This is a genomic window from Pedobacter roseus (assembly GCF_014395225.1).
Lineage (GTDB): Bacteria > Bacteroidota > Bacteroidia > Sphingobacteriales > Sphingobacteriaceae > Pedobacter > Pedobacter roseus.
Genome location: NZ_CP060723.1, coordinates 4,729,064 through 4,786,734, shown reverse-complemented (window position 1 = coordinate 4,786,734; position 57,671 = coordinate 4,729,064). Strand labels below are relative to the sequence as shown.

Sequence of the window (57,671 nt, the reverse complement as noted above, 5' to 3'; positions counted from 1 at the left end):
CCGGTGAAATCATTGTAGCTATCTTTTTTTATCCCATAACCGATAAATACAATATCATTGGTAGAGAAAGTAAAACCTTTATCGCTGATCAAACTAGGTGATACCAGGTAATCTTTCTGATATTCTTTCGGCTGACCATTTACAGTTAAATGACTTTCTTTCAGCGTAACGTTAACCAGATCGATCTTTTGGAAATAGCTGCCATTTACAGGTGCTTTTAAGCCTAACGACTTGAAATAATTGCTAATATAATCTGCTGCCATCCAGGCGCCTTTTGTGCCTGTTTCACGGCCTTCATATTCATCAGATGCCAAAACAGAAAGATGTTTGTAAGCATTTTCCGGGTTAATCGCCTTGCTGAATTTTATCGCATACTGATTGGGTTTAAGGGGCGTGATTTGGCTAAAGCAACTCGCTGATATAAGCGACGCCAAACCAATGGTTAAAAACTTTTTGTTCATTATGATAATAGTTAGTTGAGTTTTTTGTTAACACGAAATTTTTTCTACCCTGTTCTGGTGGCGGCCGCCCTCAAAATCGGTAGTTAAAAAAGTAGTGGTAATTTCTTTGGCCTGTTCTATTGAAACAAACCTTGCCGGAATACACAAAACATTGGCATTATTATGCTTGCGTACCAAAGAAGCAACCTCATTTTCCCAGCATAAACCAGCCCTGATGTGCTGGTGTTTATTGGCGGTTATGGCTACTCCATTTGCCGATCCACAAAGCAAAATGCCATAAGTAAAATCGCCATTTTCTACTGCTTCGGCAACAGGGTGAGCAAAATCTGGATAATCAACTGAACTTTCAGAATAGGTGCCAAAATCTTTTACCTCGTAATTTTGTAAAAAATCTTTTAATATTTCTTTGTACTCAAACCCAGCGTGATCCGCTCCAATAGCAATTTTAATTTTTGTATCAGACATGGTCAAATTTATAGAGAATTATGAAATCCGTTCGTAATGTTTTTGTTAGTTAGCATAGAAAGCTGCATCAGCTTTTTTCTTCTTTTTTTCAATGTAAGCTGAAACAAAAATACTTAGCTCATAAAGTAAGAATAACGGCGTAGCTACAATCAACATCGTCATGATATCTGGCGTTGGTGTAACAATTGCTGCAATAATCAGGATGATTACAGCTGCGTATCTTCTGCTTGATCTCATCAGTTTCGGAGTCATTAATCCCAGTTTTGACAGGATGAAAATAATAACAGGAAGCTCAAAAATAATACCTGTGCCTAAAGTTAAGGTTGCAACAGACGAAAGGTACGAATCGACAGTAAAAGTATTTTTGATTTCGGCACTCACGGTATAACCTGTTAAAAAATTAACTGATAACGGACATACTACAAAATACCCAAAAAAGATACCGATGATGAAAAGTACGGACGCGAAAAACACAAAACCACTTGCCGATTTACGTTCTGCCTCATGTAATGCCGGTTTAATAAAACGCCAGATTTCCCATAATAAATAAGGAAAACCAGCCACAATGCCACACATAACACAAACGTTTAGCTGAAGGTTAAACTGGCCGGCCATTTCGGTGTTGATAATTTCGCCGTTAATTTTGGTGATACACATATCCTTACCTAAGGATGGGAAATGTTCAACCAATTTACACATCATGCGATAGGTCCAGAAATCTGGCTTTTTCGGCCCGAAGATTATTTTATCAAGGATCTCTTCATTAAAGTAAAAAGCGATACCCGTAAAAACGGCAACTGCAATTACGGCTCTGATTAAATGTTTGCGGAGAACATCCAGGTGATCAAAAAAAGACATTTCTGCCTCTAATGTGGTGCTCTTTTGCCCGATAGCTTTTGTAAGTAGATTTTTTTTAGTGTCGCTCATGTTGAAAACAAAAATACCATTCTATTTGAATAGAATGGTATTTACGTGTTAAATATAGAAATAGTTTATATTATAATGAGAAATGATTATAAAAATTGAACACAGCCATCGTAGTTGTTTTAAAGTTGCACCTTAATTACGCTCAATTGCGTTAAATTAGCTGCATTATTGTAATTAAATTGATATACACCATCGTCTCCTGTAACGATTAAAGATTTAGGGCCGGCAATAACATCAAAACTTTTCACATTACTTAAATGCTGCAACATGTTATCTGCTATTTTGGTTTTATTGGCAATGCTAAAACTCTTTATTCCATAATTGCCTTCGCAGAGAAACAGATTATCGCCAATGGTGCTTAGGCCATGTGGGTTTTGCATAGGGTAAACGGCAATTTGTTGTGGCTTGGTAGGATCCTCTATATCTACAACTTCCAATTGATTGCTTGCTTGCCTGCACAAATTACCTGTACGTAAAGTAACGTAGGCATACTTTCCTTGCACAACTACTGGATCGCAGGCAAAAATGTGGCTGTATGTGGATAGTTTTACCGGATTGGCCGGATCGGTAGTGCTAAAAATGTGCATACCCCTATTGGTACCGATAAATAATTTGTTTTCGTGAGGGAAAATAGTTTCAACACCCCAGTCTAGATTAATGGCCTTCAAAAAAGTTGGGTTTGATGCTGTCTTAACATCAAACAGACTTAATTTATTCATACCAACAGTATAGAGGTAATCGTTCATTAATGTAAATCTGGCCATTGAGCCACCTTGCCCTGACGAACCTCCCTGCGATGAAGCATTGCTGAAATAAGCAGCATCATAAAACATCCCTTTTTTGTAAGTCTGTTTCTTAACTAAGGTGTCTTTATAAGTGTAAAGATATTTTTCTGCACCTGCTGAATATAATTGATTGAAAACATCAGTTACTCTTTTAACCTGTTTGATATTGTTCATGTTGGAAATATCAAAAGCCAGTAAATCAATAAAATTATCGGCGTAAAGGATATTATTGTGAACCGCTAAATCTACGTTTCCCGGAATTTGCAGAAAACCCACATTTACAGGAACACTCGGATTAGTATTATTATAAATATGAATCCCTTCATTAGGTTCGTTAATAAAGAGATAATTGTTGTAAATGTATATTTTGCCTGTTCTTTTGGCTTGAACAGCCTTGGTCATCCCTACAGGTAAAGCCCTCATTTCTTTAACAGAAATCATTTTTACAATCTGTATCCTTTCGTACTCGTCTTTTTTACAACCCGTAAATACTGCCAAAGCAAAAAGGAAGAGTAATGCGTTAATTAGATTTTTTTTCATAATTGGAGTGTTTTTTTATTCAAACGTAATGAATTAACTAAACGCTACAGTATTTAACATTAAATATTAATTATCAGGTATTTATCCAGATTTCGATCGAAATAAAGAAAGAATAAAAAAGGCTGTTCAATTATTTTGAACAGCCTGTGTATACTTGAACGTAAAAAACGTGTTTATCCTTCTACAAATTCAAAAGTTTCCATAAATTTCGTTGTGAAATTTCCTGCCCTGAAGTTAGGGTCTTTCATCAACTGTAAATGGAAAGGAATGGTAGTTTTAATCCCTTCGATCACGAATTCACTCAAAGCACGCTCCATAGTACAGATGGCTTCTTCGCGGGTTTGCGCTACGCAGATTAATTTTGCAATCATCGAATCGTAGTTAGAAGGAATAGAATAACCTGCATAAACATGGGTATCAACACGAACACCGTGTCCGCCTGGAGAATGGAAATTAGTAATTCTACCTGGTGAAGGACGGAAGTTGTTCGCTGGATCTTCTGCGTTGATACGGCACTCAATGGCGTGCATCTCTGGCGTATAGTTTTTGCCTGAAATCGGGATTCCGGCAGCTACTTTAATCTGCTCTTTAATTAAATCGAAGTTGATTACCTCTTCAGTAACCGGATGCTCTACCTGGATACGGGTATTCATTTCCATAAAGTAGAAGTTCCGGTGTTTATCAACCAGGAATTCGATTGTACCTGCACCTTCATAATTTACAGCCATTGCACCTTTAATTGCAGCTTCACCCATTCTTTCGCGAAGTTCTTCGGTCATAAACGGAGAAGGAGATTCTTCTACCAGTTTCTGGTGACGGCGTTGAATTGAGCAATCGCGCTCTGATAAATGGCAGGCTTTACCAAACTGATCTCCGATAATCTGGATTTCAATGTGGCGCGGATCTTCGATATATTTTTCTAAATATAAACCATCGTTACCAAATGCTGCGCCAGATTCCTGACGTGCACTGTCCCAGGCATTTTCAAAATCTTCATCTTTCCATACCACACGCATCCCACGGCCACCACCACCGGCAGTTGCTTTTAGAATTACAGGGTAACCCATTTCGTTGGCAATTGAAATACCTTCTTTAACGCTATTAAGCAAGCCTTCCGATCCTGGAATGGTTGGAACACCGGCAATTTTCATGGTTTCTTTTGCAGAGGCTTTATCACCCATGCCATTGATCTGCTCAGGAGTTGCACCAATAAATTTGATGTTATACTCACGGCAAATGTTAGAAAACTTAGCATTTTCTGATAAAAAACCGTAACCTGGGTGTATGGCATCGGCATTGGTTAATTCTGCTGCCGAAATGATATTTGGAATATTTAAATAAGAATCTTTACTAGGCGGGGGGCCAATACAAACAGCCTCATCAGCAAAACGTACGTGTAAACTTTCGCGATCTGCGGTAGAGTAAACAGCAACCGTTTTGATGCCCATTTCCTTACAGGTACGGATAATACGCAAAGCGATTTCACCCCTGTTGGCAATTAGTATTTTTTTAAACATAATTTTTTAATTGATGATTGCACCGATGATATGATTACACTGATCATTTAGCGTAATGTAAACCGATACAATCAAATTTTAAATTAAATGCCATGGTTCGTGTCGCCACGAACCATTTATATTTTTTCAGATTACCATAATTTTACGGTACAACGGTCAGTGAGGACACAGACCGAGGCGTAAGTATTATCAAAAATCTGTGAAATCAGCTTCTAAATAGGTTCTACTAAAAATAACGGTTGATCGTATTCTACTGGTGATGCATTATCAACCAGGATTTTAACGATACGGCCAGAAACTTCACTTTCGATTTCGTTGAAAAGTTTCATTGCTTCAATAATACAAACTACTTTACCTGCGCTGATCTCGTCGCCAACATTTACAAACATTGGTTTATCCGGACTAGCTGAGCGGTAGAAAGTACCGATCATTGGTGATTTAACGGTTAGGTATTTCGAAGTGTCTTCTGCGGCAGGTATAGCAGGTGTTGCTGCAACCGGAGCAGTAGGAGCTGTGGCAACTGGTGCAGCAGCCTGTACAAGCGGAGCCTGTGGTAAGGTAGCATGCACAACTGTTGGTGCTTGGTTTGTTTTGATCGTGATTTTGAAGTTTTCCTGCTCAATAGCAACTTCATTTACTCCAGAACGAGAAACAAATTTAATCAGTTCCTGTATTTGTTTGATATCCATTTTTTAGGCTAGTTATGTAAAAAATAGTGTTTATTGAATTAACTAAGTTATACTTTTTTTGTTTTATTTTTTTATCCGGGCGGTACCTTTACTTCGGACTCCGGACTAAAGACTTCTGACTATTTTGTGTCGTATGCCCATTTAAGGTATATTGAGCCCCAGGTAAAACCGCCACCGAAAGCAGCTAAAACGATGTTATCGCCTTTTTTCAGTCTGCTTTCCCATTCCCATAAACATAATGGAATGGTTCCGTTAGTTGTATTGCCATAACGTTCGATATTGATCATTACCTTATCAGTAGCAACCCCCATGCGGTTTGCAGTAGCATCGATAATGCGTTTATTGGCTTGGTGAGGCACTAACCAGGCAACATCATCAGCAGTTAAGCTGTTGCGTTCCATAATTTCGGCAGCTACATCAGCCATATTGGTTACGGCAAATTTAAATACTGTTGGGCCTTCCTGATGTGCAAAATGCTCTCTTGCATCAATCGTTTCGTGTGTAGCAGGTTTAACAGAACCACCGGCTTTCATCCCTAAGAAATCTCTACCCGAACCATCAGTTCTTAATATCGAATCCTGGATACCCAAACCTTCTTCATTTGGTTCTAATAAAGCACAGCCACAGCCATCGCCAAAGATAATACAGGTGGTACGGTCTTCGTAATTGATGATTGACGACATTTTATCGCCGCCAACTACTAAAACTTTTTTATGTCTACCTGATTCGATGAATGATGCACCAGTAGCAAGACCGAAAATAAAGCCCGAACAAGCGGCTTGTAAGTCGTAACCCCATGCATTTTTAGCTCCAATTTTATCAGCTAAAACATTTGCTGTAGCAGGGAAAGTAAAATCGGGAGTAGTGGTGCAAAAGATAATCAGTTCAATTTCACTTGCATCAATTCCCCTCTTTTTAAGTAAACCGTTTACGGCATGAACTGCCATATCGGAAGTACCTAAACCTTCTCCCTTTAAAATTCTACGCTCTTTAATTCCCGTTCTGCTGGTAATCCATTCATCCGAAGTGTCAACAATGGTTTCTAACTCTGCGTTTGTAAGCACATAGTCGGGAACGTAACCATTTACTGCTGTAATAGCAGCGTGAATTTTACTCATTTTAAGAATTTTAATAAATTATTTAAATGCCATTCTAATTTTTTCTACCAACCCGGTGGTAATCATTTCCCTGGATTGGAGAACCATATTTTTAACAGCTAGCGGACTAGAAATTCCGTGTCCGATAACAACTGGAGCGTTAACACCTAAAACCGGACTTCCACCGTACTGTTCATAATTAAAACGATCAAAGAACTCATCTTTAAGTCCTTTTTTAATGGTAAGTACGTAAAATGATTCTGCTAATTTAAGCATTACATTTCCGGTAAAGCCATCGCAAACAATTACATCCGCTTTGTCATTAAACAAATCCCTTCCTTCAACATTACCTACAAAATTGAACAGATCGGTTTCTTTCATTAACGGAAAAGTGGCCATGCTAAGCATGTTTCCTTTTTCATCTTCTTCACCAATGTTCATTAAGGCTACTTTAGGATCGTTGATCTGCAAAAGATTTTCTGCATATAAACTGCCCAAAACGCCAAATTGTAATAAAATATCAGGTTTACAGTCGGCATTTGCACCTACATCTAACAGTAAGCCGGTACCGCCTTTAATTTTTGGAAGAATTGTACATAAACAAGGGCGAATGATGCCCGGGATGGTTTTAACGCTAAATACAGCGCCAACCAACATGGCTCCAGAGTTACCTGCACTTGCAAAAGAGTCGAGTTTACCTTCTTTTAAAAGGTTAAAACCAACTGCTATGCTCGAATTCGGTTTCTGAACGATTGCTTTGGTGGGATGTTCGCCCATACCAATTACTTCATCAGTATGAACGTATTCAAAATGATCTGGATTAAAACCTTCTTCTGCAAGGATCGGTTTAATCTGTTCGGTATCGCCAATAAGAACTAAATGCTCTCCAGCGTTAAGCGATTGATGAGCAGCTATTGCTCCCAAAACAATTGCTTTGGGAGCATAGTCTCCGCCCATTATGTCGAGGCCTATTTTCATAGAAAAAATCTGTTTGTGTTAAGTCAGGTGTAATCCTGAATTTTTCAGTTGACTAAGGTATGACTAAAGCCGCTGAAAACACAAACAATTTTTTAAGAAAATTACCCTATCTGAGTATTTTCGATAACCAGTTTACCGTTGTAGTATAAGTTACCATCAACGTTGTAAGCACGGTGAGGTACGTGGATAGCACCTGTTGCCGAGCATGTTGCTAAAGAAGGAGTAACAGCTTTATAGTGCGTTCTTCTTTTATTTTTTCTCTGTTTCGAGATCTTCCGTTTTGGATGTGCCATTGCTGTATAATCTAATTATTTTTTTAACTTATTAAGGGCTTCCCAACGTGGGTCGCTTGTTTGTTCATTTTCTTCAGCCTGCTTTTGGATAGATAACTGATTTAAGCGGTCAATCATTTCCTGATCGCAATCTTTACCTGCCTGCTCGCAGTTTTTGATATAAGGTACCGCTACGTTAATCATTTCGTATAAAGGGCCCGATATATCAATCTCGGTTTCTTTACGGCTTAAAGAGATAATTTCTTCATCATCGCTTTCCATTTCGGCTTCTGCAAACTTTACGATCTGGCGTTCGTAAAGATTTACCGGTAATGAAAACTCAGATAAACATTTATCGCAATCTAAATTTACCGTACCAATAATTTTGAATTTTAGAAGCATCATGGTCTCTTGTTTCTCAAGTTCCAGGTCTACTTTTAAATTTCCACTTTTTATTAGCGAGTACTCAAATGCATTAAAAAAGGCGTCATCAAGCTCATAATCAAACTGATGAGTTCCCAATTTTAATCCGGTAAACGGTAATGAAAATTGTTTTAGTGGGTTCAAAGTACTGTAAAATTTTAGCCTGCAAATGTAGGGATAAAAAAATTAGATTAAAAATGTTTTTTAAAAATTGTTGGCGTTAACTCAGCAGGTTTTCAGATTGTTTGCTGAAATAGTATTGAGACCTCGCAGGTTTTCAAAACCTGCGAGGTTTGCAGAATGGTTAGCTGGCCAATACCATTTCTTTATTATTTCTGCTCCATTCGCTCCATGAGCCTACGTAGAGTTTTGGAATAGGCAAGCCTGCATAATCCATAGCCAATAAGGTATGGCAAGCCGTAATGCCCGAACCGCAATGTACAATTGCATTTTCTGGTTTAACATGTGCCAGGGCTTCTGCATATTTTTCTTTCAATATTTCGGGTGCCAGGAAAGCGCCAGAAGCATCTAAATTTTCGGTGTAAGGAATATTGGCCGCTCCAGGGATATGCCCTGCAATTAAATCAATAGGCTCGGTTAAACCGGCGAAACGGTTGGCGTCGCGCACGTCGATTACAATATAATCATCGGTTTTCGCCACTTTTTCTACTTCGTTTATGTCAGATAATGGCAAAGCCCATGCTTTCACCTCGTATGGTTCAACCGATTTGGGAATTTCTACTTTATCAGTTGTTGGAAAACCAGCTTTTATAGCTGCCTGGAACCCTCCATCAATTACCTGTACTTTTTCATGACCAATAGCCTTTAACATCCACCATAGCCTTGCTGCTGCGTTACCGCCATTTTTATCATCGTACACAATAACATGACTATGTTTGGTAATCCCGAGTTTTTGTAATACGGCAGAAAACTGTTCAGAAGTTGGTAGAGGGTGACGTCCACCTACAGCAAAATCGCCAATATTGGCTAAATCTTCATTCACGTCTGCAAAAAGGGCTCCGGCCAAATGTTGTTCATCGTATCTGGCTTTTGATCCGGCACTGGCATCGATGATTACGATTTCATCATCCTGGTTTAACCAGGTTAATTCTTCGGGTTTTATAATGGGGGATAATTTATTTTCCATCTTTTAATTTTGTTTATCTGTAATTAAACCATACGGTACTAGCGCCGTTGGCCCTGTGATTAAGTGAATGTCAAGTCCCAAGATTTAGGTTTTGGCTCAAATTTCCTGCAATATAAGAGATTTTGGAAATCAGCTCTAATCTGTTTTTTTGCTGATCAAAGCCCATAGTCCCAATATAGGCCCGATTGCTAAAACCATATAAAGATATTGAAGATTGAGCTGTTTTGATAATAAACTGACCACTTGGATACTGATAATCGTGATGGCAAAACCAATGCAGTTTACTAATGTTAGCGAAGTTCCCCGCAAACTTTCTGGTGCATTTTTGGCAATTAAGGAAGAAAAAAGTGGCGAATCGGCTGTACCGGATAAACCCCAGCAGAATAAAAAGATGAGGAAAAGGTAAACTGACCCGTTGAAGAGGAAAACAGGAGAGAGCAGGCAACATAAACCAGAAGTTGCCAGCGCAATAGTAGCGATCCGCTTTGCACCAAACTTTTGTGATAATAAACCGCCGATCATGCAGGATAAACCACCTGAGGCAATTACTAAAAAGGAAAACAATGGAATGTTTAATGCTGAAGCAGGATTTTTACTATTAAAAAGCATTAACATGCCTGGTAAAAAGGCCCAAAAAGTATAAAGCTCCCACATGTGGCCAAAATAACCGAAAGCAGCGGATCGAAAGCCGGGGTTTTTAAAACCATCAAAGCAGGATCGGAAATTAAATTGCTGTCCGGCTGTTCTAAACGGGCCATTCGGCACCAATAGTAATATGGCAAGCGCGCCAGTTAATGATAAAGCAGAGGTGCCAAAAATGACATATTGCCAGGAAAAACTTGCCGTAAATGTTTTTAACAGGTGTGGAAAAGCTGTACCCAATACCAGCGCACCTACTAAAAAGCCCAGCGATTTACCGAGACCTTCTTTAAAGTAATCGGACGCAATTTTCATCCCAACTGGATAAATACCTGCCAGCATAAAACCAGTTAAAAAACGGAAAAGCAATAATAAATGCACATCGGATAATTCGAGGCAGATGCCCAGGTTAAACAATGCAGCTGCAATTCCACAGATAAAGAACACTTTTGAGGGTGAAAAAATATCTGAAATGGCAAAAAAAGCGAATACTAAAGTTCCGCTTATAAAACCGAATTGCACCATGCTGGTGAGGTTGGCCAAAAGGTTAGTTTCGGTTGGGAAGTTTTTAACAATATCGGGTAGTACGGCATTGCCTGCAAACCATAAAGAAGTGCAGAGAAACTGCGCAATAACGATTGTTAGGAGAATATGATTAGTTGCTTTAGTGCTATTCATTTTTAATTTAGTGCACAATTTTAACTAAAATAAACCTGATTGGACGAAAAGCCCCAATTCTTCATTGGGCTTGTAGGGAAAGCAGGGCTTTCAGAACCGATGAAAAACAAGCCTTGCTTTGCAAAAAAAAACGACCACCTAGGCCATCTTAGTACTCTGAGTTTTAGAAAGTCTGAGGTCGGGTGTCCGAAGTCAGAGGCTAAGAGTGTTAAGTCTATCGCTTATCTGCTTTGGTCTTTCTGCTCTAAAAACCTTCCACCTTTCTACCCTCAGCCTTCTACCTCTTAAGAAGCATCATCTTTAATATCGAACTGTGTCTCCACAACTTTACCGCCCGAACGTAACTGGTTTGCTAACATTTCTTCTTGTTCTCTGCGGTTTTTTACAATATGGATGGCCGAAAATAGCGCTTCGGTAAAAGAAGTAGAATCTGCCAGATCTTTCCCTGCAATATCGTAACCGGTACCATGATCGGGCGATGTACGTACAAAGTTTAAGCCAGCAGTGTAATTTACGCCGTTATGGAAAGCCAAAGTTTTAAAAGGAATTAAACCCTGGTCGTGGTACATGGCCAAAACCGCATCGAACTGTTTGTAACTGCCATTGCCGAAAAAGCCATCGGCAGGGTAAGGGCCAAAACAAACAATGCCTTTATCGTAAGCTTCCTGAATGGCAGGGGTAATGATTTCAGCTTCTTCGGTACCTAATAATCCGTTATCGCTTGCATGTGGGTTTAAACCCAAAACAGCAATTTTCGGCTTTTCGATCCAGAAATCTTTTTTCAGACTTTCGTTAATTAGCTTTAGTTTACTGATGATTTTATCTTTTGTAATTGAGGTTGGAACATCCTTTACAGGGATATGACCGGTAACTACACCCACGCGTAAATTTTCGCTGATTAAAAACATCAATACATCTTTACTTCCGCTTTTTTCCTGTAGGTATTCAGTATGTCCAGGAAAAGCAAAAGTTTCTGATTGAATGTTATGTTTATTGATCGGAGCAGTAACCAAAGCATCGATATCGCCGTTTACCAGGTCGGCAGTTGCACGCTCTAACGATAAAAGCGCATATTTTCCACCTGTTGGAGTAACCTGACCCAATTCGATTTTTACATCTTCTTCCCAGCAATTAATCATGTTTGCCTTTTTAGGCTGCGCCTGATTGGCTTGATTGATGACGTTAAAACTGAAATCGCCCAGATTGTTTGCCTTTCTGTGAAAAGATGAAACCTTAGTATGGCCATAAACAATTGGTGTACAATAATTTAAAATAGCTGGATTGGATAATGTTTTAATAATTACCTCTAAACCTATGCCGTTTACGTCGCCTATACTGATGCCAATTTTAAGTTTATCGCTCATAATTACTGGAAAATTTTAGCGCAAATTACTGATTTTCGTTTAAACAGGCGCTTACCGGATAAAAATTAGTTATTTTGTACAAAATAGAGTAGCCACGGAAACACGGTTTGCACGGAGAAGGGATTATGGTTTCCCCATTTTTTACAAAGTTTTTCTGTGGTTTCTGTGCCTCCGTGGCAAAATAAAGCGTAAAGATGAGTTTAGTAAAAGCAAAAAAACATTTAGGTCAGCATTTTTTAACCGATAAAGGCATTGCCAACCGCATTGTAGAGGCTTTGGTTAATACCGATAAATACAAGCAGGTTTTAGAGGTAGGACCAGGGATGGGAATTTTATCTGACTTTTTGTTGCAACGTAAAGACCTGGAAACTTATCTGATTGATATCGATACCGAGTCCTTCCATTTTTTGAATGAAAAATATCCTGAGCTTGGCGACCGCCTGATTAACGGTGATTTTTTGAAACTCAATTTTGATGATATTTTTCCTGACAAATTTGCCATCATTGGTAATTTTCCATACAATATATCTTCGCAGATTTTATTTAAGATTTTAGATAACCGCAACAAAGTGGTAGAAATGGTGGGTATGTTCCAGAAAGAAGTGGCGCAACGTTGTGCCGCACCCGCTGGAAATAAAGAATATGGTATTTTAAGTGTGTTCTTGCAGGCTTATTATAAAATAGAATACCTGTTTACCGTTAAACCAGGAACGTTTAATCCGCCGCCAAAGGTTCATTCGGCAGTGATCCGCTTAATCCGCAATGAAGTGGAGGCTTTAGACTGTGACGAAAAATTATTCTGGCGGGTAGTGAAGGCGGGTTTCAATCAGCGTAGAAAAACCTTGCGCAATGCCGTTTCTGCAGTGATGCCGAAAGATAAAATGGACGATCATATTTATTTTGAAAAAAGGGCAGAGCAGTTAACCGTTGCAGATTTTGTTGCTTTAACGCAACATGTAAGTAAGTTGATGGCTGTTTAGTCTATATTCTCGTTGTCATTCTGAATGCAAGCAATGGTTAAATTTTTATAGATATGAAAAGCAGGTTTCTGCTGTCTTAGGTTGCGCCAGTCCCGTTTTCCGTTTTACTTCTCCCGATGAAAAAATCGGGAGTCGTGCTCACTCCAACCGAGTTTAATTGAAGTGAGATATTACAAGAATGAGGATATGTAATTACTTTTTCTTGCTCATTGAAACAGTTCCGTAATTAAAAAATCTGTGCAATCATACGCTTGCGTTTTCTTGCAAAATCATGATCATTTTCAGCTAATTTCTCCTTTCCTTTGCGCTATAATTTTAAGGAAACCATGATAAATTATCGCGAAATTTTTGAACAACAAGGACTTGATTATTTAACCTACCGTGCACTGATTGACCAACTTCTGTTAGAGGGAAAGGCTACTGGCGATGTAACTTACGATTTGCACTACACTAAAATGAATGTGCAGCGCATGAATCGCGTGGATAAAACGGTTAGCTTAAATGATGAGTTGACTTCAACTATTGAACATCTTAAAGAAAATTATAAATTTCTGGTAATTACCGAAGGCTGGTGTGGCGATGCTGCCCAGATTGTTCCGGTGTTTAACAAAATTGCTACGGCATCATTAGGTAAAATAGATTTGAAATTTGTTTTACGCGATAAAAACCTTCCATTAATAGATGCGCATTTAACCAATGGCGGAAGGGCTATCCCGGTTTTAATTGTATTGAATAAATCAGCAGACCAGGTTTTAGGTACCTGGGGCCCAAGACCACAAATTTTGCAGCAACTTTTAAAAGAGTGGAAAAAAGAAAACATTGAAATGCCAGTTTTGGCAGAAAAACTTCACGGCTGGTATGCTAAAGATAAAACGCAAACCACACAGGCGGGGTTAACTGAGCTTTTGAAAAGATTGGAGAATTAATTTTCGTGGAATAGTCGTCATCTCGACTGAAACGCAGTGAAATGGAGAGATCTGCCTAGATAGATTTCTCGACTACGTTGCACCCGATAGCTATCGGGTCCGCTCGAAATGACGATATTGCGAGGGTCGTTCGCGAGAAAAATAATCCTTTTAATCAACAGAAACAGTTAGGCCTTCTTGCTGTAAAATTTTGCGGTATACCTCCATTTCGGTAAATGATCCTTCTAAAACAGGACATTTACCATCATTATGCACTTTCCATGCAATTTTTTCAGCCTGCGATTCGTTATAATCCAGGTATTTCATCATACAGTAAATCACATGATCAAAGGTATTGATATCATCATTCCACAAAATAAGGCGATGTACGGTTTTTAGGGAAGTTAAAATTTCTTCGAGCGTAAAGGTCTCTTCTTTGGTTTCTGTAGACATGGTGCAAAAATAAACAATAATTTAGAAGATTTGAGACATTAGATCTGAGATATTAAATTTTAGGACGTTAGGATAAAATCTCACATCTCAAATCGCACCTCTCATATCTTTTTTTAATTAACTAACTTTGCTAACCAAATAATAATAAATACGAGCATGCACCAGTCTAAAATTGCAGGAATAGGTTTGTACGTTCCTAAAAATGTATACACCAACGATGATTTAAGCCGTTTTATGGATACCAATGATGCGTGGATCCAGGAGCGTACCGGAATTAAAGAACGTCGTTTTGCCGATCGTAATGAGGAAACCACCACCACAATGGGCATTGAAGCCGCTAAAATTGCGATCGAGAGGGCTGGAATTACCGCTAAAGATGTCGATTTTATCGTTTTTGCCACACTTAGTCCTGATTATTATTTTCCAGGTTGCGGTGTATTATTGCAACGCGAAATGGGCATGGGCGAAATTGGTGCGCTCGATATTCGTAACCAATGTTCTGGCTTTGTATATGCCCTTTCAGTGGCCGATCAGTTTGTAAAAACGGGCATGTATAAAAATGTGCTGGTGGTGGGTAGCGAAAAACACTCCTTTGCAATGGATTTCGAAACCCGAAGCCGTAATGTATCGGTAATTTTTGGAGATGGTGCTGGTGCAGTGGTGTTACAACCTACAGACGAGCCAGGAAAAGGGATTTTAAGTACACATTTACATAGCGATGGTGCAGATGCCGAAATTCTGGCGATGTATTACCCAGGTTCTCATGCCAACAAATGGTTAAAAGATAAACCAGCCTACCCGGAACAGGAATTGGGCGGGTTATTTATGACAAATGAAATTTTAGAAAGCGGTGCTGCTTTACCTTATATGGATGGTCCGGCAGTTTTCAAAAAAGCGGTAGTGAAATTTCCTGAAGTAATTAAAGAAGCTTTGGCCGCAAATAACTTAACCGAAAAAGATATTGATATGCTGGTACCACACCAGGCAAACTTGCGCATCAGTCAGTATGTACAGCAGTTATTGGGCTTAAAAGACGATCAGGTTTTTAATAATATTCAAAAATATGGCAATACCACGGCAGCTTCAGTGCCGATTGCTTTATGCGAAGCATGGGAAGCTGGCAAAATTAAAGATGGCGATCTGGTTTGCCTCGCTGCATTCGGTTCGGGCTTTACCTGGGCCAGTGCGCTGATTAGGTGGTAGCTGCTTTAGTCTTTAGTCTTTAGTCTTTAGTCTTTAGTCTTTAGTCTTTAGTCTTTTTAAAATAGCCAGGCAAGTTAGCCTAAAATAAGAAGTAGACTCACTATTATAAAATTCGTCATTTCGAGCGGAGCGCAGCGAAGTCGAGAAATCTGAGGCATTGATATATAACCTAAGCACCTTATTTATTTACCATTAAGAAGTTAAGAACATTAAGGTTTTAGTACATTTTTTTAATAACCTTAACTTCTTAATGATAAAAACCATCTATTGCGTTTTTGGCTTAATAAAATCTCCTAAATAACTGCATTCTCCGGCTGCTACAGCATAAAAAGGTGTTTTGCCGTAGCTAAACCTCAATTCTTTAAGATAAGGATTGTTATAATTAGCCTTGATAAAGTTTTTCCATTTTATATCGGTTTTATCATAATAGTAAAACGATAATGGATTTGCATTCATAATAATTTGCTTTTGCAAACATTTAGCGAGCATAAAGGTACATTTAGCTTTAAAATCGGCATTGGTGCTCAAGGCCCTTGCTTTTAAATACCAGGCTTTTGCCGTTTGTGCTTTTTTGTAGTCGCCATCGTACACATATTTTGCCGGATTGCTATTATCGTACGATGACCAATCATAACTGATCAGAAACCAGCTATTTCCAAAATAACCTGTTTGGTAAACCGCGTTGGCCATCTTATAGTAATAAAGCGCAGCATTCTTTTTATCGCTCACCGTTAATTTCTGCAAGCGGAGCATTTCTGCAGCAAAAGCCTTTTTGGTAACAGATGCCTTGGCCGTTACGTACTTTTTAGGGAAATCGTTAATGGTTTCGATAAATGGATTGGCATACAATTTTGACTCCGATTCTGCCCCATACCAGTTCTCCGGACTGAAATATTTGTAATTTGCTGAAACTTTTGCAAACATCTGTACCGCTTTATCGTATTGATGTGTACGTAAATAGGTAGTGCCATAAAGCTCATAAAAATCATCGTTTTTGAGTTGATTTAAAGCCGAAGCTAATAAACCGGTAACATCATTGCCTGTTGCCTTGGTTTTGTAAACGGCTAAACCCTGCATGCTTTTCGGACTTAAATTTTTCTGCCAAAAAGCGATGCTCTGGTAGCTCATGTTCTGAAAAAGAGAATTTTCTTTCAAAGTTTTGTATGTAAGGTCGCCTTTAACCATGGCCAATGCTGCTTTAGCCGTATCGCCCATATTTAAATAGGCGGGAGCCAGTATCTGTTGATAAAAGTTTCTGGTCGTTCTGCTGAAACGTTTATCGGCCTGATCATCATAATAATATTGCCCGTTTTGCTGATTTTTGTTTTCTGCAAAACGTTTTTCATCCAGCCATTTTAGAGTAGATAGTAAATCATTCTCATTAAATGGATTGCCTTTTTTAATGTTTTTAGCTTTGATCAACAAATCCGTAATGCGATATTGATCACGTAATCTTTCCGGCAGTTTATCTGGTTTTAAAATGGCAAGGTAGTTTGAGGCCAGAAAATCTTTATTCTCCATCCACGATAAATAAGCCGCTGTTAATGTGCCCAGTTCTGGCTGGGGATATTTTTTCTCGGTAGCCAGTTTTACAGCAAAATTCCTGATTTCGTTCAGGTATTTTAGATTAACTGTTTTCAAACTGTCCTTATATTTAGGATTTCCGTTGTCCGAAAAGTAATAATTATAACCAATTTTGGCGATGTCGTTCGCCTCAATTAAACTTTGTTCCAATTTATTTACTTCGCGCACCAGTAATGTTCCGTTCAGCTGACTTTTCGGTTCATATTGGTAAACTTTATTTAAACTTTCTATACCCGACTCGGAATTTCCAAAACCATTTATCGCCCAGATATTTGCTTTTTCATTATTGGTTTTGGCATATTTTAAGGCTCCATTAACAGGAGTGCTGTTGTAATAATAGTTTTTATAAGCTTGTACTCTTCGTTCCGGATTGCTTGCAAAAACCTTTGAAAACAAAAAGGCAGATTCTTCTGGATTCCCCAATCTCCGGGTAGAACCGGCATATAAGGCCAATGCCCAGCCTTTAGCCGCACTATTCACCTTACTGGTTTTAATATATTTATCATAGGTTGATTTACTCTCGGCATGGTAACCGGCAAAATGGAACATCCGTTCAGCCTGATATGCGTAGCGTAATTTCAGAAAATCGTCTTTTTCAGCTTCTGTTAATTTTAGTGCTTCTTTAGCTTTTGATCCCATAGCTGTTGTATCACGAGGTTTTGGATCCCAAAGACTAAAATCTACATTGGCCAGGGGTTCGCAGCTCTTTGCAAACAGGTAATATTTTAAAGGTTCTTTACGTTTGCTTAAGGCTTGCATAAAACTGTTCTGCTGTAAACTGTCTGGCAATTGCGAAAGGTTGCCATCAAAATTAACCAGTTTTACATCCGTGGCGCTATCTGTTTTGTACATTACCTTTAGTACATCCTCCTTTTTAACATTGAGGTACTTTGCCCATTCGCGACTGTTTATGTCGGGTTCACTTTCGATATCAGTTTCACTGTTGAGGTAAACCATTTGGTTATAGGCAAACGGCGAATATTCATCTCCTTCTATATTATTGTGGAAATAGGAAATGTAATAATCGTAGGGATCTATCTCACCTCCACAGGCAAGATTCACGGCAATTTCGCCGAAAAAAGTAATCAGGAATACACTAAAAATTAGCGATAACTTTTTGAAGGTCTTCATGGGTAAAATGTTTTAATAGGTCGGTGTCTAAATGGTAGAAAACGAGATTCCGGTCTCTGGGGGCTAAATATCGGGATAAAAATTTAGAGGTAGCAAGTAAATCTTCAGGAGAAATCCGTTCCCATCTTACTACATCGCCTTTTTTTAATCCAGCTGCAGGATAATCAACCAAAAGATCGTAAAGGATGGAATTTTCCCTTTGCTTAAAAAGTTTTTTATCGTCGATCTGCACTTGGCTGATCCGTTTAGAAATACCCGCATATTGCCCGTTTCTAAATACCACCGCCCATTCGAAAATAGGCAGTGCCACATCAAGCGGTATAGGATACTGTCCTAAATAATCTTTTAGGTAAAGATCCATTTCGTTTTGGTCCAGTATGGAATTTTGCTCGCCGTACTTACGCAGGTTGCCCATGTTATAACACATTAAAATGGCCTTTTCAACTGGAGGTACACCGCTCGATACGATATTTTTAACCTGATGCAGGCGCAGGGTTACCGAAATGGTTTTCCCTTTTAGAAGCGGATTTGCTTTTAACTGTTCAAGGAATTTAAAATACTTATTCCTCGTGCCTTTGGTCCAATCGCAATCAATCTGAAGTTCTTGATAATTTGGTTTTCCCGCCTGTTTTACCTTAGCAGCTACAAATTTAGCAATGCGATCGGCCATCACCACAGTCTGGTTAGTGTCGATTTTATTAAAAACCTGGTTAACAATAAACACAACTGGTATAATATCGGTCTCTTTGGGTATTGGATCCGAAAATTTAATCGGCGAAACAGGTACGGGCAGTTGCAGATCAGGATTAAAATCTACGTCCATAATCCGCACATACAAAGAGTTGGATTTAAACTGATTGAGATAAGCGCTTTCTTCCTTTTTGTTCTGGTAATCCGTTTTCCAATAATAAAAAGTAGGATGTACAATTGATTTTTGCTTACAACCAAGGAAGAAAAATACAGAAATCACTAAAATACTTATCTTGCGCATATCAATTTTATTGAGCAAAAGTAGTATAAAATGCGGGCAGTTTTACAAAGAGTTACACAGGCGAGTTGCACTGTTGATGACGAAATAACAGGAGCGATTGACGGCGGATTTCTGGTATTATTAGGTATTGAAGATGCCGATCAGGTAGAAGACCTGGAATGGTTGGCACAGAAAATTATCGGGATGCGCGTTTTTGGTGATGAAAATGGAATGATGAATAAAGCACTTGCCGATGTGGGCGGAGATATTTTATTAATCAGCCAGTTTACCTTATTCGCATCTACCAAAAAAGGAAATCGTCCGGGTTTTACAAGGGCAGCACGACCAGATGTGGCGATTCCACTTTATGAAAAAATGATTGAAAAGCTATCGGCTTTATTGGGCAAAAAAATAAAAACCGGAATCTTCGGTGCTGATATGAAAATAGCACTTTTAAACGATGGGCCGGTCACAATTTTGATTGATACAAAAGATAAGGAATAATTTTGAACAATATCAGCGTAACTTATTAAGTCTTAAATTGTCAAAAAGTGATATTAATTTATTCCAAAACTTTTAACCTAAGCTAATATGAAGGATAAAAATCCGAACCGACTGACGGAATATGGTTGTCTGGTATTTTTTCTAGGGCTAAAACTAATTTTATCTTTTTTATTGGTTAATTCAGTTTACGAATTACACCGCGACGAATTCCTGCATTTAGATCAGGCCAATCACCTGGCTGCTGGTTTTACCTCTGTGCCACCTTTAACCTCGCTATTTTCGTGGCTGATTAAAGCTTTTGGCAATGGTGTTTTTATGGTAAAACTCGTACCTGCATTAATGGGGGCTGTAACCATATTGTATTGCTGGAAAACCGTCGATTTCTTAAAAGGGAACCTGTTGGCCAAATGTTTTGTTGCCGTAGCCTGTATATTTTCTATTCTGCTTAGGCTAAATACTCTTTATCAGCCCAATTCTTTCGATGTTTTAGCCTGGACAGCAATATTCTATTATTTATTGAGGTATTTCAATCAAAAAGAGGCTAAACACCTGTATGCTTTTGCCGTTTTTGTGGCTTTAGGCTTTCTAAATAAGTATAATGTCATATTTCTGGTTATTGGTCTGTTGCCAGCCATAATTATTACGCCAAATCGAAAAATATTTGCCGATAAACATCTTTATCTATCAATTTTACTGGCACTTTTAATTATTTCTCCTAATGTAATCTGGCAGATTAACCATCACTTCCCGGTGTTAACCCACATGAAACTTTTACAGGCCACACAATTGGTGCATGTAAACCGGATCGATTTTTTTATCGGGCAGTTTCTCTTTTTTATCAGTTCAATTTTTATCCTTCTCGCAGGGATTTTAAGTTTAATTTTTTATAAAGATTTCAGGAAATACAGCTGGATTATTTTAACCTACATCATTACCCTTATTGTATTCAGTTATTTTAAAGCCAAAGATTATTATGCCTTAGGTTTATATCCGGTTTTACTGGCTTTTGGTGCTGTTTATTTAAGTCGGGTTTTAGTAAAAAAACACATACTAACAGGTTTGCTGTTCGCTTTTAATATAGGCACATTTATTTACCTGTTACCACTTTTGATGCCGGTTTATAGTCCTGACGAAATTATTGCGCACCATAAAAGATTTGAGCGGGTAGGGGCACTGCGTTGGGAAGATGGGAAAAATCATGCGCTGCCGCAGGATTATGCTGATATGCAGGGCTGGAAAGAATTAGCAGCACTAGTTGATTCTGCTTACGGAAAGGTTAAAGATAAATCAGTATTGTTAGTCCGTGCCGATAATTATGGACAGGCAGGCGCAATCAATTATTATTCAAAATATAAAAACATCAATGCGGTATCATACAATGCAGATTACCTGTACTGGTTTAAAATGGATAAACCGATCAAAGATTTAATTATGATCACCGGGTGGAAAGATGAAGATCCGAAACGTAAACGGGAGCAGCCTTATTTTGCCAGGATTACGAAAATTGGGGAAATAAAAACACCTTATGCACGTGAAAAAGGGGCAGGTGTGTTTTTGCTTGAAGGTGCTAAACCCGAAGTTAGCAGTATTATAAAATCAGAAATAGAGGAAGAAAAAAATGACCATTAACGAAGCACAGGAAACGGTAGACCGTTGGATTAAAACTACAGGGATCCGCTATTTTAATGAATTAACCAATACTGCCATTTTAATGGAAGAAGTTGGAGAAGTTGCCCGAATTATGGCCCGAAAATACGGTGAACAGTCGTTTAAAAAAAGCGACGAAGAAGTAAATCTTGCCGATGAAATGGCCGATGTCATGTTTGTGCTGATCTGTCTGGCCAATCAAACCGGTATCAATCTAACAGAAGCCTTGGAAAAGAACCTGGAAAAAAAGAGCATCCGCGATGCATATAGACATAAGAATAACGAGAAGTTAAAGTGAAGTTTTGAATGATAGAATTTTAAATGAGAGAATTTTGAATGAGAGAATGAGAGTTAATCTTTAGCATTCAATCATTCAAAATTTTCTCACTCTATCATTTATTGGCTTAGCCAACAAATTCCATCAAACTTCTATAAGCTACAAAACGGTTTTTATACTTTTCGTTTAACTCTGCCTGTAAAGCTGGTGCAAATTCTTCCTGGTATTTATTGTATTGTTCGAGTGTTTCTGCAACATACTGTGCGCAATAAGTTACGCCTTCGTTTGGCGAATCTACAACCTTTAATAAGCGGTTAGAAACAAACATGCCTGTTGCCATCACTTCTGGGATGTGAACATCCTGCATCCATTGTAACCATTCTTCGGCTGCTGCATCTTCGAGGATGAGCGTAACATTATATAAAAACATATTGCAAAGGTAAATAATATATAAATGCCAAAAAATGCATAGATAAGTGTTTTTATTCTTTTAAGTGCTATTATTCAATTAAATTTGCCGTACCCTTTATTTAGCATGATACGAAATAACGCCTCTCAAAAAATCGATAACTCAACACGCAATTACATTTATACCGGTTACCTTACCGCAATTTTTGGTGGTGTTTTAGGTCTGGTAATCGGTTGGGATATCATGAAGAAAAAAAAGACATTGTATACCGGTGAAAAGGTATTTTCTTATTCCTTAATGGATCGGCAGCATGGCGCAAGAATTTTAATTTTAGCTGGAATTTGCTTCATTTTGTTGTTAACCTTAGCTATTATTGCATTAGATGCATAAGTTAGCTGCAATATTGAAATGATTACCATTACCACATCTTCTACCATAAAAGAACTTGAAGGAATTCTTGAACTTCAAAAGCAAAACCTAAAACAGGATTTAACACCCGAACAAATTAAAGCGCAAGGCTTTGTTACCGTTTCGCATTCGCTCGATGATCTGGAAAAGATGCATCTACATGAGCCTAATATTATTGCTAAGGACGGAGATACCGTTGCAGCTTATGTGTTGGGAATGACTGAGCAATCTAAAAACGATATTCCGAGGCTTGTTGAAATGTACGAAAGCTTCGATGATATTTTATACCATGGGAAATCTGTTTCTGATTATCATTATATTGTGGTTGGGCAGGTATGCGTAGGGTACGATTATCGGGGCAAAGGTTTATTTGATGAATGCTACAACGCCTATAAAAATTATTTTAAAGGTAGATATAACTTCGCCATCACTGAAATTGCGGGTATTAATTTACGATCTATGAATGCACATAAACGCATCGGCTTCGAGATCATTCATACTTATACCGATGGTAGTGGTGTAGAATGGAACGTGGTGGTTTGGGACTGGGATGATTTTAATTAGTATCTTCATCCTGACGCTTTATTCAAATAACCATGACCACTGATTTTGTAACCTTCCAAAGATTTAATGATAAAGTGGCGGCTATGGCGCTGGCCGAAACATTTAGAGAAAACGGGATTGAGTGTGGATTGGAGGATGTTTCTGAAAACTTTGATGTTTCGTTTGCCAATAATGAAATCAATAAAGACTTTAGAGTAAAGCTGAAGCCTGTTGATTTTGAACGGGCGGACACTCTGCTGCTGCAACTGGCAGAGAAAGATTTAACAGATATCGATCCGGGTTACTATATTTTTGATTTTAGTGACGAAGAACTGAAGGAAATTGTTGAAAAACAGGATGAGTGGAGCAGTTTAGATTTTTTACTGGCCAAAAAGATATTAAAAGAACGTGGTGTAGAGATAAATGTTGGTCAGATCCAAACACTTAAAGAAAAAAGGTTAGAAGCGTTAGCTGAACCTGAAGAAAGTCCGAAGGTGCTGATTATAGCGGGTTATATCCTGGCTGTTGTGGGCGGATTAATAGCCATTATTATTGGGGCTTATCTACGCACCCATAAAAAAACATTGCCTAACGGAGAACGGGTTTTTGGTTACGCCCCGGCAGACCGGGCGCATGGCGAAAGAATTTTGATTATCGGCATTCTTGCACTGATACTTTCATTCGCATATCAATTTTTAAAGTACACTTAATCTGGTCTGGCACTTGAAGCTGAGTGTGTGGGGCAATTAACCAGTTACAACAATTAACCGATTAACCATTACGAATGAACTAATGACTAATGAACCATTGAACTAATCAAACCCCATCTCCCCTTAAATTCCTGAATCTTTTTCTCGCCTCAGCGCTGAACATGCTACCAGGATAATCGGTAATCAGTTTTTGAAAGTAAATTTTAGCTTGTGCAATATCATTCAGTTTCTTTTCATAAAGATCGCCCAATGTAAAAAGCGCATCGTCTGTCCAGATCCCATCTTTAAATTCTTCCGTTACTTTTTTAAGGATATCGGCAGCTTTTTGAAAATCGTTCGCTTTAATAAAAATCCGTGCTTTACTCATCATAATGGCATCCGCCAAACTGTTTTGAGGATAAGCAATTGCAATGCTATCCATTTTTTTTACTGCTTTTTCGGGCAGATTTCTAAATAAGAGCATCTCTGCATCAGCATACATTTTTAAGGCATTGCTGTCAGCTGGCGTCTGAATGTTATCACTGATTAATAAACTCAGGTTTAAGGCATCATTGGCAATCAGTTGAGAGGTAGCCGCCTTTAATACCAAACATTGACCATTGCTGTATTCGAAATTGCCCTGATAAAATGAAAGTTTTGCGCTGCGGAAACGGGCTTCGTTACCTACAGGCTGCCCTTCGAACTGTTTGCTTACCTGTTCGTACACCAAAAATGCTTCCCATGGCTGATTGGTTAAAATATAAATATCACCTAAATCCAGTTTCAGCTGTCCAAGTTCCATCTCATTAATGCCTGGCATTTTAATCGCTTCTTCCAGCTCTTTTTCTGCTTTGGCTGGTTGGTTTAAATAATAAGCCTGCAGGTTGGCCAGTTTTTTAATCGCGAAAAGGGTATTTCTGTTTTTGCCGTTCTCTTCCAGTAAGGCCTCATAATCTTTCGCCAGCAGATCAAGATCTGCAACCGTATATTTTCCGCTGGTGCGCAGGTTATACCTGGTGTTGAGCATTTCGATTTTCGATGGCAGGTAATATTGGTTATCCTTTCCTTTGGTCAATAAGTAATCGTAAGCTTTAATCGCTGTTTCATAAGCGCCGTTGTCAACAAAAGTGTAAATGGCGTTAAATAGTGTCCCTCCATCTGCCTTCGTCCGTTTATCAAAAGCAATTAACTGGCGCAGGGCCATATCAAATTCCTGTTGCTGGATGTAATTCCAGGTAAGTAACTGGATGTAAATTTCGGCATCGGGCTCTTTCTGTATTTTCTTTAAAATAGCGGCCTGAAAAGTCTGATAGTCATTTTTATCTTCAAAAATAGATGATAATACGGCTTCGGCCTGTGGTAAGAGTTGTGGCATGGCAGCCATTGCATCCAGGTATTCCTGCATGAGCATGGGCTTATCTTTTTTGAAACGGTAAATGTTCAACAGTTCAAAAGTAAAAGCCTGGTCGTTGCCCAGTAGTTTTCTCCCTTGTTTAAAAGTTTGAACCGCATAATCATAATTTTCGAAACGGTAAAAGCTATTGGCCAGATTTCTGATCCTAAATTCTTCTTTTGGCAATTTGGCAATTACCTCATTAAAAATTTTATTGGCCGCCTGTACATCGCCTTTTTCCTGGTAGAGTTTGCCCAGGGCTATGGGGTAAAGTTCGCTTTGCGGATTTTTTTTAACCTCACGTTTTACCATTTTTTCGGCAACATCATAACGCTTTAATTTTAACAGCGTATTAAAATAAATGTCGAAATAAGCATCATTGTTAGGGATAGCATAAAGTTTTTCTAACAGTACAACTGCCTTTTCATAATCTCCATCCTGGTAATATTGAATGGCCAAAGTGCTTTCATCAGGCGCAACCTGTTGATTGGGACGGAAAACCTGCGCACCAGCCCCAAGTGTTAACAATAAGAATATGATGAAAAGCAAGCGGTTCATAAACCCTAAATTATAAGTTTTAAATGTAACATTTTAATACATCTTTAGCTAAAGCACCCTGTTGTATAAAACGTATTTTAAATGTTACCTGTATTTTATTTTGTGTAAATTTTATAAATACTAAATTGAACCACAACTTATTATTATTTGCATAAGTAACATTGTTGGTGTAAATCGCTTAAAGTTGTTATGTTGCTTATTTTTGTCATCCGGTGAAGGATTTATTTATGTTGAAGAGAATTTTTCTAATGTTAATGGTAGTATTGATCTGGGCTTGTAAGGGTTCAAACAATGATACTATTCCTGTGGACGATTTTTTTAAAACGCAGGATAAAGCCTATTACCGCATTTCCCCCGACGGCAAAAGCCTGTCTTACTTAAAACTTCAGGATAAAAAACTCGATCTTTTTGTTGAAGACCTTGCTACAGGAAATAGTGTACAGCTTACGCATTTGAATGGGAAAAACATTAGTTTTCATTTCTGGACAAGCAATAATGAACTGATTTATTATACAGAGGATGGCTCTAAAGAGCGCAGATCTGATATTTTCGTCATCAATAAAGATGGAAGCAAACAGGTGCAGTTGAGTGCCAATGAAAAAAACAGGCTGAGGGTAATAGAAGATCAGCTGATTGATGATAAATACATTATTGTGGCTTCTAATAAGCGCGATTCGACCGTTTTTGATGTATACCGCTTAAACGTGCGTGATGGGAAAATGGAAATTGCTGCTAAAAATCCGGGTAATATTACCAAGTGGATGACCGATAGCAAAGGTGTACTGAAAATTGCCGTTGCCAGCGATGGGGTGAATGAAACCTTAATGTATCGCGAAAACGAAAATCAGGCTTTTGCACCCGTAATCACCAATAATTTTGAAACTACTTTACAGCCGATTGCCTTTTCTGAAGATCAGCCCAACGTACTGTATGCCATCTCTAGTGTTAACCGCGATAAGAATGCACTGGTAGCGCTTGATTTAAAAAACGGAAAAGAAAAGCAGGTACTTTTTGCAAACGATACCTTAAATGTAGTGGATGCAACCTATTCGCGTTTCCGGAAAAAAATGCTTTTCGCAACCTGCGAAACGTGGAAAAGGGAGAAATTTTACCTTGATGACAGTACAAAAGTGGCTTACTCGATAATAGATAAACTTTTGCCAGGTACCGAATGGGTAATTATGGATAAGGATAAAACGGATAAAGTGTTTGTAATTAGGACCTTTACCGATAAAAATCCGGGTTCTTACTATTTATATACGGCTGTTGATAAAAGACTTAAAAAACTTACTGATGTGAGCCCTTCCATTAAACCGGAAGATATGAATGCCATGAAACCGGTCAGTTTTAAAAGCCGTGATAGTTTGACTATTAATGGTTATTTAACCCTGCCTAAAAATAAAAAGGCCGTTAATTTACCGGTGGTGGTGTTGCCGCATAACGGGCCAAAATCAAGAAACAGTTGGGGTTATAATGCAGAGGTACAATTTTTGGCCAACCGTGGTTATGCCGTTTTGCAGGTAAATTACCGTGGCTCTACCGGTTATGGAAAATCATTTTATGCTGCAGGTTTTAAACAGTGGAGCGATAAAATACAGGAAGATGTAAATGATGGTGTAAAATGGCTTATTGCAGAAAAAATTGCCAATCCTAAAAAAATTGCCATTTATGGTAACGGTTTTGGCGGGTATATCGCATTAAATTGTTTGTATAAAAATCCTGATCTTTATAAATGTGGCGGATCAAATTCGGGCGTGATTAACCTGTTTAGTTACCTCAAAACTTTTCCTCCATTTTTAAAGGCCAAATTACAGATGTATTACGAAATTGTAGGCAATCCCATAACTGAAACCGATTATATGCGTTTTGCATCGCCTGTATTCCATGCTGACCGGTTTAAGGCGCCTGTTTTTATTGCTCAAAACCCTAAAGACCCCAGTGTTAACGTTGCAGAAGGCGTGCAGTTTATTAAAGAATTGAAAAAACGCAATGTTCAGGTTACCTATATCGAAAAGGAGGAAGGTCCCGATCCGGTGGTACGCCAGCAAAGCAGAACAGCCCTGTATAAAGCTTTAGAGGAGTTTTTAAACGAAAATCTAGGTAAGAAATAGGATGGCCTTAGATAAGAAAAGCAGTTACCGTAAAAACTTCTCACTAGGTGTAACTTTTATTATACTCATTTCCATTCTTTTTATCCTGTCGCTTTTCCTTGCGTTTAACTATAGCAAAAAATCGATAGAGAATGATTTTGTTTCCGAAAAGGTAAATGTACTGGAGCAGAGTATTAAGCCTTATAATGATTTCTTTCAGAACAAAATGCCCGAAATTTCTTATTATAATGGCTTTTTGGATTCCTCTACCGCATCGAAGTTTGTAGATACGGTAATGTTGAAATATCCTTTTATCTCAAAAGTTACCTTTTACGATACAGAGGTGAAGAATGTTCCGGTTAAGGATGGGATTAATGCAAACCACCTGGGCATCGGTCCAAAATCCATTTACCAGTTTGGTAAAGGTATAAAACCTGATTCTGTAAAACTTTATTCAGAAGATGATACCCGCTCTTTTAACGTAGGGAGCGATTTTAATGCAATAGCCATCAAACTGGCCACTTTTGTCGAAGATCTCGATACAGCTTCGGTACCCACGCAAGAAGAACTGTTCACCAATTTCTCTATCGTTAACTCGAACGAAAATAAAATCACCTACCTTAATATTCCCCGACGTGCAGATTTAAGGATTTATAAAGATATGATCAGGCGTAAGCTTAGTCCTGCTCCGGTTTATCCGCAGGATGTAATGGTTTTTAAGCTGGATGCACATCAGATAAAAATCGTTAACACAAGGCCTTTATTGTACCAAACCATCAGGATCGAGCCGCTAACTTACGATCCTATAGATACTTCTGATGAAAATATTACCACCGAAATCGCACTGCCAGGTGCATTTTCTGATTTTAAGCTTTACCTCATTTCTTCTAAATCTTATATCAAAAAGGAGATTTTCATCTACTTTATGCCAATAGCACTCGTATTGTTACTGGTGTATGGTGTACTGTTATTGGTGGCTTTTTTAATTTACCGTAACCTGAACATCAATAGTAAAATGTTTAAGCTGCAGTACGATTTTGTGAATAACCTTACGCACGAGTTTAAAACACCTGTTAGTGTAATAAAAATCGCCGGAAATAATATTAAAAGTGCATCGGCGCTTAGTCAGAAAGAACAACAGCTATACGGCAAAATATTGGATGAAGAGGCCGATAAGCTGAATGGTTTAATGAATAAACTGCTGGCTTTTACGCAGATCGAAAATAAAGCCATTAAGTTAAACCAGGAAGAGGTCAATATTGTCGATTTTATAGAAAGTACTATCGAATCGCATACCTTAAAACATCCCGATTTTAAAATTAGTTATGAGGTAGTCGGCTTTAAAACCTTTATTACCGACCCGGTGTTATTAGGAAGTTTGTTCGATAATCTGGCCGAGAATGCTTATAAATATTCGAAACCCGAACAAAAGAAACTGCATATCAGTGCAAAACTGATTAAAGGAGTGCTGGTGTTCCGTTTTACAGATAAAGGAATCGGTATCGCATCATCAGAATTAAACAATATATTTAAGAAGTTTTTCAGGATACAGAACGAATATAACCAAATGGGCAGTGTTGGCCTGGGTTTGGCATTCTGCAAAGAACTGGTTAACTTTATGGAGGGAGAAATTACGGTAAAAAGTAAAGTAGGTAGCGGTACAGAATTTAAAATTGTGCTGCCATATAATAGTTAAATTTAATAGTTGAAATGTTAAACGTTGAAAGGTTGGAATGTTGAACTTAACCTTAAAACATTAAACTTTTCAACCTTACAAGAATAAAGAAGTTTAAAAGTTACACGTTAAAGGTTGGAATGTTGAACCTTCAAACATTGCAGCGTTTCAACATTAAAACAGTAAAAAAACACATAAATGTCTAAAGAAGTAAAAATATTAATCGTAGAAGATGATGAAAATCTTCGCTTTCTTGTTGCCCATCGTTTAAAAGCTGAGGGTTATACGGTGCTTGAAGCAAATGATGGCGAAGCTGGAGAAAGAATGATTTTGGCCGATCAGCCCGATATTGTTTTATTGGACTGGATGATGCCGGGTAAACAAGGTGCCGAAGTTTGCGAGAATGTACGTAAACAGGGTTTCGAAAACCTGGTGATTATGATGACGGCAAAGGCCCAGGATGTAGATAAAATTGATGCCTATAACTTTGGCGCATCTGATTATATCACCAAGCCATTTAATATGGATGTTTTGGTGGCCATGTTAGAAAGTAAGGTGAAGTTTATCGTCAATAAAGATTCGGCGGAGATTCACCGCTTTGGTAATATGGAACATCATCCAAATATCCACACTTTGTTTAGAGACGGAAAGAAAATCGAGTTAACCATATTGGAAAACCGTATCCTGCTCTATTTTCTGCGCAATCCGGGTAAAGTAATCAATCGCGATGAATTGATGCTGGTAGTTTGGGGTTACAACTCTGATGTAAACACCCGTACGCTTGATATGCACATTGTACGCTTGCGTAAAAAGATAGAATTGAATCCTGATAATCCACAGTTGTTACAAACCGTTAGGGGAGTAGGTTATCGCTTTAACGCAGGATAGAGATAATTATTGAATGAATGAGTTTTGAATGAGAGAATGTTTTAGGCTTAACGCCCATTCTCTCATTCCATCATTCTCTCATTCCATCATTCTCTCATTTAAAATTATCTATGCTCTCTTCAAGGTAAATATCGTTATCTCCGGTAAAATACCAACCCTGCCCGGATAACCTAAAAAGCCATAGCCAACATTTACGTATAGCTGTTGTTTTTGCTCCTGGTACAATCCTGCCCATTCTTTATAGATGTATTGAACAGGGCTCCATTGATATTCTTTTAAACGTACACCAAACTGCATGCCGTGTGTGTGCCCGCTAAACATGGCATCTATTTGCGGATATTTTTGCAAAACCTCCCCACGCCAGTGCGAAGGATCGTGACTTAATAACAGTTTTACAGGTAAGTCATCTGTATTTTGAACAGCCAGTTTCATTTTCCCATATTTTGGAAAACGGCCCATTCCCCAGTTTTCAATTCCTAAAATTCCAATTTCTTCACCATCTACCTTTAACCTGCGGTTTTCGTTCATTAGCAGGTCGTAACCCATTATTTTGTGTACATCAACCATATCTTTCAGGTTTTTTACCTTGGCCGGAGACGATTCTTTCCCAAAATAATAATCACCATAATCATGGTTTCCTAGTGATGAGTACACACCTAGCGGTGCTTTTACTTTCGAAAATATATCCTGATAATCCCTTACTTCGTTGGTGAGGTTGTTTACTAAATCGCCTGTAAAAAAGATGAAATCAGGTTTTTCTCCCAATAACATTTCTACACCGCCTTTTACTGCTGTTTTATTATAAAAACTTCCCGAGTGAATATCAGAAATCTGCCCCATTGTAATGCCATCAAAAGCTTTTGGCAGGTTAGGGAGGATTAAATTTACCCTTCGCACCTGATAATCGTAAGCGCCTGAAATTATTCCCCAGCTTAACGATGCTAGTGGAACAGCAGCGGCCACCAATCCGGCTTTAACCAAAAATTCTGATCGTGAAATCGGCTCTGCAGCTGTAGATTGTGCAGTTTGTGGTAAGGTTGAAATTTCAGCTGTTTTATTTTTCCTGAAAATTCTGATAAACAACCTGCGTAAATCATCCAATACCAAAAAGGGTAACATGGCCAGTTTGCAGGCTACCGTTAAAAAGAAAGCAACTAAAATAATGGCCCTTAACGTAAGAAAAAGATTAAGGTAAATGCCACAGAATACACCAATAATCAATAATGCACTATATGTCCAGTAAGCAATGCCAAATGCTTTTTTTGTGCCCGGTTTCCATTTTTTAAAAACAGCAATTATGGCTTTAAAGCAGTAAATATCAAATGCAATAATAAAAATGCAGGCGGCAATAATAAAAGGTAATCTTCCCATTATATCTTCGGGTTTGTAAATAAAAAAGCTTCGACAGATTCTTCTTTAGGGGAAGAATTTGTCAAAGCTAATCAAATTAGAGAAATTCAATATTATCTGAAATCGTCTTCATCCTCTTCTTCGTCGAATTCGGCGTTAAATAAACTGCCAAACATATCAGAAAAGCCGAAGCCACCATTTAAAAAGTTTTTGCTCAGTTGTGAGTACTCGGCTAAACCATGTAACACAAATTCCATTAAGAGCAAGGTTTGGTTTTCGCTCAGTTTTGGGTGGAATTTCTTTACCAGATCATACAAGCCTGGTACCAGCATTAATGCCTTTTTATATTGCGCATTGCTCAAAGTATCCGTAACATCAACATTATGGCCTTCCGTAAACCATTCGGTTACTTCGGTATATGGATTGGCTGTTTTGGTTTTTTTTGCTTTTTCCGGATCAGGGAAATAACGCGCAAACAAAGTTTTAACCGCTTTGCCGATTAAGGTAGTCGCCACGTGCGCTGGTCCTTCCAGTTCACCTTCGTAAACCAGTTCTATTTTACCGGTGATGGCTGGGATAATCCCGGCCAGATCTGATAAACGCACGAATGTGTTTTTCTCTCCTGCAATCAGCATCCTTCTTTCTGCAGTGCTGATTAAATTTTCGTAGGCAGAAATAGTTAGTCTTGCCGAAACACCCGATTTTTGATCGATGTATTCACTTTTACGCGCTTCGAAAGCAATCTGTTCAATCAAATCTTTCAGCAGGCCATCAGCTTCGATATTGGCTTTTTGCTCTGCAGTAAGTTTTGCCTCCTGGAAAGTAATTTTACGCGAAATTTCGACCGTTTTAGGGTAGTGTGTTAAAATCTGACTTTCAATCCTGTCTTTCAATGGCGTAACAATGCTGCCACGGTTGGTATAATCTTCAGGGTTTGCGGTAAATACAAACTGGATATCCAAAGGTAAACGCAATTTGAAACCACGGATTTGGATATCTTTTTCCTGAAGCATGTTAAACAAGGCCACCTGGATACGGGCCTGTAAATCCGGCAGCTCATTAATTACGAAAATGCTGCGGTGTGCACGCGGAATTAAACCAAAGTGGATTACACGTTCATCGTTATAGGTTAACTTTAAAGTAGCGGCCTTAATCGGGTCAACATCGCCAATTAAATCGGCAACGGTAACATCTGGTGTGGCCAGTTTTTCGGTGTACCTTTCGCTGCGGTGCAACCAGGCAATTTCAGTATCGTCACCTTTGGTGGCAATTTCATTTTTGGCGTACCATGAAATCGGGTTCAATGGATCATCAAAAATCTCGCTTCCGGCAACATAAGGCACATATTCATCCAATAAATTTACCATTAAACGGGCAATACGGGTTTTTGCTTGTCCACGTAAACCTAAAAGTAAAATATTGTGACGTGATAAAATTGCGGTCTGTAACTCTGGAATAACTGTTTCATCGTAGCCGATAATGCCCTCAAATTCGGTTTTTTTATCGCGCAGCACTTTAATCAAATTTTCTCTCAGCTCTTCCTTAACGCTTCTTGAAGTATATTTTGTAGCCTTTAACTGGCCTAATGTTGTATTTTGCATATATAGGATTATACTATTCTTTATTTACTCTTCAGTTTTTTCATAAACTCACCAATTGCGGGCTGTAGCTCTTTGAAAAGTTCAAGGTCTCTGTTTTTCAACACTACTTCTGTAAACATTTTCAAACCAATGGCAAATTCAGTACTCTGATTTTCATCTTCAAAAATGTTTTTGCTTTTTACAGCGTTTATAATGTTAAATATATTGTCGTGATTATCAAATTCAAGCGTTAAAGGATCATTTTTTACATCATCCTCTTTTGCTAAAGATATTTCTTCTAATGTTAATTTATATTTATTTGTACGTTTAGCCATGCTTAATTTATTTTGATACCCTTTTTTACCACCAACTCCGGACTAAAGGCTTTGGACTCCCAACTATTTAACCGTCTTACGTCTATTCTTAATGTAATCTTCAAAAATGTATTCGCCTAAGCCGTTTAACGAGCTGTAAAAAGCCCTTCCGCCATTAATTTCAGTAAACTGACGTACAAATTGCTGTAAATAGGGATCCTTTGCAATCATAAACGTGGTGATCGGGATTTTTAAACGTTTACATTGCGCCGCCATGTTTAAGGTTTTGTTAATTACCTTTCTATCCAAACCCATACTGTTTTTATAGTATTTGCCATTTTCTTTCAGGCAGGTTGGTTTTCCATCCGTAATCATGAAAATCTGTTTGTTATGCGTTTTCCTGCGGCGGAGCAAATCTGCCGCAAGTTCTAAACCTGCATAAGTATTGGTATGGTAAGGCCCAACCTGTAAATAAGGCAAGTCTTTCACACTGATTGGCCAGGCATCATTTCCAAAAACAACAATATCTAAAGTATCTTTCGGGTATTTGGTTTTAATCAGCTCCGCTAATGCCATGGCAACTTTTTTGGCAGGCGTGATGCGGTCTTCGCCATATAATATCATCGAATGCGAAATGTCGATCATCAATACCGTAGATGTTAAGGTTTTAAAATCTTTTTCCTCTACTTCTAAATCGCGGTCGGTTAACGTGAAATCCCCAATCCCATGATTGATCTGTGCATTTTGGATAGAGGCTGTCATATCAATTTGGTCTAAACTATCGCCAAAACTATATTCGCGCCTGTCCGCATTTTTTTCTTCGCCAATACCCGATTGGTTACTGTTGTGGTTACCACGACCAGATTTTTTCAGTTTCCCGAAAATTTCATCCAGGGCAGATTTGCGTATGGTCTGCTCTGTTTTGGCTGTTATCTTAAATTCTCCCGATTGATTGTCTTCAGTAAGGTAACCCTTATCCTTCAGGTCGTCGATAAAATTACCGATACCATAATCATTATTGGTTAATTTATATTGTTTGTCGAGCTCGTTCAGCCAGCTTAAAGCCTCCGCTGCATCTCCTGCTGTATAATTTAGCAGTTCGCTAAATAATTTCAGCAACTCATCAAACCCACCTTTTGGCGCATCGCCCGGCTTATAATCAGAAAAACGAAAACCTCTCATGTGCTTGTATTAACGATTTATCGAAGATAAAAGTTTCGTTTTGCATAAATTTAAGCGCGGTGTCATATTTGAAGGCGAGAAGAAAGGTAAAAGCTGAAAGACCAAAGCATGGTTAAATTGGAAACAACAAACTGGAAATTGTTAACTGAAAACTGTCAAACTGATCCGGGCGTTCCCCAATCCCGTGAAATACGGGAAAGGGGCGGGCTTTTCAGGGCTGCGCTTCGCTCCGGTACCGGTGAAGAACCGGTACTGAACCCTTACAATCCCTAACGCAAAACCCACCGGTTTAAATTAGACCTCGCAGGTTTCCAAAACCTGCGAGGTCTCTAAAAATCCGTGTTAATCCGTTTCTCGGTGGCAACAAAGCAGAGCGCTTATCCCAGCGCTATATGGTAAATCTTTTTATTATAATCAGGGTTTGCTCCCGGTTGCGAGGCTACAAAAGCACCAACCTTACAGGCATTATCCAAAGTGGTTTCCATGGGGTAACCTTGCAGGTAGCAGGCAATAAATGTGGCTAAAAAAGCATCACCTGCACCAACCGTATCTGCAACCTGAACTTTGTAACCAGCATGTTTAAATAGTTTGCCTTCTTTTAAAACACAGGCACCTTTATCGCCAAGTGTCAGGCAGATCATTTCAATATCAAACTTACTCGCAAGCTGTTTTAACAATTGTTCATCAGTATTACCAGTTAAACCGAACGATTCTTTTACCCAAACAATTTCATCTTCGTTTATTTTAAGGATATCCGCTTTTGCCAAAAGTTCGCCGATGAGTTCTTTATTATAAAAAGGAGCCCTAAGGTTAATATCGAATATTTTGGTTTTTGCATGGTCTAAAAGTTCGAGGATCGTTTTTTTAGATTGTTGCTCACGGCAGGTTAAGCTACAATACACAAAAGCATCTGCCTGTTTTACCGCGGTGATATTTTCTTCGGTAAGTTTAATGTCGTCCCAGGCCACAGGCTGTTTAATGGTATAAGTAGCCTGATGGTTTTCATCCAGCTGAACCACAACTGTACTGGTTGGTAATCCTGCATTCACCTGGATCAGATCTGTTGAGAAATGATTTCCGGTTAAAAAGCTTAGTAATTCCTTACCATTATCATCATCACCAACGGCGCTGATAAAACTGCTTTCTATACTTTGTTTGTGTAAATTAAGCGCAACGTTCATACTCGAGCCGCCTGCTTTTTTACCCTCCGGGAAAACGTCCCATAGTATTTCGCCAATTGTAATTACTTTATTTTGCATGGTAGATTGATAAAAAATGTAAATAAACAATTTTTACCGATGGAACGAAATAATTTGTTTCATATCTTTAATTTTTACTCAATTTCAATAACCATGAAAAAAATACTCCTTATCGCCCTGCTTTTAGTCTCATTTGGTACCTACGCCCAAAATGCAAAAGATAAACAGGCGATACTCGATCTGCTTGAAAAACAACGTACTGATTGGAACAAAGGCGATGTTGAAGCTTTTATGCAGGGATACGAAAAATCGGATAGTTTACTTTTTGTAGGTAAAAGCGGACCAACTTATGGCTGGCAAAAAACGTTGGATAATTATAAAAAAGGTTACCCGGATAAATCTGCGATGGGCTTTTTAGTGTTCGGGATTAAAAAAGTCGATTTTCTGAAATCCGATCTGGCTTTTGTACTGGGTAGTTGGAACGTAAAACGCGAAAAAGACGAGCTAAAAGGTTACTTTACACTTCTGATCAAAAAGATAAAAGGAGAATGGAAAGTGATTGTTGATCATAGCAGTTAATTATTCTGATACCTTTAACATGTATTGAAGTACAGGATCAAGACCTTTTATTTTATCGAGATAACTTGTTTCAATTTCGTGATCGGGTAATACAGGATGTTTGGTTTTGTCATTACAATCGGCCCCAAAATCTAAACTTGTTGATACACTGAAACCGATTTTACTGTTTGGCAATTGAAAGCGGTAAGCTTCGCCAAAATCGTTTGTGTTTTCTCCGGTAGGTTCTCCAATTAGCATTGCCAGTTTAAATTTCTTTACGCCATTTGCAAGCATATTTGCGCTCGAGAATGTCATGGCTCCTGTGATCATATAAACCCTGCCATTAAAAAAGGCTTCATCACTGGCATATTTTGGATCATAGGGTTCGCAGTTTGGCCTTTGCCAGGTACTATTGTTAGGCTGTTTCAGGTAATTATTACTGCTATCGCCCTGCTTAATTAATTGATCTTTATACAGCTGACTTATTTTCCAGTTTTTTCCACCAGATAAGGTATATTTTTTTGAATTAAAAAAGCCTAAAAGTAAATCTGCATTGATAGAATTGCCTCCTGTGTTTTTTCTGATATCGATGGCAAGGGTTTTGATCTTTTTCTGTTTTATTACCGTAAAGCACGAATCGAAAAATTTCAGATAAGGGTGATAATCGCCCTCTAAGGTATTTAATTCGATCCAGGCAACCTTATCTTCCAATATTTTAAATGAATAAGGCTTACCAACCAGGTTTGGAAATGCGTCGCCTATTAAATCTCTTAAAATACTTCCATTTTCAATTGTTTTAACTTCTTTTTTGTGCTGATACTGATAAGCGATTTTAAAAGGGGGCCTTATACCCGAAAGGTATAGGTTATAGCCGATCATTTTAATGGCTATCTCATTGCGGTAAGTTTGAAGCCCACCTACGCGTAATGCACTTTCCTGATAAAACTTTTGAACAGAAGTTCCGTTTACTGAAATGATTTCCGCACCTGCAGGAATAATACCCGGTAATGCTTTTCCATCCGAATAGGTTTTACCTTTTTTATCAGCAACAAATGATAAGGGTAAAAAAACAGGTTTCCTGAAATCTGCCTTAAATATAGATTGTATAAAAGTGGGTGCAGTGTGGGCATCATCAATAAGACCTGTTATTTCTTCAAGTTTTAAGGTGAAGAGTCTGGTTTCAATTGAATCGGGAATAGTACTTTTTACCTGATTTATTTTTTGTGTGTATTTAACCTCTGTAGTGTATAAAAACGGGTTGTAATGTGCCGCTCTGATTACCTGGTGGAGGTAGTCGATATCAGCAATGGCTTCTGCTTTAGAAATCCGTTGTGCAAAACCCGACAAGAAAGTGAAAAACACAAATAAAAAAGGTAGTGCTGTTTTCATTACATCAATTTACCATAAAGACGATATCCGGTAGGTTAAGGTTGCATTGAAATTTACTCTCCCAACTTAAAATCCTTATAATAATAATCCTTATCCTCATCAGTTAACTGGCGGATTACCCTGCATGGGTTTCCTGCGGCGAAAACGTTATCCGGAATATCCCTCGTCACCACGCTACCTGATCCGATTACCACATTCGATCCGATTTTTACGCCGGGGTTTATTACTGCATTTCCACCAATCCACACACTATTGCCAATGGTCACTTCCTGCGCCCATTCATATTCCTGATCCCTTAAATGTGCATGGATGGGATGGCCCGCTGTATAAATGGCTACATTTGGTGCGATAAAAACGCTGTTTCCAATGCTTACTTTTGCGCAGTCTAAAATAACCAGGTTAAAGTTTGCATAAAAATTATCTCCAATTTCGATGTTATAGCCGTAATCACATCTAAACGGAGGTTCTATATAAAACATTCTTTCCGTTTTTCCGAATAGTCTTTTTAATAACTCTTTCCGCTGTTTAATAAATTTTGGGGCGAGGTTATTAAATTCGAAAACGATTTCACGGGCTTTTAATCTTTCTTTCGAAAGTTCTTCGCCACCAGCCTGATAAGCTTTGCCTGCAAGCATTTTTTGTTTTTCGGTAAGTGTGTTGATATCCATTTGTGATCTGATTTTTTTATTTGCACTAAATGTTATTCACAATAATAACAAAAAACGGGACTATCGTTACCGATGCCCCGTTCTATTTTAATTTTTTTTTAATTTTTATGGTTTGCCGTTTGCTAAAGCCTTTTCAGCAATTTTAACAGCTTTTTTCTCTCTCCAGTGAGCATATTTTTCTTTAAAAGTCATTTTAATTAAACTATCAATCGCACCATGGGTAAATAAACTCCAAACACTTGCTACTTTACGGGTAATCGATTGATCCCATGCCCTTAAGCTTAAAGAGAATGAGCCATCCAGATATTTCATCCAGTGCCACATACCGGTTGGCATAAATAAAGTATCGCCATGCTCTAAGAAAACTTCATAACCCTCAACACCGTTTAGCGCAGGGAATTTTTCGAAATCAGGATTGGCAACATCGTAATCTTCCAAAGCATAAGTTGCATTTGGTAAGCAATATAGTCTGTCTTTCCATTTATTATCGAAAAGAACGATATGTTTTCTGCCACCAAAGTGAGTATGGAAAATATGAGGCAAATCGATATCGTAATGTAAAAAGGTTACCGAATTAGAACCTCCAAAAAACATAGCAGGCATGCTCTCAATAAAACCACCCATTAAATCTTTAGGGATTTTTACATCATTGATTAAGCTAGGCACTTTTTTAAAGAGGTTAAAAAAGAAAATCCTCAATTCAGTTGGCTCACGTTTAATCAGGTCAAGATAATCGCCAAATTTCATGTGTGCAGTAGCCGCATTGATTGGTTTTGAAGGATCAGCTTTAGAGTTATCGTAAAGTGGAACCTCTAGGTCGCCACCAATTTCTTTTAAATATTCAGTCGTCCATTTTTCTCTTGCAGGCCAATCTTTGGTAAGGCCCCTGATGACTAACGGACGTTTAGTTTTCAAATAATTTTTCTTAAAATCTTCAGGAGTGATATTCTCAACAATATCAACAGGTTTTAAAATGAAACTCATGCGCTTAAATCGGTTATTTGTGCCGAACAACAAATGTGTAAATTTTATTTTACAAAATTGATGTTAACAGGTAAATGTGACTAAAATCACGTAATCTAAATTAGCAAATACTTAACAATTTAATAATTACGCTTCAACTTTATTTTTAACAATTTCGCCATAAGCGGCATCCCAAAGGTCGATCCTTTTTTGTAAGGCCTGTTTTGTAGTTTCTTCTGCTTCGGCCCAAAATGTTTCGTCTTTTTCGCAGAGTTTTTCTGTCATAGAAAGCGCCAAATGGCTATGGTGATCGCCATCCACTTCGATATGGCGCTCGAGGTAATATTTAAAAATCGATACTTTATCGGCCTGGGTGCTGTTCAAATCATTTACCATACTGTAAAACATATTCGGGATCAGATCCTCACGTCCGAAGGTAAAACTGGCTGCCTGTAAATGCGTTTTACCGCTGTTAATCGTTTCGAATGTAGCCTTCACGAAATCTTTGGCAGCAGCAGGAACATGGGCTATGTCAAACGCTTCACTAAAACTTTTACCGCTTTTTAAAGCGTTTAAAAAATCATTAATGGGTTTTGTGTTTGCTCCGCATTGATCCATCGCATCTAAATACAGTTCGAAATGGCTTTTAATGGCACCACCGGCATCCACATCCGATTCTTCTCCGGCAACAATTTCATTGATCAACTGTCTGGTAACCGGATCACCAACCGGGAACCAGGGCAAGCTTGTGCAGGTAAGGTTAATCTGTAAAGCCTTAAGTAACGACATAAAATCCCAAACGGCAAAAATATGGTGTTCCATAAAAATGCGCAGATCTTCCAGTTCGCTAATAGCCGAATAAACCTTGTGGTTAATAATTTCCTGTTTAAGAGAGGTAATACTTTCTTGTATTTTTATAATGTTTGGATGCATGTATTTTAATAATTGAATATTGAATGTGAGAATGATTGAATATTGAATTGGCGACTTTTGATTTAGTGAATTGGCATAAGGCTAAGCACTACTCATTTTATCATTCAACCACTCGTTCATTCTCTCATTGTTATTTTGGTAAATTTTTTTCTAACGCTTTAATTGCTCTTTTAACCGCAAGTTCTTCTTTCCAGTGCATGTATTTTTCTCGGTAATTTGCTTTCATAAAGTCGTCAAATTTACGCTGTAAAGTTAAGTTATACAAGCTTTTTGCTTTTACAGCCCAGCTTTTATCCCATGCCCTTAAGCTGATGGAGAAAGATCCATCAAGGTATTTCATCCAGTGCCAATAACCAGTGGGCATAAATAAGGTATCGCCATGCTCTAAAAAAGCTTCCACTCCCTTCACGCCTTTTAATGCCGGGAATTTATCAAAATCAGGATTTTCTACATCATAATCTTCCAGCGCATAAGTGGCATAAGGAATCTGGTATAACCGCTCCTTCCATTTATAATCAAACAGGATAACATGTTTCCTCCCGTTAAAGTGGGTATGGAAAATGTGTGCCAGGTCGATATCGTAATGCAAGAAGGTAACAGAGCCTTTTCCTCCAAAAAACATATTCGGATAACTATCTAAAAAGCCACCCATTAACTCTTTTGGGGCTATATAATCTTCCAGTAATTTCGGTGCAAACTTTATCGGATCGAATAAAAAAATGCGCAGGTCTGTCGGTGTTTCCTTAATCAGATCAATATAATCACCAAATTTCATTTCAGCGGCCGACGCATTAATCGGTTTAGAAGGATCAGCTTTCGAACTGTCGTAAAGCGGAACTGTTTTATCGCCAACAATATCCTTCATGTATTCCATTGTCCACTTTTGGTAAGCCGGCCATTTCTTTGCCATGTTTTTAATTACCAAAGGTTTACGTGGTTTAAGGTAGTTCAGCTCGAAATCTGATTTAGATATGTCTTCAACTACATCTATCGGAGATAAATTGAATTTCATGTTAAATAACTATTAATGTGGCAAAATTAAATAGTTAAAAAACAGCAAGCATCAGAAATGGAAAAACTTTAAAAAAAACTGACAATTCATCAAAAAAAGTCAGAAGGTATAAAATAGGGAAGATGTTAAAAAAAATAGCTAAAACAAAAACGTTCCGGCAAAAGCCAGAACGTTTAGGTTGGACATAAGGATAATGATATCTTATTTAGGCATTAAAACGGTATCAACCACGTGGATTACACCATTTTTTTGATTAACATCTGCAATAGTTACAGTGCTCATTCCGCCTTTTTCATCTTTTAAAACCAGTTTTTTGCCTTCCATCCAGGCCCAAAGTTTGCCACCTTGTACAGTTGTTAATTCTGCTTTGCCACCACCAGCTTTAATTGCTTTTGCGATTGCTTTGCTGTCCATTTTACCAGCAACAACATGGTAAGTTAAAATTTTGGTAAGGGTTGCTTTGTTTTCTGGTTTAACTAAATTGTCTACAGTTCCGGCAGGAAGTTTATCAAATGCTGCATTTGTTGGAGCGAAAACAGTGAAAGGTCCGGCGCCTTTTAGAGTTTCTACTAAACCTGCGGCTTTAACTGCTGCCACCAAAGTAGTGTGGTCTTTTGAATTTACTGCATTGTCTACAATATCTTTAGTTGCATACATTGCTGCTCCACCAACCATTGGGTTTTTTTGAGCATAAACTTGAGTTGTGAATGCCATTGTAATTACGGCAAATACTGATAAGATTAAATTTTTCATTATTTCTAATTTTTAAGTTTCTGTTATTTGATTCCATTTACGACGGCTTACAGATACTTGGTTTTTAGAATTTGAAATTATTATTTAATCATTTGATTATTAGGTATTTAATTTTGTTTTTTTGTTTTGAAAAGGTGCTGTAGTAGTTCTTAGGGGAGAGCATTCCCGCTTTTCGCTAAATCTTTTGGCTGTTCTTCGACTACGCTCAGAATGACAGCCAAAAGGATACCGCTGCAATCGGGTTTAGGTATTTGGTTCATCCTTAACACCGACCGCAACACGCCTGGCTAATTCACCTTCGCTGTTCTCACCTTTTTAGAAAAAATCTTTGGAAAAAAACGCTTCAACAATACGGCTTTTGTTTCCTTTCCACCAATATAAACTTCTTCTTTTTTATTATTGATGGCCTTTACAATCTGTTTGGCACAATCGGCAGGAGTCATTGCATTTTCATGTGCTTCACCCATGATATTTAATGGTTTTCCATCTGCAGTGAGTGCATTGTAAGTTACATTGGTTTTGATAAACCCCGGACAGATAATGGTAATGTCGATTTTTTTATCATAAACTTCCGATCGTAGCGAATCAAAGTAGCCATGTAATGCATGTTTTGAGGCCGCGTAGGTAGAACGGAATTTTGTGCCGAATTTTCCAACCAAACTGCTGATTACGGCAATTTGTCCACCGCCATTGGCGATCATCAAAGGCAAAACCGCTTTGCTCAACAGCACTGTTCCCCAAAAATTGGTATCCATAATCTGTTGTTCCGTTTGCAGATTGGTTTCTAAAGCTAAGCTCCGCTGACTTACACCGCCGCTATTGATCAGCAAATCTATTTTTCCAAAAATACGGATGGCATCTGCAGCTTTATTTTCCAGTGTTTCGGTTTCGCTTAAATCGAAGGGTAAAACGTGCACATTAAAAGAATTTTGGCAGTTTCCTTTCACGCGGAACAGTTCATCGCGGTTTCTTCCTGAAATAATCAGTTTGTCGCCTGCTTTAAAATATTCATATACCAGGGCTTCGCCAATACCTGATGATGCGCCTGTAATCCATACTATTTTTGACATATATTTTTAATTATTGAATTAGAGAATGATTGAATGATAGATTTGTACAAAAGCATTCAATCATTCAAAATTCACTCATTTTAACTCACTCATTCTCTCATTCAAAAATCACTCATTCAATCATTCTCAACAATAAACAATTCCGAAGCAATATGATCGGCAAATAGTTTTCCATTCTGGCTTAACCTGATTTTGTCGCCATCAATGATCAGCCAATCTTTATCCTCGAAATTTTTAAGGTTATATTTTGTTTCCTCTAAAAAATCTTTTCCAAAATCGGTATTTATTTTCTGTAAATCAGTTCCCCACATCGTTCTTAACGAGGTCATTACATATTCGTTAAACCTGTCGTTCAAACTCAGTTCTTCAACCATTTCCGGGAGCTTATTATGCCCTAAGGTTTCTATATACATGGCATTATTTGCAGGGTTCATATAACGGTTTTGACCATTAAAGCCATGTGCTGATGGACCTATGCCAATGTAATCTACACCTTTCCAGTAATTAGTATTGTGCACAGCATAATGCTCAGGCTTAGCAAAATTAGAAATTTCGTAATGTTCGAAGCCGGCCTCAACCAGTTTCTCCATTAAAATGACAAATTGAGCAGCACTTTGATTGTCGTTTACCGGGCTCTGCTTTTTGTTTTTGATGGCATGGGCCAAAGCCGTTCTGGGCTCAACTGTTAAAGCATAAGCAGAAATATGTGGTACTTCCAGTTCAATCGCCTTTTGTATATTGCTTAACCACTTTTGGTCAGTAAGTAATGGGTATCCGTAAATCAGATCGAGCGTTAAGTTTTCAAAACCTGCATCCTGACTTCTCCTGATGCAATCTTCAGCTTCCCTAGCCTGGTGTGCCCTGTTCATCCAGATCAGATCCTCATCATAAAAAGACTGTATACCCACACTAAAGCGGTTAACAGGCAATTTTTTCAGTTCTTTTAATTTCTGCGCGGTTAAATCATCCGGATTGGTTTCGATGGTGATTTCGGCACCTGCATCAACCGAAAAAGTATGGTTAATGGTATCGAAAATTTTTTGCAAAGCCGCCTCAGATAAAATAGAGGGGGTTCCTCCACCCAAATAGATACTCCCAACCTGGTCCCCAATCCGGTCTTTTTTCATTTTAATTTCCCTGCAGATGGCCTCCACCATTTCATCGGCATATTTTAGTGAGGTGCTAAAATGGAAATCACAATAGTGACAGGCCTTTTTGCAGAAAGGAATATGGATATAGATACCAGACATATTGCAAAGATACTGAAGTTAAATTTTTTTTACTGTCATAATATATGATAGGTGATTTTGTGTTAAAATTATAAAAGCAGCATTAAAGTAAAGTAATAGCTTTACTATTTAGTTGTTTTTGTTAAGTAATAGCTTTACGTTTTAGATGCTTATTAGGCGTGCAGTCATTGTTACTAACTAAGTTCTTCTTCAATCCATTTATTTTCTTTAGGTAAACAATGATTATTCGACTACTTTTGCAACCTTAAGTTTTGATTTACAGCATGCCGAAATTCATTTTTATTTTGTTTGCCTTTTTATGGTCTGCAGATTTTGTGGCAGCACAGCAATTGCCTGTTCAGGCAGATAGTGCGGTGGTAAATCAATACCGGTACAGGAGGTACCGCCCCGATTCGGCAACATTGGCCAGGCAAAAATTTTCTACCGATTCCTTAATTCACCATACCTGGGTACTTCCTGATAGCTTAATTAATAAAAATGCGCTTTTAGATACGATTGAAAAAGAATATCTTTCTCCAAAGCTTGATTTGTGGGCATGGCACAAGAAATACCAGCATTTAAAGAAAAAAGCAAACCCTTACCAGTTGGGTACAAAAATCCCCAAAGGCAATGTAGGGTTGCTGGGCTTTATTTTTGGCATGCTCATTATTTTTGCCATTTTAAAAAATGCATTTTCCAAACAGCTATCCGCCATTGTACAATCGTTTTTTAGTAACAGGATATTGAATAATATCAATAAAGAAGATAACTTATTCAGCTCCTGGCCGTTTTTATTACTTTTTGTGCAGTTCGGATTTGTTTTCGGGATGTTCTTTTTTCTGGTAGCGCAATGGAACGATATGTACCAGGCCAAAGATGGTTTTAAGTTTTTCTTCAGCATATCCATCACCATAATTGCTTTTTATGCGCTAAAATTAATCCTCTTACGTTTTCTCGGATACCTGTTCAATGTTCAGAAACCGGTTGGCGAATACATCTCCATATTGTACCTCAGTTACTTTAATGCATCACTATTATTTATTCCTTTGGTAGTGGCTTTTGCCCTGTCGCCGCTTAAATACGGGGCTGTTTATATCGTATTGGCATTCTTGTTGTTAGGCATCATTTTTGCTTTTCAATTGTTGAGGGCGGGTATAACGATACTTTCTAATAATAAGTTTTCTAGAATGCATTTAATTTTGTACTTTTGCGCCCTCGAAATATGTCCTATCCTCATACTAATTAAAACGATAGGACTGTAGCAGGAAAAAGGAAAATGCAAGAAAAGAACGACTCTAGAATCCGCAAAGTAAAAAGTATTTTGGTTACTTTACCAAAACCTGAAACCGAAAAATCTCCCTATTACGATTTGGCCAAAAAACACAACCTAAAAGTTGATTTCAGGTCGTTTATTCATGTAGAAGGGGTGCCCGCAAGAGACTTCAGAAAGGATAAAATTAACCTGGCCGATTTTACGGCAGTGATTTTTACCAGTCGTAATGCCGCAGATCACTTTTTTAGGATCTGTGAAGAAATGCGTTATGATGTACCGGCAGAACTGAAGTACTTCTGTCTTTCTGAAACAATTGCTTTATATCTTCAAAAGTATATCCAGTACAGGAAACGTAAAATCTTCTTTGGTAAGCAAACTGCTGCTGATTTGGCTGAGGTGCTGAAAAAACATGCAGGCGAGAAATTTTTGTATCCTTGTTCTGATGTTGCTACAGAGGATACCATGAAATTTCTGGAAAAAAGCGGATATGATTTTACTCCGGCAGTTTTATTCAGAACTGTTGTGAGTGATTTATCTGATCTGGCTGAAGTTTTTTATGATGTAATCGCTTTCTTTAGCCCTTCAAGTATCCAGTCTTTGTTTAAGAATTTCCCTGATTTTAAACAAAACAACACACGGATTGCTGCCTTTGGTGTAAATACCAGTAAAGCATGCGCCGATATGGATCTTATAGTTGACATTGCTGCACCAACCCCGGGTGTGCCTTCAATGACAATGGCCATTGAAAACTATATCAAAATATCTAATAAATAATACGAGCGATAAATTATTTTACGTCAACACAATAAATGCGTAACTTTGCTGTTATAAGAGAGTTACGCGTTTTTTTAACAAAACCGTTGATGCTAAAAAAATCATTAAAGTAACTTTAACTCCTTTGTAGTGATGATTTAACGTAAAATATTTGTTTTTGTTGATAATTTCAGTGATTTTTGATAAAATTGCTCCTAACCGTGCGCTGCACAACATAAAAAATATGAAGAAAATTTACCTTCTAGCTATTGTGGGTATAACTGTAATGCTAGCAAGCTGTGGCCACGGAGGTCAGGGTGAGCTGGTTGGTGCTTATAACCGAAAATTTAAGAACGACCGAATTCCTTTGGGAATGGTATATGTTCCGCCAGGGCATACCGTACTGGGAGGAGCAGATGAGGATATTACATTTTCTCAGAATTTGCCCGGTAGAATGACCACCATTAGTGCATTCTTCATGGATCAGACAGAGATTTCGAATGCCGAATACCGCCAGTTTACCAATTGGGTGCGCGATTCGATCGCTATTGTAATGATGGGTAATCCTCAGCAATTCATGATGACACCTAGAGGTAATGCTGCGGCTGCTGTGGGTGGAGAGAAATATATCAACTGGAAAGCTGTAGGGCCAAACGGAGCAAATATTTGGCGCAACAGGGGTAGAGGCGGAGCAGCTGCTCAGGCAAGTCAGTTAGATGGCATGTATTATTCCGGTTTAGACGCACTTCCAGGTAAAAAAGAACTTGATGTGCGTAAATTCGAGTATTCCTATGCCGAATTAAATATGGAAAAGGCGGCTATTGGACATAAAGATCCAAACAGCAAACGTCAGGATTATATTGACCGTTATACCATTGCTATTTATCCTGATACAATGGTTTGGAAAACGGATTATTCTTACTCACAAAACGATCCTATGGTTCGTGGCTATTATAACCACCCTTCTTATGATGATTATCCTGTAGTTGGGGTAAGCTGGGAACAGGCTAAAGCATTCTCTCACTGGAGAACCAGGTTGTATGATGGTGTTGCTACAGCAAGAAAAATGCCTGTAGGTTCGAGATCGGATTATAGATTGCCCGCTGAAACAGAATTTGAATATGCTGCAAGAGGTGGCAATACCAAAACAAAATATCCATGGGGCGGTCCTTACATCAGAAATACCAAAGGCTGTTTACAGGCCAACTTTAAACCTGGCCGTGGTGATTATTCCAGCGATGGTGGTATTTATACTGTAGGCGTAAGATCTTACTTCCCTAACGATTATGGTTTGTACAATATGGCGGGTAACGTTTCCGAATGGACAATTACCTCATATAACAAAGGTGCAAGCCCATTATTGCATGATCTGAACCCTAATTTTACGTATGATGCAGGAGCAAATGATAGCAAATACAAAAAACGTAAAGTAGTAAAAGGCGGATCGTGGAAAGATACCGGCTACTTTTTACAAAATGCAGTTGCAACATACGAGTATCAGGACACACAAAGATCATACATTGGTTTCAGGTGTGTTTCATCTTACCCTGGTACCGACTTAAGACATTAAAACCAAACAAACTAAAAACTAAAGAAAAACATCAAAATTTTATGGCAGCAAAGAAACAACCAGGCTGGTTACACGTAGCGATTTCATGGGGAGCAAGTATTGTAATTATCGGAGCGTTATTTAAAATTCTACACATTGGTGGAATTGTGGGTAACTACATGATCGGGCTTGGTCTAGGAGTGGAAGCATTTTTATTCTTCTTAACCGGATTTTTCCCACCAGAACCAGAACCAGCATGGGAAAGAGTATACCCAGAATTAAAAGAAGATTTTAAGGGGGAATTACCAACAGCATCAGCAAGACCTGTAGCTGCAGTGGCTTCTCCAAACACAGCGGCTTTAGATAAAATGTTATCAGATGCCAAAATCGGCCCTGAATTGATCGAAAGTTTAGGTACAGGTTTACGTACGTTTGGTGATAAAGTTGCAACAATTTCTAATGTTGCAGATGCTTCTACAGCTACAAACGAATTTACTGGCAAAATTAAAACAGCATCTGCTGGTTTTGATAACTTAAGTGCATCTTTTGAAAAAGCTACCGCTAATTTAAAAGCAATGGGCGAAAGCAGTGTTGATTCTCAGGCTTATCACGATCAGGTTAACAATTTAGCTAAAAATTTATCCGCTTTAAATGCAGTTTACGAATTAGAGTTACAGGATTCGAGCGCACATTTAAAATCAATGAATAAATTTTATTCTAACTTATCGTTAACCATGCAGAACTTTAACGAATCGATGGAAGATTCGAAACAGTTTAAAGAAGAGGTGAACAAACTGGCTAAAAACCTGTCATCACTTAATGCAATTTACGGTAATATGTTATCGGCTATGAATAGCCCACGTGTATAATTTGTTTAGTTTTTAATTTTTAAAGAAAAAGCTACATCAAATATGGCAGGCGGAAAAGAAACAACAAGGCAGCGGATGATCAATATCATGTATTTGGTATTGTTGGCCATGCTCGCCTTAAACGTATCAGATACCATTTTAGATGCATTCAAAAATATCAACGATAGTTTGGATACTTCTAAAAACAATGTAAATACAAGTATTAATCAGTTATTTTCTGCCTTCGAAAACTCGAAGTTGAAAGAGGAGCCGGCACGTGCACAACCTATTTACGATAAGGCAAAGGAAGCACAGAAGGCCGCTGATGAATTAAATAATTATATTGAAAGTATCAAAAAGGAATTTACTCAGGCAGGTGATGGGATAGACCCTGAAACCGACGACCTGGTAAATAGATCAAATCAGGATATTGCTCAAAATATCATGATCAATCAAAAGAAAGCAGACGAATTAAAGAAAAGAATTAACGCAACACGCGAAAAATTAATTTCTTTATTGGATCCGGCTGATAGGGCAGGTGTTGCATTTTCTCTTGAGGCTAAAGATCCTGCGAGAAAAAGAAAAGGCAACTGGCAGGAAACTTACTTTGGTGAGGGAACGCCATTAACTGCTGCGATGACCATTTTAACTAAATTGCAAACAGATACTAAAAATGCTGAAGCAGAAGTAGTTAAGAAATTGTTTGGAAATATGGATAAAGCACAGGTTAACTTAGATCAGTTTGCGGCAGTTGCAGTAGCACCTACTTCTTACGTTATCCAAGGTCAGCCTTATACTGCTGAAGTATTTTTAACAGCCAGCGATTCGAGATCCACTCCAGATATTACCGTTAACGGAAGTAAATTATCGGTTAAAGAAGGTAAGGGAACGTACACAGGTGGTACGGGTAGCGTTGGTCAGTTTACCTGGGTGGGTACTATCCGTGTTCGTCAAACTGATGGACAGGTTAAAGAATATAAAACCCAGCCACAAACTTATCAGGTGGCGAAACCCTCAGCATCTGTTTCTTCAACAAAGCTGAATGTAATTTATGCAGGTATTCCAAACCCATTTACGGTGTCGGCAGCAGGTTTCCCGTTAGAAAGCGTTCATGCTTCTATTTCGGGAGGTTCAATGTCGGGTAGTAATGGGAACTTCACTGTTAACGTTCCTGGTAGTTTGGTTGGTTCAGAAGTATTAATCAATGTATCGGCAAGTAATGCTGGCAAAACCGTAAGTTTAGGTTCACAAAAATTTAGGGTTAAAGGTATTCCTACACCAGTAGCCAAGGTTGGTGGCCGTGCAGGGGGTGATGTTGCTTCGGTGCAGTTAAAGAGCGAATCAGAAATTGAAGCAGATTTGGACGATTTTCCTTTCGATGTTAAATTTAAGATACAGCGTTATAAATTAACCATTATCAAACCTCGTTCTGATGCGGTTACCATTGCTGGTAGCGGCGGAAGTTTTGCTGGTGCAGTTAAAGGTGCCATCAACTCTATTACGCCTGGAACAAGGGTGTTTTTTGAAGATATTGTTTCTGTAGGTCCTGATGGCCGTCAAAAGATTTTGCCTTCATTAGCGTTTAGTGTAAAATAAAAAGAAGATGAAAAGGATTTTAAGTATTGCTATTTTAGTTTTGGTAACCGCGTTTGCTTTTGCACAAAAAAAGCCGACCAGGTTAGCACCAAAGAAAGCTGCACCAGTAGCTGCTGCTCCTGCAGTTGATACGGTGAAAGCTCCTGTTAAAACAGCTAAAAAGAAACTTAAGGTACCACCTAAAGATGGTTTCTATGCCCGTAAGGACATTGACAGTACTGAAATGGTTCCTTTGGCAGATGTGAGAGAAGAGGATGTTTTTTACGCAAAAAGGATCTGGAGAGAAATTGATTTACGCGATACGGTAAATTCGCCGTTAAGATCACCAAAATCGAGATTGATCGACGTTTTAATCGCTGCTATTAAAAAGGATGAGTTAACCGCTTATTCTCCTATTGATAGTGCACTGAATGAAGATGACGCTTTTCTTAACCCGATGTCAGCAGATTCTGCTGCTAAATCGGCTTTAGGAACTGCTGAGGTTTCGAACAATAAAACCGGAACGGTTACTACAGTTGTTAACGATTTTAACCCGGAGTTATTCCTGAAATTCAGGATTAAGGAAGATTGGATCTTTGATACTAAACGTTCTATTTTTGAACCCCGTATTGTAGGTATTGCACCATTAAAATACAATGAAGTTTCTAAACAGTGGCAGCCTGTATTTTGGGTATATTATCCAGAGGCAAGAGAGATTCTGACTAAGAAACGTTTAGTTAATACGAATAATGATGCATCTTCATTAAGCTTCGACGATTTCTTTATCCGTCGCTTATTCAGCAGCTATATTGTTAAAGAATCTAATCCGGGTGATAACAAAATCAGGGATATTATTTCAAATCCTAAAGAGAGATTGTACGAATCAGAAAGGATTAAAAAATCTGTACTCGATTACGAACAAGGTCTTTGGGAATATTAATCTCATAAAAAAAGCTCCGATGAAAATCGGAGCTTTTTTTGTTTAGGTAGGTTCGTCATTCCCAACCAGATAGCTTCGGGTCGATTGGGAACTAAGAAGTTCGCGTGAACGCCTCTGAATAAAAGATGAATAATCATTAATGCAATCAGTTTTGAGATTCGCGTATGCGCGGGAATGACGACACTTTAATAGATATGTAATATTATCAGAGTAAAAGCAATTAGACAGCAACAAAAAAGCGGTAATCCATAGATTGGATTACCGCTTTTTATTAAAGAATTAAGTCGGCCTACTGATTATCAGTTGCTGCTTCTATTACATTCTGTATCGCTGCAGGTACATTTGATAAAATATCGTAACCTGTTGCAGATTCTACTACATTAACGGTAGTTCGGTAAGTTTTCCAGTTGGTGTTTAAACCATTGGTATTTGGCATATTCACCGTAATTACCCTTGTTGATGAAGTGATCCTGCTTAAATCGTTATTACCATTTGGCAATACCACTATAACTTTCCAGGTATTGGATGGAACGTTAACACGGCCATTATCAATGGTGTAGGTAATGCTTCCATTGCTTCCTGTACCACCGGAACCATAAGAACCACAGATTACATAAACTTCGTTGCCTGCTGTTACTAAGGAACGGGTATAGTTCTCCAAATCTGCCCATGGTCCCTGGTTGTTATTTGGTGCCTGTGGCATCATATTACTCATTAAAAAGGTAGAAGAGTTGGCTGCAACTGAAGCTGTTCTATCAGCCGATGGACAGTTGTGTCCGCGATCGAAACCTGAACCGGAATAGCTGCTGTTTGATACCTGATACCAGCCAGCAGGCAAAGTATTGTCAGCTCTAAAATCATCCTGACGAGGGGTTGAACCTAAATCTGAAGATCCGATGTGCCAGCTTACCCAGTTAGGGGTAGCCCTGCTTTTACTATACGAGCTTGAATAATAAGTACGTTCCATTAAGTAATTTTCCGGATAAGAGGTGTTGGCAACGGCGTTGCTAGGGTTACCCATTAAGAGATGACTGTTATCGCCTGGGGTTGTTGTTGGCGGGGTGGTTGTGCCGCCTCCGGTTGAAATGCTAAAATCATCGATATTGATACGCGCTGTACCTCCACTGATTTTACGAATCTGGAAACGTACATTCCCAGAAATAGCGGTGTTAAAGGTAGCAGTAGATAAGGTTGTGGCACTACTCGTAATGGTGCTGCCACTTTGTTGCCAGCTCGAACCACCGTTTGTAGAATACCAAAGTTGCCAGGTACTATTGGCATCTGTACCATATTTGGCGTGTGCAATGGTGACTACATCGGCTCCGTTAACATCAAAATTCATACTTAATATACCCGTATTACGGATACGTACAGATTGACTGCCATTCTTAGCATCCGCAGTCAGATTTCCGATTAAGGCATCGTCAAGAGTCCAGCTTCCACTGCTTAAAGTAACTGATGCAGTGCTGTAACTTCCCTTGGTACCTGATTCGAAAGTTTCAGGAAAACCAGCAGCTACAGCCTGTGCGCTTGCCGTAACTGCTTTGGTGTTTAATTTTTGCTCAAAGGGGTTTGCTTCTGGAAGTGTTTGGTTTTCTTTTTTACAGGCGGCAAGGCCGAGGCATAAAACTGCCAGTAAGCTTAATTTTTTTAATGCTTTCATTGTTTTGGGATTATTTAATGTATAGGGAATTATTAGGTTTCTACAGCAAAGGTTTCAAGAACCAGGCAGGTGCCATCAGGTAAATAGCCGGTAATGAGCACAGGGATTCTACTGGCACCCTCTACTCTTATTACTGAAATGTTAGATAGGTTTTGTTTTAGAAAGGTGTGTAAAGTGGCTATTTTTTGAGCATTTTCGACCATTGGGGTATCGGATGGATCAACTTTTGAAATAAGATGCTCGAAAAAGGCAATTTGATCTATTTGTTTTATGTTGGAGGGAGAAGCGTGATATTCAATTGCAATTTTCTGCAATAGTTCTGCTGGTCTGATTTTGCCCCAATCAGTCACTTTAAAAGGACTCTCAGATTCAGTAAAATACAATACGCCCAATAAAAGTTTTGTAATGGTGGCCAGGATGTTGTTATTCATGTAAATAGGGATAGATGTTTAGTATAACAATGCCCTAATTTATACAAAAAGTCTTCAACTTATGCCAATTCAAGATTAATAAAGTGTTAACATTTCTACGGAGCCGTCTGTTATTGCTTACAAGCAAATTTATTCTTCTTTGAAATGAGCCAGAAGGGTAACTACCTGCTTTTTATTCAATACCTCAGCGAGTTGATTTTCTGTAGCTTCTTTTATCTTTTTAACTGATTTAAAGTGGGTAAGTAATTTATCAGCAGTAGTTTTGCCGATGCCTTCAATTTGCTCGAGTTCTGTTTTAAGTGTACCCTGGTCACGTTTTTTACGGTGAAAGGTAATACCAAAACGGTGGGCTTCATCACGGAGCTGTTGAATGATTTTTAAAGTCTCTGATTTTTTATCCAGGTATAATGGATAGGAATCTCCCGGATAGAACAGTTCTTCAAGGCGTTTAGCAATACCGATTACCGTCACTTTGTTTTCTATACCCAATAACTTTAAGCTCTTCACAGCCGACGAAAGCTGGCCTTTACCACCATCAATAATGATAAGTTGAGGCAAAGTCTGGTTTTCATCTAACATGCGCCTGTAACGACGGAAAACAGCCTCTTCCATGGTCGCAAAATCGTTTGGACCTTCAACGGTTTTCACATTAAAATGGCGATAGTCTTTTTTTGATGGTTTGGCATCTTTAAATACCACAATTGCCGAAACCGGGTATTTCCCCTGAAAGTTGGAGTTATCAAAACATTCGATGTGTTTTGGAAGCTGGGTTAAACGCAGGTCTTTCTGCATGGTTGTTAAAATCCGGTCCGTGCGTAAATCTGGATTCAGCTTCTCATACTGATTGAGTTTCTCTTTTTTAAAGAACAACACGTTCTTTTGCGAAAGCTCCAACAGTTTTTTCTTTTCGCCAAGTTTTGGAACGGTGAATTTTAAACTTTCATCTTCCAATGAAGGTTCAAAAGGGACGATGATTTCTTTTGAGGTACTGTTAAATTTTGTTCTGAACTCCAGCATGGCTAAAGTTAAAATTTCATCATCACTCTCATCCAGTTGCTTTTTAACCTCAATGGTCTGCGTTTGGATAATGGTTCCGTTCATCACCTTCAGGTAATTTACGAAGGCATAACGTTCGTCAGAAGCAATGCTTACTACATCTACATTAGTAATGGCGCTGTTTACAACTGTCGATTTGCTTTGGTATTTTTCCAAAACCTGTAACCTGCGGGCATATTGATGTGCCAGTTCAAAGTTTAAATCTTCAGAAGCTGATTTAATAACCCCTTTCACATCACGGATAACGTTTCCGATTTTACCATTCAGGATTTCTTTGATTTCGCCTATATTTTTATCATAATCGGCTTCGGTCTGGTAATTTTGGCAAGGCCCTTTACAGTTACCGATCTGGTATTCGAGACAGACTTTAAATTTGCCTTCATCTATATTTTTCTCCGTTAGGGGCAAACTACAGGTACGTAATGGATAGGTTTCTTTAATCAGATCCAAAATGGTATGCATCATGCCTATCGAGCCGTAAGGGCCGAAATAGGTTGAACCATCTTTGATTACCTTCCGCGTCCAGTAAATACGAGGGAAGTTCTCATTTTTAACGATAATCCATGGGTAAGTTTTATCGTCTTTTAAATTGATGTTAAACTTTGGCTGATGTTTTTTGATCAGACTGTTTTCCAATAGCCAGGCATCAATTTCCGTATCAACAATGGTAAAGGTAATTTTGCGAATCTTGGATACCAATACCCTTGTTTTGCCATTAAACTGGTTTCTATCACTATTAAAATATGATCCTACACGGTTGCGCAGGTCTTTCGCTTTACCAATGTACATTAGCTTTCCATCGGCATCCCAATACTGGTAAACGCCGGGTTTATGTGGAATTGCGGTTAATGCTGTTTTATGGTCGAAACTGCTCATTATTTACAAAAATAAGATTCGAGAGGAAAATGTTGATTAAATGGTCCGATTTGCTATATAATGATTTGGCCGTGCCCCTCGGCCCAAAAGTTCGGAAAAAAGGGTCGGGTCATACGTTATAATCTTTGGTTGCGTTTCGGCTGCGCTCAATATTGCAACAAAAGGAATTCCACTGCTATCCTTCACACAGAACCTGATAGTTAAAATCCCAACTTCTCGTCAAGTTCACTAGTACCTTCTTCCTGTTGTTGGTATTGGTTACAATCGAAAGTGATGGAAACCCCCGATTTTGGTGCTTCGAAATCAGCATGACTGATTTTTAAAGCTGGATTGGCATATACCCTTTTTATAAATCCTGCAAAAATTGGTAAAGCAGTGTTTGCACCCTCACCCTGGCTGGTGCTAATGAAATGGAAAGCCCTATCTTCACAACCTGTCCAAACTCCAGTAACCAACTGAGGGGTAATGGCCATAAACCAACCATCGGAGTTATTTTGGGTTGTTCCTGTTTTTCCACCTATCGGAGCATTAACTTTGTATTTATAGTTTAATCTCGATCCAGTTCCGTTGGTTACCACTCCTTTAAGCATCCTCGTCATTACATAAGCCACTTCTTCACTCATTACCGGTTTTGGTATTTCCTTTTGAGAAAACAATACTACACCATTTTTATCTTCAACCTTCAATAAATAAATAGGTTTGGTATAAGTTCCTTTATTAGCAAAAGCACCGTAAGCACCTACCATATTATAAATCGATGAATCAAAGGTACCCAAACAAATAGATGGATATGCCGGAACATTGGGAATCCCCATTTTTGTGGCCAATGCTGATACGGCAACCGGGCCAACCTGTTTCATTAAATAAGCGGTAACATAATTTTGCGAGTAGGCTAGTGCTTTTTGCAGTGTAATATTACCAGGTAGTGGTTTCCCGGAAGATCCAGGCATGTATGGCTTTCCATAGCCTTCAATCGTTACCGGAACATTGGCTACGGTATAGCAAGGAGAGTAACCGTTTTCAATGGCTACGGCATAAGTAAATGGTTTTGCGGTCGAACCTACTTGTCTGGTTCCCATCTTAACCTGATCGTATTTAAAATGCTCATAATTAATTCCACCCACCCATGCTTTTACGTGTCCATTGGTCGGGTCCATCGTCATCATGGCATTACGCAAAAGCATTTTGTAGTAACGAACAGAATCGATCGGTTTCATTACCGTATCAATATTACCTTTCCAGGTAAAAATGGTCATTTCTGTTTTGGTGTTAAAATCGCTGGTAATTTCCTCATCCGATTTGCCTTCGAGTTTTAATGATTTATAACGATCAGATCTTTTAATACCTTGCTCAATCTGCAAGGTTTTATCTTTAAACGGGTTTCTTCCTTTCCAGCTCGCGATAAACTGTGCCTGCAACACTTTCATGTATTCCTTTTGGGCTTCCTCAGCATATACCTGCATATCATAATTCAAGGTGGTATAAATTTTTAAGCCGTCGCGGTCTAAATCGTATGGCGTTCCATCCAGTTTAGTAATTGATTGTTCCTGGAAAATGGTTTTGATATCGTTCTTCAATACCGAACGGAAATAAGGTGCAATACCATCATTAACCGTTGCCGCGTTGAAATGCAGGTTTAAAGGTTTGTCTTTCTCTTCATCAAATTGTTGCTGTGTTAAAAGATCGGATTTAACCATCATGGCCATTACCGTATTTCTGCGGTCTCTGGAACGTTCAGGATGGCGGGTTGGCGAATACATGGTAATTCCTTTTTGCATCCCCACTAAAGTTGCGGCCTGCGTTAAAGTCAGTTTATCGGGCGTAGTATTGAAATAAACCCTTGCTGCCGATTTAATACCATAAGCCTGGTTCCCAAAATCAACCGTATTTAAGTACATAGTGATAATTTCTTCTTTGGTGTAGTTACGTTCCAGTTTAACAGCAACAATCCACTCTTTAAATTTAGTTAGCACCAAAGAGAAAAAATTAAGGTTCGATTCGCGTGGGAAAAGGTTTTTGGCTAATTGTTGGGTAATGGTACTGGCACCCTGTTTTTTGCCAATTAAATTGTAACCGATGATAGAGAAAGTACGTTTAAAATCGATACCAGAGTGCTCTTTAAAACGGGTATCTTCCGTAGCAATTAAGCCATTGATTACATTTTCTGAAATATCTTTATAGCTAACGTTCGATCTGTTCTGAACAAAATAGGTACCTA

54 protein-coding genes (2 of these 54 running past the window's edge) are annotated in these 57,671 nt (G+C 38.4%); 19 read left to right on the top strand and 35 right to left on the bottom strand.

Annotation, left to right across the window (positions count from 1 at the left end):
* From H9L23_RS19630 to pdxA, 13 genes are all read right to left on the bottom strand, one after another.
* Positions 1-461: the start of a M28 family peptidase gene (locus H9L23_RS19630; protein WP_187591929.1), read on the bottom strand. The gene continues 1,174 nt to the left of window position 1, outside the view; only the first 461 of its 1,635 coding nucleotides appear in the window; its start codon is at positions 459-461; its stop codon lies beyond the left edge, outside the window.
* A 27-nt stretch (positions 462-488) separates the two neighbouring features.
* Complete coding sequence (gene rpiB / locus H9L23_RS19625; protein WP_187591928.1) at positions 489-926, bottom strand: ribose 5-phosphate isomerase B; 438 nt, start codon at positions 924-926, stop codon at positions 489-491.
* Between the two features lie 45 nt (positions 927-971).
* Positions 972-1,853: a twin-arginine translocase subunit TatC gene (gene tatC, locus H9L23_RS19620; RefSeq protein ID WP_187591927.1), complete on the bottom strand. Its 882-nt coding sequence runs from the start codon at positions 1,851-1,853 to the stop codon at positions 972-974.
* Between the two features lie 119 nt (positions 1,854-1,972).
* Positions 1,973-3,178, bottom strand: a complete 1,206-nt coding sequence (locus tag H9L23_RS19615) for an LVIVD repeat-containing protein (protein ID WP_187591926.1) — start codon at positions 3,176-3,178, stop codon at positions 1,973-1,975.
* A 173-nt stretch (positions 3,179-3,351) separates the two neighbouring features.
* Positions 3,352-4,695: an acetyl-CoA carboxylase biotin carboxylase subunit gene (gene accC / locus H9L23_RS19610; RefSeq protein ID WP_187591925.1), complete on the bottom strand. Its 1,344-nt coding sequence runs from the start codon at positions 4,693-4,695 to the stop codon at positions 3,352-3,354.
* 212 nt (positions 4,696-4,907) lie between these two features.
* Positions 4,908-5,384 carry an acetyl-CoA carboxylase biotin carboxyl carrier protein gene (gene accB / locus H9L23_RS19605; protein WP_187591924.1) on the bottom strand — a complete coding sequence of 159 codons (477 nt, stop codon included), beginning with the start codon at positions 5,382-5,384 and terminating at the stop codon, positions 4,908-4,910.
* Positions 5,385-5,503: 119 nt separating this feature from the next.
* On the bottom strand, positions 5,504-6,502 hold the full coding sequence (locus H9L23_RS19600; protein ID WP_187591923.1) for a beta-ketoacyl-ACP synthase III: 999 nt from the start codon (positions 6,500-6,502) through the stop codon (positions 5,504-5,506).
* Between the two features lie 18 nt (positions 6,503-6,520).
* Positions 6,521-7,459 carry a phosphate acyltransferase PlsX gene (gene plsX / locus H9L23_RS19595; RefSeq protein ID WP_187591922.1) on the bottom strand — a complete coding sequence of 313 codons (939 nt, stop codon included), beginning with the start codon at positions 7,457-7,459 and terminating at the stop codon, positions 6,521-6,523.
* Positions 7,460-7,560: 101 nt separating this feature from the next.
* Complete coding sequence (gene rpmF / locus H9L23_RS19590; protein ID WP_025143959.1) at positions 7,561-7,752, bottom strand: 50S ribosomal protein L32; 192 nt, start codon at positions 7,750-7,752, stop codon at positions 7,561-7,563.
* A 15-nt stretch (positions 7,753-7,767) separates the two neighbouring features.
* Positions 7,768-8,298 (bottom strand): YceD family protein, encoded by a 531-nt coding sequence (locus tag H9L23_RS19585; protein WP_187591921.1) that lies wholly within the window; start codon positions 8,296-8,298, stop codon positions 7,768-7,770.
* 160 nt (positions 8,299-8,458) lie between these two features.
* Complete coding sequence (locus tag H9L23_RS19580) at positions 8,459-9,301, bottom strand: sulfurtransferase (RefSeq protein ID WP_187591920.1); 843 nt, start codon at positions 9,299-9,301, stop codon at positions 8,459-8,461.
* A gap of 135 nt (positions 9,302-9,436) precedes the next feature.
* On the bottom strand, positions 9,437-10,618 hold the full coding sequence (locus tag H9L23_RS19575) for an MFS transporter (protein ID WP_187591919.1): 1,182 nt from the start codon (positions 10,616-10,618) through the stop codon (positions 9,437-9,439).
* A 284-nt stretch (positions 10,619-10,902) separates the two neighbouring features.
* Positions 10,903-11,982, bottom strand: coding sequence for a 4-hydroxythreonine-4-phosphate dehydrogenase PdxA (pdxA, locus tag H9L23_RS19570; protein ID WP_187591918.1), 1,080 nt, complete (start codon positions 11,980-11,982; stop codon positions 10,903-10,905).
* A 194-nt stretch (positions 11,983-12,176) separates the two neighbouring features.
* Between pdxA and rsmA the strand changes: the two genes are divergently transcribed.
* Positions 12,177-12,962 carry a 16S rRNA (adenine(1518)-N(6)/adenine(1519)-N(6))-dimethyltransferase RsmA gene (gene rsmA, locus H9L23_RS19565; protein ID WP_187591917.1) on the top strand — a complete coding sequence of 262 codons (786 nt, stop codon included), beginning with the start codon at positions 12,177-12,179 and terminating at the stop codon, positions 12,960-12,962.
* A 326-nt stretch (positions 12,963-13,288) separates the two neighbouring features.
* Complete coding sequence (locus H9L23_RS19560) at positions 13,289-13,888, top strand: thioredoxin family protein (protein ID WP_187591916.1); 600 nt, start codon at positions 13,289-13,291, stop codon at positions 13,886-13,888.
* A 150-nt stretch (positions 13,889-14,038) separates the two neighbouring features.
* Here the strand turns inward: H9L23_RS19560 and H9L23_RS19555 are convergent, their stop codons facing one another.
* Positions 14,039-14,320: an ATP-dependent Clp protease adaptor ClpS gene (locus H9L23_RS19555; RefSeq protein ID WP_029274160.1), complete on the bottom strand. Its 282-nt coding sequence runs from the start codon at positions 14,318-14,320 to the stop codon at positions 14,039-14,041.
* A 156-nt stretch (positions 14,321-14,476) separates the two neighbouring features.
* Between H9L23_RS19555 and H9L23_RS19550 the strand changes: the two genes are divergently transcribed.
* Entirely contained in the window at positions 14,477-15,523 is a 1,047-nt protein-coding gene (locus H9L23_RS19550; RefSeq protein ID WP_187591915.1) for a 3-oxoacyl-ACP synthase III family protein, read from the top strand.
* Between the two features lie 264 nt (positions 15,524-15,787).
* On the opposite strand, the gene H9L23_RS19545 is transcribed toward H9L23_RS19550, so the two are convergent.
* Both H9L23_RS19545 and H9L23_RS19540 read right to left on the bottom strand, forming a co-directional pair.
* Positions 15,788-18,238 (bottom strand): hypothetical protein, encoded by a 2,451-nt coding sequence (locus tag H9L23_RS19545; RefSeq protein WP_187591914.1) that lies wholly within the window; start codon positions 18,236-18,238, stop codon positions 15,788-15,790.
* Positions 18,204-19,229, bottom strand: coding sequence for a hypothetical protein (locus tag H9L23_RS19540; RefSeq protein ID WP_246474745.1), 1,026 nt, complete (start codon positions 19,227-19,229; stop codon positions 18,204-18,206). Before H9L23_RS19540 ends, H9L23_RS19545 begins: the two co-directional genes overlap by 35 nt.
* 30 nt (positions 19,230-19,259) lie before the next feature.
* Here H9L23_RS19540 and dtd point away from each other — a divergent pair, with 30 nt between their 5' ends.
* The 3 genes from dtd to H9L23_RS19525 all read left to right on the top strand — a co-directional run bounded on the left by dtd (position 19,260) and on the right by H9L23_RS19525 (position 21,657).
* Positions 19,260-19,712, top strand: coding sequence for a D-aminoacyl-tRNA deacylase (gene dtd / locus H9L23_RS19535; protein ID WP_187591912.1), 453 nt, complete (start codon positions 19,260-19,262; stop codon positions 19,710-19,712).
* Between the two features lie 87 nt (positions 19,713-19,799).
* Positions 19,800-21,341, top strand: coding sequence for a glycosyltransferase family 39 protein (locus tag H9L23_RS19530; protein WP_187591911.1), 1,542 nt, complete (start codon positions 19,800-19,802; stop codon positions 21,339-21,341).
* Entirely contained in the window at positions 21,331-21,657 is a 327-nt protein-coding gene (locus H9L23_RS19525) for a nucleotide pyrophosphohydrolase (protein WP_187591910.1), read from the top strand. The genes H9L23_RS19530 and H9L23_RS19525 overlap by 11 nt, the downstream gene beginning before the upstream one ends.
* Before the next feature lie 106 nt (positions 21,658-21,763).
* On the opposite strand, the gene H9L23_RS19520 is transcribed toward H9L23_RS19525, so the two are convergent.
* Positions 21,764-22,066 carry a DUF4286 family protein gene (locus H9L23_RS19520; protein ID WP_187591909.1) on the bottom strand — a complete coding sequence of 101 codons (303 nt, stop codon included), beginning with the start codon at positions 22,064-22,066 and terminating at the stop codon, positions 21,764-21,766.
* A gap of 105 nt (positions 22,067-22,171) precedes the next feature.
* Between H9L23_RS19520 and H9L23_RS19515 the strand changes: the two genes are divergently transcribed.
* From H9L23_RS19515 to H9L23_RS19505, 3 genes are read left to right on the top strand one after another with little or no spacing between them, the layout of a single operon-like run.
* Positions 22,172-22,435: a hypothetical protein gene (locus tag H9L23_RS19515; protein ID WP_187591908.1), complete on the top strand. Its 264-nt coding sequence runs from the start codon at positions 22,172-22,174 to the stop codon at positions 22,433-22,435.
* Positions 22,436-22,453: 18 nt separating this feature from the next.
* Complete coding sequence (locus tag H9L23_RS19510) at positions 22,454-23,017, top strand: GNAT family N-acetyltransferase (RefSeq protein ID WP_187591907.1); 564 nt, start codon at positions 22,454-22,456, stop codon at positions 23,015-23,017.
* Between the two features lie 32 nt (positions 23,018-23,049).
* Positions 23,050-23,706, top strand: a complete 657-nt coding sequence (locus tag H9L23_RS19505; RefSeq protein WP_187591906.1) for a hypothetical protein — start codon at positions 23,050-23,052, stop codon at positions 23,704-23,706.
* A gap of 106 nt (positions 23,707-23,812) precedes the next feature.
* Here H9L23_RS19505 and H9L23_RS19500 read toward each other — a convergent pair whose 3' ends face one another.
* Positions 23,813-25,636 carry a tetratricopeptide repeat protein gene (locus H9L23_RS19500; RefSeq protein WP_187591905.1) on the bottom strand — a complete coding sequence of 608 codons (1,824 nt, stop codon included), beginning with the start codon at positions 25,634-25,636 and terminating at the stop codon, positions 23,813-23,815.
* A gap of 227 nt (positions 25,637-25,863) precedes the next feature.
* Between H9L23_RS19500 and H9L23_RS19495 the strand changes: the two genes are divergently transcribed.
* From H9L23_RS19495 to H9L23_RS19485, 3 genes are all read left to right on the top strand, one after another.
* Positions 25,864-27,747 carry a S9 family peptidase gene (locus tag H9L23_RS19495; RefSeq protein ID WP_187591904.1) on the top strand — a complete coding sequence of 628 codons (1,884 nt, stop codon included), beginning with the start codon at positions 25,864-25,866 and terminating at the stop codon, positions 27,745-27,747.
* A gap of 1 nt (position 27,748) precedes the next feature.
* On the top strand, positions 27,749-29,422 hold the full coding sequence (locus tag H9L23_RS19490; RefSeq protein ID WP_187591903.1) for a sensor histidine kinase: 1,674 nt from the start codon (positions 27,749-27,751) through the stop codon (positions 29,420-29,422).
* A 177-nt stretch (positions 29,423-29,599) separates the two neighbouring features.
* Positions 29,600-30,289 carry a response regulator transcription factor gene (locus H9L23_RS19485; RefSeq protein WP_025143982.1) on the top strand — a complete coding sequence of 230 codons (690 nt, stop codon included), beginning with the start codon at positions 29,600-29,602 and terminating at the stop codon, positions 30,287-30,289.
* A gap of 108 nt (positions 30,290-30,397) precedes the next feature.
* Here the strand turns inward: H9L23_RS19485 and H9L23_RS19480 are convergent, their stop codons facing one another.
* From H9L23_RS19480 to H9L23_RS19460, 5 genes are all read right to left on the bottom strand, one after another.
* Positions 30,398-31,660, bottom strand: coding sequence for a metallophosphoesterase (locus H9L23_RS19480; RefSeq protein WP_187591902.1), 1,263 nt, complete (start codon positions 31,658-31,660; stop codon positions 30,398-30,400).
* 92 nt (positions 31,661-31,752) lie between these two features.
* On the bottom strand, positions 31,753-33,240 hold the full coding sequence (locus H9L23_RS19475) for a P-loop NTPase family protein (protein ID WP_187591901.1): 1,488 nt from the start codon (positions 33,238-33,240) through the stop codon (positions 31,753-31,755).
* 20 nt (positions 33,241-33,260) lie between these two features.
* Positions 33,261-33,554, bottom strand: coding sequence for a DUF3861 domain-containing protein (locus tag H9L23_RS19470; RefSeq protein WP_187591900.1), 294 nt, complete (start codon positions 33,552-33,554; stop codon positions 33,261-33,263).
* Between the two features lie 63 nt (positions 33,555-33,617).
* A complete protein-coding gene (locus tag H9L23_RS27125; RefSeq protein WP_394355263.1) occupies positions 33,618-34,157 on the bottom strand; it encodes a vWA domain-containing protein in 540 nt (179 codons plus the stop codon).
* Positions 34,158-35,092: 935 nt separating this feature from the next.
* Positions 35,093-35,974 carry a carbohydrate kinase family protein gene (locus H9L23_RS19460; RefSeq protein ID WP_187591899.1) on the bottom strand — a complete coding sequence of 294 codons (882 nt, stop codon included), beginning with the start codon at positions 35,972-35,974 and terminating at the stop codon, positions 35,093-35,095.
* 93 nt (positions 35,975-36,067) lie between these two features.
* Between H9L23_RS19460 and H9L23_RS19455 the strand changes: the two genes are divergently transcribed.
* Positions 36,068-36,493, top strand: a complete 426-nt coding sequence (locus tag H9L23_RS19455; RefSeq protein ID WP_187591898.1) for a YybH family protein — start codon at positions 36,068-36,070, stop codon at positions 36,491-36,493.
* Here H9L23_RS19455 and H9L23_RS19450 read toward each other — a convergent pair whose 3' ends face one another.
* The 8 genes from H9L23_RS19450 to hemW all read right to left on the bottom strand — a co-directional run bounded on the left by H9L23_RS19450 (position 36,494) and on the right by hemW (position 44,510).
* On the bottom strand, positions 36,494-37,861 hold the full coding sequence (locus tag H9L23_RS19450; protein ID WP_187591897.1) for a S41 family peptidase: 1,368 nt from the start codon (positions 37,859-37,861) through the stop codon (positions 36,494-36,496). It abuts the gene before it with no gap.
* A gap of 53 nt (positions 37,862-37,914) precedes the next feature.
* Positions 37,915-38,529 (bottom strand): sugar O-acetyltransferase, encoded by a 615-nt coding sequence (locus H9L23_RS19445; RefSeq protein ID WP_187591896.1) that lies wholly within the window; start codon positions 38,527-38,529, stop codon positions 37,915-37,917.
* Between the two features lie 105 nt (positions 38,530-38,634).
* A complete protein-coding gene (locus tag H9L23_RS19440) occupies positions 38,635-39,513 on the bottom strand; it encodes a cupin-like domain-containing protein (RefSeq protein WP_025143990.1) in 879 nt (292 codons plus the stop codon).
* A 126-nt stretch (positions 39,514-39,639) separates the two neighbouring features.
* Positions 39,640-40,425, bottom strand: a complete 786-nt coding sequence (locus H9L23_RS19435; protein ID WP_187591895.1) for a DUF3050 domain-containing protein — start codon at positions 40,423-40,425, stop codon at positions 39,640-39,642.
* Positions 40,426-40,555: 130 nt separating this feature from the next.
* Positions 40,556-41,437, bottom strand: a complete 882-nt coding sequence (locus tag H9L23_RS19430; RefSeq protein WP_187591894.1) for a cupin-like domain-containing protein — start codon at positions 41,435-41,437, stop codon at positions 40,556-40,558.
* 201 nt (positions 41,438-41,638) lie between these two features.
* Positions 41,639-42,190 carry a fasciclin domain-containing protein gene (locus tag H9L23_RS19425; protein WP_187591893.1) on the bottom strand — a complete coding sequence of 184 codons (552 nt, stop codon included), beginning with the start codon at positions 42,188-42,190 and terminating at the stop codon, positions 41,639-41,641.
* A gap of 287 nt (positions 42,191-42,477) precedes the next feature.
* The gene (locus tag H9L23_RS19420; protein ID WP_187591892.1) at positions 42,478-43,260 is read right to left on the bottom strand and encodes an SDR family oxidoreductase; all 783 of its coding nucleotides are present in this window, start codon (positions 43,258-43,260) and stop codon (positions 42,478-42,480) included.
* Between the two features lie 116 nt (positions 43,261-43,376).
* Positions 43,377-44,510, bottom strand: coding sequence for a radical SAM family heme chaperone HemW (hemW, locus tag H9L23_RS19415; protein ID WP_187591891.1), 1,134 nt, complete (start codon positions 44,508-44,510; stop codon positions 43,377-43,379).
* 263 nt (positions 44,511-44,773) lie between these two features.
* On the opposite strand from hemW, the gene H9L23_RS19410 reads away from it, so the two are divergent.
* The 6 genes from H9L23_RS19410 to porN all read left to right on the top strand — a co-directional run bounded on the left by H9L23_RS19410 (position 44,774) and on the right by porN (position 51,427).
* Positions 44,774-45,751, top strand: a complete 978-nt coding sequence (locus H9L23_RS19410; protein ID WP_187591890.1) for a DUF4271 domain-containing protein — start codon at positions 44,774-44,776, stop codon at positions 45,749-45,751.
* 14 nt (positions 45,752-45,765) lie between these two features.
* Entirely contained in the window at positions 45,766-46,536 is a 771-nt protein-coding gene (locus H9L23_RS19405; RefSeq protein WP_187591889.1) for a uroporphyrinogen-III synthase, read from the top strand.
* 223 nt (positions 46,537-46,759) lie between these two features.
* Positions 46,760-48,085, top strand: coding sequence for a T9SS ring complex lipoprotein PorK/GldK (gene porK / locus H9L23_RS19400; RefSeq protein ID WP_187591888.1), 1,326 nt, complete (start codon positions 46,760-46,762; stop codon positions 48,083-48,085).
* A gap of 41 nt (positions 48,086-48,126) precedes the next feature.
* Positions 48,127-48,933, top strand: coding sequence for a type IX secretion system motor protein PorL/GldL (gene porL / locus H9L23_RS19395; protein ID WP_187591887.1), 807 nt, complete (start codon positions 48,127-48,129; stop codon positions 48,931-48,933).
* A 42-nt stretch (positions 48,934-48,975) separates the two neighbouring features.
* Positions 48,976-50,508, top strand: a complete 1,533-nt coding sequence (gene porM / locus H9L23_RS19390) for a type IX secretion system motor protein PorM/GldM (protein ID WP_187591886.1) — start codon at positions 48,976-48,978, stop codon at positions 50,506-50,508.
* A gap of 7 nt (positions 50,509-50,515) precedes the next feature.
* Complete coding sequence (gene porN, locus H9L23_RS19385; protein ID WP_187591885.1) at positions 50,516-51,427, top strand: type IX secretion system ring subunit PorN/GldN; 912 nt, start codon at positions 50,516-50,518, stop codon at positions 51,425-51,427.
* A gap of 289 nt (positions 51,428-51,716) precedes the next feature.
* Here porN and H9L23_RS19380 read toward each other — a convergent pair whose 3' ends face one another.
* The 4 genes from H9L23_RS19380 to H9L23_RS19365 form a co-directional block, all read right to left on the bottom strand.
* On the bottom strand, positions 51,717-53,090 hold the full coding sequence (locus H9L23_RS19380) for a DNA/RNA non-specific endonuclease (RefSeq protein ID WP_187591884.1): 1,374 nt from the start codon (positions 53,088-53,090) through the stop codon (positions 51,717-51,719).
* A 32-nt stretch (positions 53,091-53,122) separates the two neighbouring features.
* The gene (locus H9L23_RS19375) at positions 53,123-53,521 is read right to left on the bottom strand and encodes a nuclease A inhibitor family protein (RefSeq protein WP_187591883.1); all 399 of its coding nucleotides are present in this window, start codon (positions 53,519-53,521) and stop codon (positions 53,123-53,125) included.
* Positions 53,522-53,650: 129 nt separating this feature from the next.
* The gene (gene uvrC, locus H9L23_RS19370; protein ID WP_187591882.1) at positions 53,651-55,453 is read right to left on the bottom strand and encodes an excinuclease ABC subunit UvrC; all 1,803 of its coding nucleotides are present in this window, start codon (positions 55,451-55,453) and stop codon (positions 53,651-53,653) included.
* 200 nt (positions 55,454-55,653) lie between these two features.
* On the bottom strand, positions 55,654-57,671 hold the 3' portion of the coding sequence (locus H9L23_RS19365; RefSeq protein ID WP_187591881.1) for a transglycosylase domain-containing protein. Its footprint extends 202 nt past the window's final position; only the last 2,018 of its 2,220 coding nucleotides appear in the window; its start codon lies off the right edge, out of view — the gene reads right to left on this strand; its stop codon occupies positions 55,654-55,656.

Coding starts and splice junctions, on each gene's coding strand:
- rpiB (WP_187591928.1), bottom strand. CDS start 926: ATGTCTGATACAAAAATTAAAATTGCTATTGGAGCGGATCACGCTGGG.
- tatC (WP_187591927.1), bottom strand. CDS start 1,853: ATGAGCGACACTAAAAAAAATCTACTTACAAAAGCTATCGGGCAAAAG.
- H9L23_RS19615 (WP_187591926.1), bottom strand. CDS start 3,178: ATGAAAAAAAATCTAATTAACGCATTACTCTTCCTTTTTGCTTTGGCA.
- accC (WP_187591925.1), bottom strand. CDS start 4,695: ATGTTTAAAAAAATACTAATTGCCAACAGGGGTGAAATCGCTTTGCGT.
- accB (WP_187591924.1), bottom strand. CDS start 5,384: ATGGATATCAAACAAATACAGGAACTGATTAAATTTGTTTCTCGTTCT.
- H9L23_RS19600 (WP_187591923.1), bottom strand. CDS start 6,502: ATGAGTAAAATTCACGCTGCTATTACAGCAGTAAATGGTTACGTTCCC.
- plsX (WP_187591922.1), bottom strand. CDS start 7,459: ATGAAAATAGGCCTCGACATAATGGGCGGAGACTATGCTCCCAAAGCA.
- rpmF (WP_025143959.1), bottom strand. CDS start 7,752: ATGGCACATCCAAAACGGAAGATCTCGAAACAGAGAAAAAATAAAAGA.
- H9L23_RS19580 (WP_187591920.1), bottom strand. CDS start 9,301: ATGGAAAATAAATTATCCCCCATTATAAAACCCGAAGAATTAACCTGG.
- H9L23_RS19575 (WP_187591919.1), bottom strand. CDS start 10,618: ATGAATAGCACTAAAGCAACTAATCATATTCTCCTAACAATCGTTATT.
- pdxA (WP_187591918.1), bottom strand. CDS start 11,982: ATGAGCGATAAACTTAAAATTGGCATCAGTATAGGCGACGTAAACGGC.
- rsmA (WP_187591917.1), top strand. CDS start 12,177: ATGAGTTTAGTAAAAGCAAAAAAACATTTAGGTCAGCATTTTTTAACC.
- H9L23_RS19560 (WP_187591916.1), top strand. CDS start 13,289: ATGATAAATTATCGCGAAATTTTTGAACAACAAGGACTTGATTATTTA.
- H9L23_RS19555 (WP_029274160.1), bottom strand. CDS start 14,320: ATGTCTACAGAAACCAAAGAAGAGACCTTTACGCTCGAAGAAATTTTA.
- H9L23_RS19550 (WP_187591915.1), top strand. CDS start 14,477: ATGCACCAGTCTAAAATTGCAGGAATAGGTTTGTACGTTCCTAAAAAT.
- H9L23_RS19545 (WP_187591914.1), bottom strand. CDS start 18,238: ATGAAGACCTTCAAAAAGTTATCGCTAATTTTTAGTGTATTCCTGATT.
- H9L23_RS19540 (WP_246474745.1), bottom strand. CDS start 19,229: ATGCGCAAGATAAGTATTTTAGTGATTTCTGTATTTTTCTTCCTTGGT.
- dtd (WP_187591912.1), top strand. CDS start 19,260: ATGCGGGCAGTTTTACAAAGAGTTACACAGGCGAGTTGCACTGTTGAT.
- H9L23_RS19530 (WP_187591911.1), top strand. CDS start 19,800: ATGAAGGATAAAAATCCGAACCGACTGACGGAATATGGTTGTCTGGTA.
- H9L23_RS19525 (WP_187591910.1), top strand. CDS start 21,331: ATGACCATTAACGAAGCACAGGAAACGGTAGACCGTTGGATTAAAACT.
- H9L23_RS19520 (WP_187591909.1), bottom strand. CDS start 22,066: ATGTTTTTATATAATGTTACGCTCATCCTCGAAGATGCAGCAGCCGAA.
- H9L23_RS19515 (WP_187591908.1), top strand. CDS start 22,172: ATGATACGAAATAACGCCTCTCAAAAAATCGATAACTCAACACGCAAT.
- H9L23_RS19510 (WP_187591907.1), top strand. CDS start 22,454: ATGATTACCATTACCACATCTTCTACCATAAAAGAACTTGAAGGAATT.
- H9L23_RS19505 (WP_187591906.1), top strand. CDS start 23,050: ATGACCACTGATTTTGTAACCTTCCAAAGATTTAATGATAAAGTGGCG.
- H9L23_RS19500 (WP_187591905.1), bottom strand. CDS start 25,636: ATGAACCGCTTGCTTTTCATCATATTCTTATTGTTAACACTTGGGGCT.
- H9L23_RS19495 (WP_187591904.1), top strand. CDS start 25,864: ATGTTGAAGAGAATTTTTCTAATGTTAATGGTAGTATTGATCTGGGCT.
- H9L23_RS19490 (WP_187591903.1), top strand. CDS start 27,749: ATGGCCTTAGATAAGAAAAGCAGTTACCGTAAAAACTTCTCACTAGGT.
- H9L23_RS19485 (WP_025143982.1), top strand. CDS start 29,600: ATGTCTAAAGAAGTAAAAATATTAATCGTAGAAGATGATGAAAATCTT.
- H9L23_RS19480 (WP_187591902.1), bottom strand. CDS start 31,660: ATGGGAAGATTACCTTTTATTATTGCCGCCTGCATTTTTATTATTGCA.
- H9L23_RS19475 (WP_187591901.1), bottom strand. CDS start 33,240: ATGCAAAATACAACATTAGGCCAGTTAAAGGCTACAAAATATACTTCA.
- H9L23_RS19470 (WP_187591900.1), bottom strand. CDS start 33,554: ATGGCTAAACGTACAAATAAATATAAATTAACATTAGAAGAAATATCT.
- H9L23_RS27125 (WP_394355263.1), bottom strand. CDS start 34,157: ATGATATTATATGGCGAAGACCGCATCACGCCTGCCAAAAAAGTTGCC.
- H9L23_RS19460 (WP_187591899.1), bottom strand. CDS start 35,974: ATGCAAAATAAAGTAATTACAATTGGCGAAATACTATGGGACGTTTTC.
- H9L23_RS19455 (WP_187591898.1), top strand. CDS start 36,068: ATGAAAAAAATACTCCTTATCGCCCTGCTTTTAGTCTCATTTGGTACC.
- H9L23_RS19450 (WP_187591897.1), bottom strand. CDS start 37,861: ATGAAAACAGCACTACCTTTTTTATTTGTGTTTTTCACTTTCTTGTCG.
- H9L23_RS19445 (WP_187591896.1), bottom strand. CDS start 38,529: ATGGATATCAACACACTTACCGAAAAACAAAAAATGCTTGCAGGCAAA.
- H9L23_RS19440 (WP_025143990.1), bottom strand. CDS start 39,513: ATGAGTTTCATTTTAAAACCTGTTGATATTGTTGAGAATATCACTCCT.
- H9L23_RS19435 (WP_187591895.1), bottom strand. CDS start 40,425: ATGCATCCAAACATTATAAAAATACAAGAAAGTATTACCTCTCTTAAA.
- H9L23_RS19430 (WP_187591894.1), bottom strand. CDS start 41,437: ATGAAATTCAATTTATCTCCGATAGATGTAGTTGAAGACATATCTAAA.
- H9L23_RS19425 (WP_187591893.1), bottom strand. CDS start 42,190: ATGAAAAATTTAATCTTATCAGTATTTGCCGTAATTACAATGGCATTC.
- H9L23_RS19420 (WP_187591892.1), bottom strand. CDS start 43,260: ATGTCAAAAATAGTATGGATTACAGGCGCATCATCAGGTATTGGCGAA.
- hemW (WP_187591891.1), bottom strand. CDS start 44,510: ATGTCTGGTATCTATATCCATATTCCTTTCTGCAAAAAGGCCTGTCAC.
- H9L23_RS19410 (WP_187591890.1), top strand. CDS start 44,774: ATGCCGAAATTCATTTTTATTTTGTTTGCCTTTTTATGGTCTGCAGAT.
- H9L23_RS19405 (WP_187591889.1), top strand. CDS start 45,766: ATGCAAGAAAAGAACGACTCTAGAATCCGCAAAGTAAAAAGTATTTTG.
- porK (WP_187591888.1), top strand. CDS start 46,760: ATGAAGAAAATTTACCTTCTAGCTATTGTGGGTATAACTGTAATGCTA.
- porL (WP_187591887.1), top strand. CDS start 48,127: ATGGCAGCAAAGAAACAACCAGGCTGGTTACACGTAGCGATTTCATGG.
- porM (WP_187591886.1), top strand. CDS start 48,976: ATGGCAGGCGGAAAAGAAACAACAAGGCAGCGGATGATCAATATCATG.
- porN (WP_187591885.1), top strand. CDS start 50,516: ATGAAAAGGATTTTAAGTATTGCTATTTTAGTTTTGGTAACCGCGTTT.
- H9L23_RS19380 (WP_187591884.1), bottom strand. CDS start 53,090: ATGAAAGCATTAAAAAAATTAAGCTTACTGGCAGTTTTATGCCTCGGC.
- H9L23_RS19375 (WP_187591883.1), bottom strand. CDS start 53,521: ATGAATAACAACATCCTGGCCACCATTACAAAACTTTTATTGGGCGTA.
- uvrC (WP_187591882.1), bottom strand. CDS start 55,453: ATGAGCAGTTTCGACCATAAAACAGCATTAACCGCAATTCCACATAAA.